51 protein-coding genes and 1 pseudogene (2 of these 52 only partly in view) are annotated in these 56,517 nt (G+C 66.3%); 26 read left to right on the top strand and 26 right to left on the bottom strand.

What is annotated here, in order from left to right:
* From OIK44_RS05735 to OIK44_RS05705, 7 genes are all read right to left on the bottom strand, one after another.
* A protein-coding gene (locus OIK44_RS05735; RefSeq protein WP_273669738.1) for a hypothetical protein crosses the window boundary here: on the bottom strand, positions 1–578 show its 5' portion. It extends 133 nt beyond the left edge of the window; 578 of the gene's 711 nt are visible here — the first part of the coding sequence; it begins with the start codon at positions 576–578; the stop codon falls past the left edge of the window.
* Positions 568–1,569: a hypothetical protein gene (locus OIK44_RS05730; protein WP_273669737.1), complete on the bottom strand. Its 1,002-nt coding sequence runs from the start codon at positions 1,567–1,569 to the stop codon at positions 568–570. The genes OIK44_RS05735 and OIK44_RS05730 overlap by 11 nt, the downstream gene beginning before the upstream one ends.
* A 22-nt stretch (positions 1,570–1,591) precedes the next feature.
* The gene (locus OIK44_RS05725; protein ID WP_273669736.1) at positions 1,592–2,617 is read right to left on the bottom strand and encodes a glycosyltransferase family 2 protein; all 1,026 of its coding nucleotides are present in this window, start codon (positions 2,615–2,617) and stop codon (positions 1,592–1,594) included.
* Positions 2,607–3,896, bottom strand: coding sequence for a glycosyltransferase (locus OIK44_RS05720; protein ID WP_273669735.1), 1,290 nt, complete (start codon positions 3,894–3,896; stop codon positions 2,607–2,609). Before OIK44_RS05720 ends, OIK44_RS05725 begins: the two co-directional genes overlap by 11 nt.
* A 157-nt stretch (positions 3,897–4,053) precedes the next feature.
* Positions 4,054–4,770 carry a PEP-CTERM sorting domain-containing protein gene (locus tag OIK44_RS05715; RefSeq protein WP_273669734.1) on the bottom strand — a complete coding sequence of 239 codons (717 nt, stop codon included), beginning with the start codon at positions 4,768–4,770 and terminating at the stop codon, positions 4,054–4,056.
* A 98-nt stretch (positions 4,771–4,868) separates the two neighbouring features.
* On the bottom strand, positions 4,869–6,233 hold the full coding sequence (locus OIK44_RS05710) for a wax ester/triacylglycerol synthase family O-acyltransferase (RefSeq protein ID WP_273669733.1): 1,365 nt from the start codon (positions 6,231–6,233) through the stop codon (positions 4,869–4,871).
* 38 nt (positions 6,234–6,271) lie between these two features.
* Complete coding sequence (locus OIK44_RS05705) at positions 6,272–7,825, bottom strand: fatty acyl-CoA reductase (protein WP_273669732.1); 1,554 nt, start codon at positions 7,823–7,825, stop codon at positions 6,272–6,274.
* 401 nt (positions 7,826–8,226) lie between these two features.
* Here OIK44_RS05705 and OIK44_RS05700 point away from each other — a divergent pair, with 401 nt between their 5' ends.
* Positions 8,227–9,078 carry a DUF6624 domain-containing protein gene (locus OIK44_RS05700; protein ID WP_273669731.1) on the top strand — a complete coding sequence of 284 codons (852 nt, stop codon included), beginning with the start codon at positions 8,227–8,229 and terminating at the stop codon, positions 9,076–9,078.
* Between the two features lie 24 nt (positions 9,079–9,102).
* Here the strand turns inward: OIK44_RS05700 and OIK44_RS05695 are convergent, their stop codons facing one another.
* Both OIK44_RS05695 and OIK44_RS05690 read right to left on the bottom strand, forming a co-directional pair.
* On the bottom strand, positions 9,103–9,996 hold the full coding sequence (locus OIK44_RS05695; RefSeq protein ID WP_273669730.1) for an alpha/beta hydrolase family protein: 894 nt from the start codon (positions 9,994–9,996) through the stop codon (positions 9,103–9,105).
* A gap of 42 nt (positions 9,997–10,038) precedes the next feature.
* Positions 10,039–10,659, bottom strand: coding sequence for a TetR/AcrR family transcriptional regulator (locus tag OIK44_RS05690; RefSeq protein ID WP_273669729.1), 621 nt, complete (start codon positions 10,657–10,659; stop codon positions 10,039–10,041).
* Between the two features lie 159 nt (positions 10,660–10,818).
* Between OIK44_RS05690 and OIK44_RS05685 the strand changes: the two genes are divergently transcribed.
* Positions 10,819–11,274: a YbaK/EbsC family protein gene (locus OIK44_RS05685; protein ID WP_273669728.1), complete on the top strand. Its 456-nt coding sequence runs from the start codon at positions 10,819–10,821 to the stop codon at positions 11,272–11,274.
* Positions 11,275–11,338: 64 nt separating this feature from the next.
* On the opposite strand, the gene OIK44_RS05680 is transcribed toward OIK44_RS05685, so the two are convergent.
* Together OIK44_RS05680 and hppD are read right to left on the bottom strand one after the other, a co-directional pair.
* Positions 11,339–12,532: an amino acid aminotransferase gene (locus tag OIK44_RS05680; RefSeq protein WP_273669727.1), complete on the bottom strand. Its 1,194-nt coding sequence runs from the start codon at positions 12,530–12,532 to the stop codon at positions 11,339–11,341.
* 57 nt (positions 12,533–12,589) lie between these two features.
* Positions 12,590–13,666 (bottom strand): 4-hydroxyphenylpyruvate dioxygenase, encoded by a 1,077-nt coding sequence (gene hppD / locus OIK44_RS05675; protein ID WP_273669726.1) that lies wholly within the window; start codon positions 13,664–13,666, stop codon positions 12,590–12,592.
* Positions 13,667–13,884: 218 nt separating this feature from the next.
* On the opposite strand from hppD, the gene OIK44_RS05670 reads away from it, so the two are divergent.
* Entirely contained in the window at positions 13,885–14,400 is a 516-nt protein-coding gene (locus tag OIK44_RS05670) for an Lrp/AsnC family transcriptional regulator (protein WP_273669725.1), read from the top strand.
* Between the two features lie 24 nt (positions 14,401–14,424).
* Here the strand turns inward: OIK44_RS05670 and tssK are convergent, their stop codons facing one another.
* Complete coding sequence (gene tssK, locus OIK44_RS05665) at positions 14,425–15,777, bottom strand: type VI secretion system baseplate subunit TssK (protein ID WP_273669724.1); 1,353 nt, start codon at positions 15,775–15,777, stop codon at positions 14,425–14,427.
* A 192-nt stretch (positions 15,778–15,969) separates the two neighbouring features.
* Between tssK and tssE the strand changes: the two genes are divergently transcribed.
* From tssE to OIK44_RS05625, 8 genes and pseudogenes are all read left to right on the top strand, one after another.
* Positions 15,970–16,443: a type VI secretion system baseplate subunit TssE gene (tssE, locus tag OIK44_RS05660; protein ID WP_273669723.1), complete on the top strand. Its 474-nt coding sequence runs from the start codon at positions 15,970–15,972 to the stop codon at positions 16,441–16,443.
* A complete protein-coding gene (gene tssF / locus OIK44_RS05655) occupies positions 16,443–18,281 on the top strand; it encodes a type VI secretion system baseplate subunit TssF (RefSeq protein WP_273669722.1) in 1,839 nt (612 codons plus the stop codon). The genes tssE and tssF overlap by 1 nt, the downstream gene beginning before the upstream one ends.
* Complete coding sequence (tssG, locus tag OIK44_RS05650) at positions 18,245–19,303, top strand: type VI secretion system baseplate subunit TssG (protein WP_273669721.1); 1,059 nt, start codon at positions 18,245–18,247, stop codon at positions 19,301–19,303. The genes tssF and tssG overlap by 37 nt, the downstream gene beginning before the upstream one ends.
* Before the next feature lie 90 nt (positions 19,304–19,393).
* Positions 19,394–22,012, top strand: coding sequence for a type VI secretion system Vgr family protein (gene tssI / locus OIK44_RS05645; RefSeq protein ID WP_273669720.1), 2,619 nt, complete (start codon positions 19,394–19,396; stop codon positions 22,010–22,012).
* Positions 22,009–23,868: a T6SS effector phospholipase Tle3 domain-containing protein gene (locus OIK44_RS05640; protein ID WP_273669719.1), complete on the top strand. Its 1,860-nt coding sequence runs from the start codon at positions 22,009–22,011 to the stop codon at positions 23,866–23,868. The genes tssI and OIK44_RS05640 overlap by 4 nt, the downstream gene beginning before the upstream one ends.
* Positions 23,855–24,526 (top strand): annotated as a pseudogene (locus tag OIK44_RS25685) (type VI lipase adapter Tla3 domain-containing protein); the annotation flags it as partial. The gene OIK44_RS05640 and the pseudogene OIK44_RS25685, both read left to right, overlap by 14 nt.
* A gap of 171 nt (positions 24,527–24,697) precedes the next feature.
* Positions 24,698–25,417 (top strand): DUF2875 family protein, encoded by a 720-nt coding sequence (locus tag OIK44_RS05630; RefSeq protein ID WP_273669800.1) that lies wholly within the window; start codon positions 24,698–24,700, stop codon positions 25,415–25,417.
* Positions 25,417–25,677 carry a PAAR domain-containing protein gene (locus OIK44_RS05625; protein ID WP_273669717.1) on the top strand — a complete coding sequence of 87 codons (261 nt, stop codon included), beginning with the start codon at positions 25,417–25,419 and terminating at the stop codon, positions 25,675–25,677. Before OIK44_RS05630 ends, OIK44_RS05625 begins: the two co-directional genes overlap by 1 nt.
* A 268-nt stretch (positions 25,678–25,945) precedes the next feature.
* Here the strand turns inward: OIK44_RS05625 and OIK44_RS05620 are convergent, their stop codons facing one another.
* Positions 25,946–26,677: a hypothetical protein gene (locus OIK44_RS05620; RefSeq protein ID WP_273669716.1), complete on the bottom strand. Its 732-nt coding sequence runs from the start codon at positions 26,675–26,677 to the stop codon at positions 25,946–25,948.
* Between the two features lie 80 nt (positions 26,678–26,757).
* Here OIK44_RS05620 and OIK44_RS05615 point away from each other — a divergent pair, with 80 nt between their 5' ends.
* Entirely contained in the window at positions 26,758–29,106 is a 2,349-nt protein-coding gene (locus tag OIK44_RS05615) for a penicillin-binding protein 1A (protein WP_420213818.1), read from the top strand.
* Between the two features lie 57 nt (positions 29,107–29,163).
* On the opposite strand, the gene OIK44_RS05610 is transcribed toward OIK44_RS05615, so the two are convergent.
* Both OIK44_RS05610 and OIK44_RS05605 read right to left on the bottom strand, forming a co-directional pair.
* Complete coding sequence (locus OIK44_RS05610; RefSeq protein ID WP_273669714.1) at positions 29,164–29,799, bottom strand: hypothetical protein; 636 nt, start codon at positions 29,797–29,799, stop codon at positions 29,164–29,166.
* 190 nt (positions 29,800–29,989) lie between these two features.
* On the bottom strand, positions 29,990–30,892 hold the full coding sequence (locus tag OIK44_RS05605; protein WP_273669713.1) for a LysR family transcriptional regulator: 903 nt from the start codon (positions 30,890–30,892) through the stop codon (positions 29,990–29,992).
* A gap of 139 nt (positions 30,893–31,031) precedes the next feature.
* On the opposite strand from OIK44_RS05605, the gene OIK44_RS05600 reads away from it, so the two are divergent.
* Entirely contained in the window at positions 31,032–31,739 is a 708-nt protein-coding gene (locus tag OIK44_RS05600) for a histidine phosphatase family protein (protein ID WP_273669712.1), read from the top strand.
* 33 nt (positions 31,740–31,772) lie between these two features.
* Here the strand turns inward: OIK44_RS05600 and OIK44_RS05595 are convergent, their stop codons facing one another.
* From OIK44_RS05595 to OIK44_RS05570, 6 genes are all read right to left on the bottom strand, one after another.
* Positions 31,773–32,471, bottom strand: a complete 699-nt coding sequence (locus OIK44_RS05595; RefSeq protein ID WP_273669711.1) for an SCO family protein — start codon at positions 32,469–32,471, stop codon at positions 31,773–31,775.
* 2 nt (positions 32,472–32,473) lie between these two features.
* Entirely contained in the window at positions 32,474–33,334 is an 861-nt protein-coding gene (locus tag OIK44_RS05590; RefSeq protein WP_273669710.1) for a formylglycine-generating enzyme family protein, read from the bottom strand.
* A gap of 14 nt (positions 33,335–33,348) precedes the next feature.
* Positions 33,349–34,839 carry a copper-containing nitrite reductase gene (nirK, locus tag OIK44_RS05585; RefSeq protein WP_273669709.1) on the bottom strand — a complete coding sequence of 497 codons (1,491 nt, stop codon included), beginning with the start codon at positions 34,837–34,839 and terminating at the stop codon, positions 33,349–33,351.
* Positions 34,840–35,146: 307 nt separating this feature from the next.
* Entirely contained in the window at positions 35,147–35,854 is a 708-nt protein-coding gene (locus tag OIK44_RS05580; protein ID WP_273669708.1) for an anaerobic ribonucleoside-triphosphate reductase activating protein, read from the bottom strand.
* A gap of 1 nt (position 35,855) precedes the next feature.
* Positions 35,856–36,050, bottom strand: coding sequence for an anaerobic ribonucleoside-triphosphate reductase (gene nrdD / locus OIK44_RS05575; protein ID WP_273669707.1), 195 nt, complete (start codon positions 36,048–36,050; stop codon positions 35,856–35,858).
* Positions 36,047–38,089 (bottom strand): ribonucleoside triphosphate reductase, encoded by a 2,043-nt coding sequence (locus OIK44_RS05570; RefSeq protein ID WP_273669706.1) that lies wholly within the window; start codon positions 38,087–38,089, stop codon positions 36,047–36,049. Before OIK44_RS05570 ends, nrdD begins: the two co-directional genes overlap by 4 nt.
* A 266-nt stretch (positions 38,090–38,355) precedes the next feature.
* Between OIK44_RS05570 and OIK44_RS05565 the strand changes: the two genes are divergently transcribed.
* The 3 genes from OIK44_RS05565 to OIK44_RS05555 are packed head-to-tail and all read left to right on the top strand — an operon-like array spanning position 38,356 to position 41,383.
* A complete protein-coding gene (locus OIK44_RS05565) occupies positions 38,356–38,859 on the top strand; it encodes a hypothetical protein (protein ID WP_273669705.1) in 504 nt (167 codons plus the stop codon).
* An 8-nt stretch (positions 38,860–38,867) separates the two neighbouring features.
* Positions 38,868–39,965 carry a hypothetical protein gene (locus tag OIK44_RS05560; protein ID WP_273669704.1) on the top strand — a complete coding sequence of 366 codons (1,098 nt, stop codon included), beginning with the start codon at positions 38,868–38,870 and terminating at the stop codon, positions 39,963–39,965.
* Positions 39,962–41,383, top strand: coding sequence for a hypothetical protein (locus tag OIK44_RS05555; protein WP_273669703.1), 1,422 nt, complete (start codon positions 39,962–39,964; stop codon positions 41,381–41,383). The genes OIK44_RS05560 and OIK44_RS05555 overlap by 4 nt, the downstream gene beginning before the upstream one ends.
* Before the next feature lie 52 nt (positions 41,384–41,435).
* Here the strand turns inward: OIK44_RS05555 and OIK44_RS05550 are convergent, their stop codons facing one another.
* From OIK44_RS05550 to OIK44_RS05540, 3 genes are all read right to left on the bottom strand, one after another.
* The gene (locus OIK44_RS05550; RefSeq protein ID WP_273669702.1) at positions 41,436–42,164 is read right to left on the bottom strand and encodes a class I SAM-dependent methyltransferase; all 729 of its coding nucleotides are present in this window, start codon (positions 42,162–42,164) and stop codon (positions 41,436–41,438) included.
* An 88-nt stretch (positions 42,165–42,252) separates the two neighbouring features.
* Complete coding sequence (locus tag OIK44_RS05545; protein WP_273669701.1) at positions 42,253–42,516, bottom strand: DUF2249 domain-containing protein; 264 nt, start codon at positions 42,514–42,516, stop codon at positions 42,253–42,255.
* Positions 42,517–42,584: 68 nt separating this feature from the next.
* The gene (locus OIK44_RS05540) at positions 42,585–44,861 is read right to left on the bottom strand and encodes a nitric-oxide reductase large subunit (RefSeq protein ID WP_273669700.1); all 2,277 of its coding nucleotides are present in this window, start codon (positions 44,859–44,861) and stop codon (positions 42,585–42,587) included.
* Positions 44,862–45,076: 215 nt separating this feature from the next.
* Between OIK44_RS05540 and OIK44_RS05535 the strand changes: the two genes are divergently transcribed.
* The 6 genes from OIK44_RS05535 (at position 45,077) to OIK44_RS05510 (ending at position 51,522) form a co-directional block, all read left to right on the top strand.
* Complete coding sequence (locus OIK44_RS05535) at positions 45,077–45,538, top strand: RrF2 family transcriptional regulator (RefSeq protein ID WP_273669699.1); 462 nt, start codon at positions 45,077–45,079, stop codon at positions 45,536–45,538.
* 188 nt (positions 45,539–45,726) lie between these two features.
* Positions 45,727–46,971, top strand: a complete 1,245-nt coding sequence (locus OIK44_RS05530) for an MFS transporter (protein ID WP_273669698.1) — start codon at positions 45,727–45,729, stop codon at positions 46,969–46,971.
* A 24-nt stretch (positions 46,972–46,995) separates the two neighbouring features.
* Positions 46,996–48,381, top strand: a complete 1,386-nt coding sequence (locus OIK44_RS05525; protein ID WP_273669697.1) for a NarK family nitrate/nitrite MFS transporter — start codon at positions 46,996–46,998, stop codon at positions 48,379–48,381.
* A gap of 70 nt (positions 48,382–48,451) precedes the next feature.
* A complete protein-coding gene (hemN, locus tag OIK44_RS05520; protein ID WP_273669696.1) occupies positions 48,452–49,882 on the top strand; it encodes an oxygen-independent coproporphyrinogen III oxidase in 1,431 nt (476 codons plus the stop codon).
* An 11-nt stretch (positions 49,883–49,893) separates the two neighbouring features.
* Positions 49,894–50,577, top strand: a complete 684-nt coding sequence (locus OIK44_RS05515; protein WP_273669695.1) for a Crp/Fnr family transcriptional regulator — start codon at positions 49,894–49,896, stop codon at positions 50,575–50,577.
* Positions 50,578–50,739: 162 nt separating this feature from the next.
* Positions 50,740–51,522, top strand: coding sequence for a substrate-binding periplasmic protein (locus OIK44_RS05510; RefSeq protein WP_273669694.1), 783 nt, complete (start codon positions 50,740–50,742; stop codon positions 51,520–51,522).
* 1 nt (position 51,523) lies between these two features.
* Here OIK44_RS05510 and OIK44_RS05505 read toward each other — a convergent pair whose 3' ends face one another.
* Both OIK44_RS05505 and OIK44_RS05500 read right to left on the bottom strand, forming a co-directional pair.
* A complete protein-coding gene (locus OIK44_RS05505) occupies positions 51,524–52,771 on the bottom strand; it encodes a permease (RefSeq protein WP_273669693.1) in 1,248 nt (415 codons plus the stop codon).
* Positions 52,771–52,992: a DUF2249 domain-containing protein gene (locus OIK44_RS05500; RefSeq protein WP_273669692.1), complete on the bottom strand. Its 222-nt coding sequence runs from the start codon at positions 52,990–52,992 to the stop codon at positions 52,771–52,773. The genes OIK44_RS05505 and OIK44_RS05500 overlap by 1 nt, the downstream gene beginning before the upstream one ends.
* A gap of 186 nt (positions 52,993–53,178) precedes the next feature.
* Here OIK44_RS05500 and ubiU point away from each other — a divergent pair, with 186 nt between their 5' ends.
* From ubiU to OIK44_RS05480, 4 genes are all read left to right on the top strand, one after another.
* A complete protein-coding gene (ubiU, locus tag OIK44_RS05495; protein WP_273669691.1) occupies positions 53,179–54,213 on the top strand; it encodes a ubiquinone anaerobic biosynthesis protein UbiU in 1,035 nt (344 codons plus the stop codon).
* 24 nt (positions 54,214–54,237) lie between these two features.
* Positions 54,238–55,137, top strand: coding sequence for a U32 family peptidase (locus OIK44_RS05490; RefSeq protein WP_273669799.1), 900 nt, complete (start codon positions 54,238–54,240; stop codon positions 55,135–55,137).
* A gap of 105 nt (positions 55,138–55,242) precedes the next feature.
* A complete protein-coding gene (gene ubiT, locus OIK44_RS05485) occupies positions 55,243–55,716 on the top strand; it encodes a ubiquinone anaerobic biosynthesis accessory factor UbiT (RefSeq protein ID WP_273669690.1) in 474 nt (157 codons plus the stop codon).
* A 159-nt stretch (positions 55,717–55,875) separates the two neighbouring features.
* Positions 55,876–56,517, top strand: partial view of a carbonic anhydrase gene (locus OIK44_RS05480; protein ID WP_273669689.1) — the 5' portion only. The gene runs 36 nt beyond the window's last position; 642 of the gene's 678 nt are visible here — the first part of the coding sequence; its start codon is at positions 55,876–55,878; the stop codon falls past the right edge of the window.

Genomic DNA, 56,517 nt, shown 5'->3' with positions numbered 1-56,517 from the left:
GCCACCAGGCGCGCCAGCGTGTGGCTGCACAGGCGCACGTGGCGGTCTTCGTCGGCCAGCACGCCCGACAGCAGCGGGTGCAGCGGATGATGCGGCCCGATCAGTTCGCAGTGGCGTTGCAGCACGCGCGTGGCCATTTGTTCGGCGCACAGGCCGATGGCGAAGGCCGGCACCAGCAGGCCGGCGGCAAAGCGTTCGGCGTGGTGGGCGGCGAGGCGCCGCCACTGGGCGATCTTGCGCCGGCTCAGCCAGTCGGGTTCGTCGGCGGCGCCACGCGCGCCCCGTTCGGCCAGCGCGGCGGCGAAGGCGCGCGCGTGGCGCTGTTCGTCGGCGAGGTGCTGGTCCATCTGCCGCGCCAGCCAGTCGGGGCGTTCGCCGATCAATTCGCGTTGAAGCGCGATTTCCGTGGCTTCCTCGCCAATCAGGTACATGCGCAGCAGCAGGCGCTCGCCGGCGGCGCTGGCGTGCAGCTGCCGCAGCGCCGCCCGTTTGATGTGGTGTACCAGTTGCGCCTGCAGGCGCGGCCAGCCGCGTAACGGCGGCACCTGCAGGCTGGCCGGCGCCGCGTCAGCGGGCACGGGCCGCGCCGTCCAGTTGATGCCAACCGAGCACCAGGCCGATGAAGCTTTGCTGCAGGAAGGCGCGGGCGGCCCCTTCGGCCTCCGGGAATGCCTGTTGTTGCGCGCCGTAGCGCAGATAGCCTTTGCCGTTGACGGCGCCGACGGTCAGCTTTTCATGCTTCTTGAAGCCGCGCTCGGCGAGCGGCTTCAACAAAGCCTGCTCGTGCAAGCCGAACAGGAATAGCTCGCGCTGGGCGACATCGTCCGGGATCTGCCCCGTCAGCGCCTCCAGCTCGAACGACCAACTGCCCCGCAGCAGCAGCGAGTCGACATTGTCGCCCGTGAGCGGGTCGCTGTGCAGGCGCGCCCGCATCACCGACTTGGAGAACTTGCCCGGTCCGACGGCAATGGTGATGTCGGCGTCGCGCGCGCCGGCGCCGCGATTGTCGCGCACCTGCACCAGTTCGCTGGCCAGGCGCGTCGCCAGTCCCGGTTGCGTCAGCGTCGCCGTGATGTCGGCGGGCGCCAGCATCTGGCGCGTCGCCGCCGCGCCCGTGACGTGGACCTGGTAGGGGTCGATTTGCACGGCGCTGAAGTTACCCTTGAGCGGGGCGTGGGTGTGGCTGCGCATCGACCACTTGTCGCCGGACTTGCTCAGCACGAGGTGGAAGCTCAGCGGCACGCGTTGGCCGTCCTGGCCCACGCCCGAGCCCTGCAACAGCACGTCGCCGACGATGGTTTTGCGGGCGTAGCGGCGGGAATTGTAGAAGTGGATCGCGTGCGCCGCGCTGTCGAGCGTGGCGCGCGTGTCGGCCTGGTCCAGCGCCAGGCGGTTGCATTGCGTCGTTTTGCCGGCCAGCGCGGCGAGCGGGCAGCCGCTGCCGGATGCGAAACTGTGGACGCCGGGGCCGGCGAATTCGCTCGCGGCCGCCGTTGCGCCGGCGCCGGCCAGCAGCAGGGCGATGGCGCAGCGCGCGGCGCGGGAGTGCAATACATCGTTGTCGATCATGAGTTCAGGTTCCGAAAAATGCTTAACGGCGGTGGTAGGAAAGGGCTTGCGCGTCGGCGTCGGCGTGCCGGTCGCCGGAGGTGCGCCAGCCGCAGCCGCGCACCAGGGCGCCGAGCATGTCGATGGCCGAGAAGGCGGCGATGCAGGCGACGCCGGCCAGCCAGCGCGCGCCGCGCAAAGGCGGCAGCTCCTGGCGGTTCAGGGCGCGCATGCTGAAGTACAGGCGCGAGGCGAGCACGCAGAGGGGACCGAGCGGGCCGCTGCGGCCCAGCCACTGCAGCGACGCGGGCAGGTAGGCGCGCACCAGATGCGGCGTCAGGCCGTAAGTGTCCTGGCCGCGCATCCAGCGCAGCTTCGCCGCTTCCAGGCGGGTGTCGGGCAGGCGGTGCTCGGTGTGGGCCAGCGGCGCGTAGTGCAGGGGCACGCCGGCTTCCTGCAGGTGCAATCCCAGCACCTGGCAGTGGGCGCGGTAGACGCCGCTCAGCGACTGGTAGTTGTATTCGGCGAAGACGTCGCGGCGGAAGACGACGTTGTTGGCGTAAAAATTGCGCGTGGCGCCGGCCCGCAGCGGGCTGGGGAAGTACATGAAGTCCAATGTCGTCAGCGCGGCGCCGACGACATTGGCCGCGTAGCTGGTGCGGCCGACGACGACGGCGGGCGCCGCGTCGCCCGCCAGCGGCGCCAGCAGTTCCGCCAGCCAGGCGGGGGCCGGCACGCAGTCGGTGTCGGCGAAGACGACATGGTCGCAGCGGTGCGGGTCGGTGGCGGCAAAGCCGGCGTTCTTGGCGTCGTAATAGCCGGTGGCGGCGTCGATGCGGACGAAGTCGACGTCGCGCCCCGCCAGCCGCAGCACTTCGTCGCGGCAGGCGTCGCTCAGGCCGTCGTGCGTGACGACGATCTGGGCCAGCGCCGTCAGCGGCACGCTTTGCCGCGCCAGCATGGCGATGACGCTGTGCAGGCTGGCGGCGGCAGCGGCGGCGCCGGCGCCGCCGCGCAGATTGTTGGTTTCCAGGACCAGCGCGGTGCGCGCGGCGATGTTAGTTTGCATGAGAAAGAGGCTGCTTCGGTTGGCTGGTGAGGGACGGCACGGCCAGCGCTTCGATCATGCCGGCGATCTGCTCGGACGCGGGCGTTTCCTGCGCCATGCGCGCCGCCATCGCCTGGCAGGCGGCCAGCGTGGCGGGGCTGTTCAATAGCTGCGACAGCGCGCGCACCCATTTGCCGACGGACGCGTTGGGCGCCACGCTGGCCGCCACGCCCAATTTTTTCAGCCGCGCGGCATTGTCCGGCTGGTCGAACGCAAATGGCGTGATCAGTTGCGGTTTGCCGGCGGCCAGCGCCTGGGCGCAGGTGCCGATGCCGCCGTGGTGTACAAAGGCGGCCACGCGCGGCGCCAGCAGGTCGAACGGCACATAGGCTTCGTGGTGCACAAAGGGCGGCAGGATGTCCGGCAATTGCTCGCGGTAGGGCGTCACCAGCACGGCGCGCCGCCCCAACGCCGCGCTGGCGGCGATGGCGCGCTGAAAGAACAGGCGGCCGTGCGCCATCGCCGAGCCGGGCGTGAAGGCGATCGGCGCCGGCCCGCCTGCGAGGAAGGCTTGCAGCGCCGCGCCCAGCGACTCGTCGGGCGCGGCCGGCAGGCGCGGAAAGGTGGCGCACAGCGTGTTCGGCGGCCAGTCCGCTTGCGGCGCCGCGAACCAGTCGGGGAAGGCGCAGATGACGCGCTGCGGCGAGTGCAGCCACTGGCCCATCACCCGGCGCACCGGCGCCAGGCCGAGCGAGGCGCGCAAGGGATCGAGGTCGGCGCGCAGCAGCGGATCGAGGATGTGTTTTTCGATCAGCTTCATGATGGCCCGCACGGCCCAGGACGGCAGCGCGCTCAGGCCCGGCAGGCCGCCGCGCATGGCCGACTCGTCGGCCGAAAAGATGCACGACGGCGCCAGGTGGACCGTGGCCATGTTGAGGCCCTGGGTTTCCTGCAGCAGGCGGGCGCTCACGGCCAGGCTGCTGGCGACGAGTATGGTTTCGCCGGGGTGGATGGCGGCGAGCTGCTTGGCGTATGCCGCCGGCAATTGCCTGCCCATGCGCTTCCAGATGGCGGCGAAGCCTTTGCGCGCGTTCCACACGTCGGCATCGGCGATCGCCGCGTCCAGGTCGGTCTGGCTGACGGCCGAGGAGAATGCCAGCCCGGCGTTTTCTATCCTGCTTTGATGGGCCGCCGACGCGAAGACGTGCACCGTATGCCCGCGGCGGCGCAATTCGCCGCCTATCGAGATAAACGGGTAGACGTCGCCGGCGCTGCCCACGGCTACGATCAAGATATGCAATCTGCCGCTCCTTGTTTGACTGTGTAATGGGGAGAATGCCGTTACGGGGGGCGATTGTCGCATATCCGCGATAAATTGATGCGCACGGCGAACCAGGGGGGGAATGAAAAACAGCGGCCGCTGCGGGCCGCTGTTGCCGATGGTCTTGGGGCGACGCTTAGCTGGCGTGTTTGCGGCGGCGCGCGACGGCACCGACCATGAACAGGCCGGCCATCAGCATCGCGTAGGTTTCCGGTTCCGGCACGGCGCTGACGCTGCCATGGATGGTGAAGGGCAGCTCGACACCCAGTCCGGCGCCGTCGTCAAGGGGGCCGAAGGGGGTGAACAGTCCTGCCTGGGCGGCGTTGCCGCCGTGCGCGTCGGACGTCGGCGGTTGCCACGGGCCCGACGCCTGATTGCTGCCGCTTATGCTCCAGCGCAGCCAGTATTTGCCGGCGTCCAGCGAAAAGTCGGCGACGTCGGCGTGTGCCCGGTAGATGCCGCGCTGGGTATTGCCGACGTCCCCGTCGGTGATGCGGTAACCTTCCAGCCCGCCATTGCTCAGCTTGGTGACGCCGGAGGCAACGACGGTGCCGGCGTTGACGTCGCCGGAAACGATGCTCCAGGTGGCTTCGCCGAACGTGAAGCCCCTGGCACCGGTTTGGTAATTAAAGAAGTCGAGGCTGGACACGTTCCAGCGCGACCCGGCCGCGATGGAGAAGTTGTCGGCCACGGCGTTGCCGGCGTCGGCTTGGTTGCCAAATCCGTAAGTCGTGGCGGGATCGTACACGACCGACAGTCCGTTTTCGTCGACGACAGGACCATTGTTGTACAGCTCCGCGGCTTGGGAAAGTCCGCTTGCGAACAAAATACCGAGTAAGACGAGTCGTTTCATATTTACTCCTGGAGATTGTTTTTAGGAACTACGGAACCAAGAGTAGAGTAAAAATATCAAAAGGTAAACAAATATTAAATTATTTACTAGATTATTTTTCAACTATCTGGCGCGGCGTTTTTATCCAGTTCGGCGAAGGCATCCTGGGTCAGCGCCATCAGGCGGGCGGGTTCGGACACCAGCCCGGTGTCGACGAACAGGGCCAGCTGGATCTGGCCGGCGTAGGAAATGAAGGCCAGGCCGACGCCGAGTTGGCCCGCCTGCGGCACCCAGCAGATCAAGTCCGTCAGCGCCCTGCCGGCCAGGTAGCGGCGGCTGGCCGGCCCCTCGATATTGGTCAGCACCACCGAGCCCTTCGAGGTGAACAGGTTCAGCGCGAAACGCTGCAGCGGCGCCGGCAGGCAACCGGCCAGGGACAGGAAGGCCATCGTCGCCTGCGGCTGGTGCGAGCGCTTGATGGCCGTCATGCGCGCGCTCGCCTGGCGCAGGCGCTGGCAGGGATCGGCAATATGCGTGGGCAGCGCCACGGCGACGAGGCCGAACTCGTTGCCGAGCTGGTAGGCGTTGGCCTTCTCGCGCAGGTTGAAGGTGACGGCGGCGCGCAGCGCGGCGCCGTCGACGGCCTGGCCGCGTTCGGCGAGGTAGTGGCGCAGCGCGCCCGCGACGGCGGCGACCCAGACGTCGTTGAGCGTCACGCCCATGCGCTTGGCCAGCGCGCGCACGCGCGCCATGTCCAGCGGCGGCAGCCACAGCAGTTGCTTGGCGCCCGTCAGCGGCGCCTTCAGCTCCGTGCGCGTGTCCGGCAGCAGCAGCGACAGCCGCGTCACGTGGGCGGCGATCTTCAGCCACGCCCAGGCGCGCGCCAGCGTCGAACACACGGCGTTGCCGGCCGCGGCGGCCCGATGCGGATGGCCGAGCGGCGACGGCGTCCTGCCGTGGCGGCCATGCTCGTCGGTCAGGTGGTTCAGCACGTGGACCAGGCCGAGGCCGTCGGTGATGCAGTGGTGCACGCGGAAGACGATGGCGTGGCCGCCGCCGGCCCGGTCGATCACCGTCATGTGCCAGAGCGGGCGGCCGGGCGCGAGCGGCAGGTGGGCGATGCGGCCCATCCGGCTTTGCAGTTCGCCGAGGCTGGCCGGCTGCGCTTCGTTGTCGCGCCGGATGTGCGCGCGTATGTCGAAGCCGGCGTCCTCGACCCAATGGGGGCGGCCCATGCGCCGCTGCACGATTTGCGTGAAACGGGGATAGTTGGGCAGGCGGTGCGCGATGGTCGACACCAGGCGCTCCATGTCGACGTCGCCGTCGAACAGCAGGATGCTGTTGATGACCATCAGGTTCGCTGCGCCGTCCATGCGGTGCCAGGCGTAGTCGCGCCGCGTCATGGGCGCCGCAGCCGCACCAGCCGGCGGCGCCACGGCGGCGTCGGCTGGTGCGGGCGCGCGCGCTGCGTATGCATGCTTCATTGCTGTTGTCTCCTGTGCCGCGCCGCCTGCTGTCGACGTCAGCTTGATTGAATGTCCAGTGTGCCGGCGCCGATGCCGGGCTCCGCTTGCGGGTACGGGGCCGCCGGCGCCGGCCTGTCCCGCAGCGCATAGCGGTTCAAGCCGCCCATGTGGACGCGGCACAGGTAGTCGGGCCAGTCGATCAGCGCCGGGTCGACGGGAAAACGGGCGCCGTCGCCGAAGCGCCGCGCCAGCGCCATCAGCGCGTCGTTGTGGAAGCGGCAGCGCGGCGCCGTGTAGAAGGAAAAGGTCTGCGCCAGCGTCTGCGTGGTGCGCAGCGCCTGCAAGGCCGGCGAGGGGCCGGCGCCGAGCAGGCGGCGCGCGCCGCTCCACAGGCCCAGGCCGGCGCCCAGCGCGCGCAGCATCAGCAGGAAGGCGGCGCGGCTGACGACGCGGAAGTCGCGCTTCGGCGCGCGGTAGAACAGCCGCTCATAGTGGCGCCAGTTGCGCCGCGCCTCCGTCTGGATCAGGTCGATGAGCGTGCCCAGCAGGACGGGGTTGCGCGAACCGCTGCACGCCTGGTAGATGCGCCGGCCGGCGCCGTCGCAGAGGGCCTCGGCGCCGGCTAGCACGATGCTGTTGGCGACCAGGTCGGCCGGCACGATGTCGATGACCGCGCCGGGCGTGGCCGGGAAGAAGCTGGTCTTGCCGCGCGCGTAGGCGAGGATGATGGCGTCGGCCACCTTGACGCCTTCGATCCAGCCGGCGGCCGGTTCGCGCAGCGTGTTTTCGATGATGGACGGGCGCACGATGGTCAGCGCGCGCCCGCGCATGGCGCGCATGGCCAGTTGCTCGCCCATCCATTTGGTGAAGGTATAGCTGTCGTTCCAGCCGTAGTAATTCGCCTCGGCGATGCCCAGCTCGGTCAGGCGGCGCGCGCGCAGCTGCGGGTCGGCGCATTGCTCCTTGATTTCCTCGATGCGGTGCTGCAGACGCTCCAGCAGGCGCGACAGGTCGTAGTGGCCGTCCGGGTGGCGCGGAATCGCCCCGCGGCTAGGCTCGACCTGCCGCTCATGCATGTCGCCGCGGCGGTAGCCGTTGACGTAGCAGGTCGACACCTGGATCAGCGGCGCGCCGGCGGCGCGCGCCAGCGCGGCGACGTTCAGCACGCCGACGGCGTTGATGGCCAGCGCCGCGTCGAGCGCCTCGCGGAAATCGACGCTGGCGGCGGCGTTGATGACCAGATCGGTGCGGCGCGCCAGCGCGGCGAAGGCGTCCAGCGGCAGGCCGAATGCCGCTTGCGTCACCTCGCCGGTGACGCAGTCGAGCTTGTCGGCGAAGAAGCGTTCCAGCCAGCGCGGGCGCTCGGCGCGCAGCTTGTCGAACACGGACGAGGTGGCGATCTCGCGCTCGAAGCGGGCGCGCGCGTCGGCGCCGTTGCGGCCGGCGCGTAGCAGCAGGGTGATGCCGCCGACGTCGGGCACGCTGCGCAGCAGTTTTTCCAGCACGACCTTGGCGAGGAAGCCGGTGGCGCCGGTGAGGAGGATGTGCTTGCCGGCCAGGGCTGCCCGAGCGTCCAGCGTGGGGAAAGTGTCCTTCAAGACGTGTTCCATGGGCTTCTCATCCTTCCGTTTGCATGCAGCAAAGATCAATCCAGCGCGGGGTTTGCTCCACTTTCCTTGTGAGAAGTTGTTCGCCGCGCGCGGAAAGCGGTGGCCGGTCCGCGCGCATGACAGGAGGAAAACCGTGTCAATACAACAATTGACTCGGGCCTTGATCTTAAAGCGAAACGCCGGACGGGCAGGGGGCTTTGGCTAGACTGCGCGAGCCAAACGCATGGCTGCGCGAGTCAGGCGGCCGGGCCGCGCACCTGGTATTGGACGGGGCCGCCCTGTAATTTCCGCAAAGTTTGTATTGATATAATCATTGAAATGTTCCAGCTTGTATGGCGAGCGGAAAGGCTGCGCGAGTAGTCCTGACGCTATTCCTATTACCACTAATGACGGGATTTCCTTTGATTGCACGTTGTATTCCGCTGGCGCTGATGCCCTTGCTTATGTGTTTTGCCACGCTGGCGTTTGCCAATGGTGGCGCCGTGCGTATTGACGGCGCATTGCGCGCGTCGGGTCCGCTACCCGACGGCGTCGTTGTCCTGGCGTTCAAGCTCGGCGGCGATGGCGGCGAGATGTTCCAAGGCGAGGTCGCGGATGGGGGCTATGTGCTCAACTTGGCGGCCGGCGACTACATCATCGGCGCGAAAGCGCCTGGCTGGGCGTCGCTCCAGCATAGCCTCACGCTGCCGGGGCCAAACAGCCGCCTTGACTTGTTGCTCCACCGTGAACAGGGCAGCGATCCCCAGCTTGCGGCGGAATTCGAGGCAATGGAGGCTGCGGATCAGGAAGTGCGCAATCGCTGGATAGCGGCGCGTCAAGATCCCGCTTTGGGCCGGGAGGTTGCCCTACTCGACGCAAGCAATGAGGCCAGGGTTCGGGACATCATCCGCAGCAAGGGTTGGCCGGGCGCGGAGTTGGTGGGAGGGAAAGCCGCCAAGGCCGTGTGGCTGCTGGTTCAACACGGCAGCGCTTCCCTGCTGAAGCAATGCCTGCCATACATGAAGACTGCGGCCGAGAAGGGGGAGTTGCCTTGGGCCAGCGTTGCGCTGAGCGTCGACCGGGACTTGATGTATGACGGCAAAAAGCAGCGCTATGGCAGCCAGTTTCAAACGAATCAATTGGGCAAGCAAGAAATGTATTCCGTCGAAGACGAGGCGCATCTTGACGCGCGCCGGGCCCAGATGGGACTGGGTCCGATTGCCGATTACAAGGCCCTGTTGCTGAAGTTGCACGCTGCGCCTGCGGAAAAGTAGCTGCCGCATGGCGGGAGATGCCGCTTACGCTTCGCTCAGCCGGGCCAAGCCAGGCTGCATGTCGGCGCAGCGCTGCTGCAACCAGTCGCTGACCAGCGGCCACAATACCTTTTCCTGGTTGCGCCTGAAAAAGCCGAAATGGCCGATCCGCGGCACATCGAATTGTTGCGGCGTCAGTTCGCGGTAGTCGACCGGCGCGCCGCTGTAGGCCCCGTGCAGCATGCGCGAACCGGATTCGAGCAGCAGCTCGTCGTCGCTGAAAGTCAGGGCCAGCACCGGACAGCGGACGCGGGCGTAGGCGGCGCGCGCGCCCGGTTCGCCCGACAGCAGGTAGTCCGGCGTCAGGCACCAGCGGCGCCATTGCGCCATCGCACCGCGCGGCACGTCGCCGATGACGCCGATGCGGGCGCCGGGGAAGTAGCCGAAGAGCGGGCATAGCAGCGGCGTCAGCACGTGCCACAGCAGGGGCGCCAGGCGCCGCGTCGCCGGCTGGTTATGGCGCATCGTGCCACTGCCGACGGCGATGTTGATGATGCCGGCGAGCCGCTGTATGGACGGCAGCAGCGGCGCGGTCTGGCCGCCGAGGCTGTGGCCGAGCAGGAAGAGCGGTGTGCGCTCCGGCGCCATGCTGGCGTGGCGCACGACGGCGTCGCAATCGCGCCCGACCCAGTCGGAAATGTCGGCCTTGCAGCCGCGCAGCGAGCCTTGCCGCGATTCGCCCATGCCGCGGTAGTCGAAGGTCCACACGCGGCAACCCTGGCCGGCGAGGTAGGCGGCGAACTCGGCGTAGAAGGATTGCGGTATCGCCATGCCGGGGGCGATGACGACCTCGGCGCGCAGGGCCTGCTGCGGTTCGTGGCAATACACGGCCAAGGTCTGGCCATCGTCGGTGTTCAGGGTGAGGCGCTTGGCTGCCATATGCGTGAGTCCTATCAAAAAGAAGCGTCGAAACGGTCTTGTTCAGACTTGGGAGGGCGGCGCCGCGTCGGCCGCCAGGCTGAGCCAGGCGGCGCGGCTCAGTTCCCCGGCGGCGGAGCGCGGGTCGAGGCCGACGCGGCCGCCCAGCCAGTGGCGCGACAATTCCTGCGCCGGCCCCAGCAGCAGAGGGCCGTACAGCTCGAACGGCAGGCGGCGCAGTATGCCTTGCTTGAACCAGGGCTTGAACAGCGCGAAGAATTCCTTGAAGTGGGCGGCGGTGAGGTCGCGGATCGCCTGTTCGTGGGCGGGGCTGACGGCCTGGCGGCGCGCGAACAGGAAGCGCGCCAGGTCCGGCTTGGCGACGATCCAGTCCAGGTGGGTGGTGAGCAGGGCGCGGATCGCCTGTTCGGCGTCCGGCGCGGCCCGTGTGCGGGCGATCAACTGGCCCCAGTAGTCGTCCAGGCCCAGGGCGAACAGGGCGGCGGCGATGCTCTCCTTGTTGCCGAAATGATGGTAGATGCTGCCGACGGACGCCTGGCTGCGCTGGCGGATGTCGTCGATGGTGGTCGCCTCGATCCCCTTTTCGGAGAAGACGGCGAGGGCGGCGGCCAGGATCGCCGACTTGCGGTCGGTCGATTGCGCTTGGATGTCGGGCGGGTTCATGACTAGAATATTCTTCTAGAATTTAGTTCTAGTCAAGCGGAAAGCTGGGGACAGACCACGATTTCCAAGAAATTCTTTCTTGAAAATCGTGGTCTGTCCCCAGGCTTGCTATCATCATTGCTCCATTCCCTTGAAACCCAACCTGCCGCGATACCGCCAATGAGCTTGCAATCCGTACGAGATTTCTTCTTAGCCAATCAGCTGGATATTCCCATCATCGAATTGCAGGTCAGCACCGCCACGGTGGCCCTGGCGGCAGAGGCGCACGGTGTCGAGCCGGGCCGCATCGCCAAGACGCTGTCGTTCCGCCTCGGCGACGGCCAGGTGATTCTGCTGGTCGCCAGCGGCGACGCCCGCGTCGACAACAAGAAGTTCAAGGCCGCGCTGGGCAAGGGCAAGATGCTGGCGCCCGACGAGGTGGCGCAACTGACCGGCCATCCGGTCGGCGGCGTGTGCCCCTTCGGCCTGGCGCAGGCGCTGCCCATCTATCTGGACCAGTCTTTGCGCAATTTTGACGAGGTGATGCCGGCCGCCGGCGCCGTGCACACGGCCGTGCGGATCAGCACGGCGCAACTGGCGGCGGTGACGCGCGGCCTCTGGGTAGACGTTTGCTAGTGCCGGCAAAAAAAAACCGGGGGCGACCCCGGTTCTTGTTTCTGGCTTGCTGCGTGCGCGATGCTTAGTCGATGACTTTGGCGATGGCGGCGGCCACCGTCGACAGCGTCGCCTGGGTCAGCGCGGCGATGCAGATGCGGCCCGATTCCAGCAGGTAGATGGCCGATTCCTCGCGCAGCTTGCGGACTTGCGCCACCGTCAGGCCTGTGTAGCTGAACATGCCGGTTTGCTTGATCAGGTAGTCGAAGTTGCGGTCGGGGCGCAGCGCGCGCAATTGCGCGTACAGACCTTCGCGCATGGCCTGGATGCGGCCGCGCATGGCGTTCAGCTCGCCCGTCCACTCGGCGTCCAGCGCCGGGTTTTCCAGCACGGCGGAGATGATGCGGGCGCCGTGCGTGGGCGGATTCGAGTAGTTGCGGCGCACGGCGGCCTTCAACTGGCCCAGCACATTGTCCGCTTCCGGCGCGTTGTCGCAGACGATGCTCAGGGAGCCGCAGCGTTCGCCGTACAGCGAGAAGTTCTTCGAGAACGAGCTGGCGACGAGCAGCGGAATGCCTTCGGCGACGAAGTGGCGGATCGCAAACGCGTCCTCGTCGAGGCCGGCGCCGAAGCCCTGGTAGGCGATGTCGAAGAAGGGCAGCAGGCCGCGCTCGCGCACCAGCGTGGCCAGCGTGCGCCATTGCTGTTCGCTGAGGTCGGCGCCGGTGGGGTTGTGGCAGCAGGCGTGCAGCACGACGATGTCGCCGGCCGGCACCTTGCCCAGCGCCGCCAGCATGGCGTCGAAGTCGACGTGCTGCAGGGCCGCGCTGTAGTAGGGATAGGCGTTGACGGTGAAGCCGGCGCCGCCGAAGATGGCGCGGTGGTTGTCCCAGGTCGGGTCGCAGATCCATACCTGCGCCTTGGGGAAGTAGGACTTGAGGAAATCGCCGCCCACTTTCAGCGCGCCGGAGCCGCCCAGCGTTTGCGCGGTGGCGATGCGCTTGGCGGCCAGCGCCGCGGAGTCGGCGCCGAACAGCAGGCGCTGCACCTGCTTGCGGTAGGCCGGTGCGCCTTCCATCGGCAGGTAGGGGCGCACGCCCGGGCTTTGCAGCAGCGCCGTTTCGGCTTCGGCCACGGCGCGCATGACCGGCAGCTTGCTCGCATCGTTGAGGTAGACGCCGATGCCCAGGTTAATTTTCCCGGCGCGCGTGTCGGCGATGAAGGTTTCGTTCAGCGTCAGGATAGGGTCGCCGGGGTAGGTTTCTACGTGTTCAAACATGGGATTCCTCAATTTATCAAACCGGCGCAAGGGGCTTGCGCCGTCAGGGGTCGGGCTTTAAGCCGTTTTCAGCACACCACGACGCACCTGGTCACGCTCGATGGATTCGAACAGCGCCTTGAAGTTGCCTTCGCCGAAGCCGTCGTCGCCCTTGCGCTGGATGAACTCGAAGAACACCGGTCCCAGCAGCGTGGCCGAGAAAATCTGCAGCAGCAGGCGTTTTTCGCCGCCTTCGGTTTTGCCGTCCAGCAGAATGCCGCGCGCGCGCAGCTCTTCGACCTGCTCGCCGTGGCCGGGCAAACGGCCTTCCAGCATTTCGTAGTAGGTGGCCGGCGGCGCGACCATGAATGGCAGGCCGGCCTTCTTCAGCGCGTCCAGGGTTGCGATGATGTCGTCGGAGTATAACGCAATGTGCTGGATCCCCTCGCCGTTGAACTGCATCAGGTACTCTTCGATCTGGCCCGAACCCTTGGACGACTCTTCGTTGAGCGGGATGCGGATCTTGCCGTCCGGCGCGGTCATCGCCTTCGACGTCAGGCCGGTGTATTCGCCGGAGATGTCGAAGTAGCGGATTTCGCGGAAGTTGAACAGCTTCTCGTAGAAGCCGGCCCAGTAGCTCATGCGGCCGCGGTAGACATTGTGCGTCAGGTGGTCGATCAGCGTCAGGCCGACGCCTTTCGGGTGGCGCTCGACGCCGTCGATGAATTCGAAGTCGATGTCATAGATCGACTTGCCGTCTTCGAAGCGGTCGATCAGGTACAGCGGCGCGCCGCCGATGCCCTTGATGGCGGGCAGGCGCAGCTCCATCGGGCCGGTCGGGATGTCGACCGGCTGGGCGCCCAGTTCCAGCGCGCGGGCGTAGGCGTGGTGGGCGTCCTTGACGCGGAAGGCCATGCCGCAGGCGGACGGGCCGTGCTCGGCGGCGAAGTAGGCGGCGGCGCTGCCCGGCTCGTTGTTGATGATGAAGTTGATGTCACCCTGGCGGTACAGCACCACGTTCTTCGAGCGGTGGCGCGCCACCTTGCTGAAGCCCATCATCTCGAAGACAGGTTCCAGCACGTTCGGGGTCGGCGAGGCGAATTCGACGAATTCAAAGCCCATCAGGCCCATCGGGTTGTCAAAGAGGTCGGACATTGTTGTGCTCCTAATTATAAGTATGGTGTAACGGGGGACGGGTCGGGCGCCGTGCGGATATTATCCGCCGGCGCGGCGAGTTGCTGCCACCGGCGCGACGCAGACCGGGGATTGGGTGATATGTTAGTGCGCAACCATCGCATTTTGTGCGCGTTTTGTGTGGACTTAAATGGGGTTTTCGCACAAAATATGCGGAAAAATGCAAAATGGAGAATGAAATGAGCAAGGTAGTCGTTGACCGCTACGATGTGGACCTGCTGCTGGCGCTGCAGCGCGACGGCCGCGCCACCAATAGCGCGCTGGGCGAGGAGGTGCACCTGTCGACCTCGCAGGTGAGCCGGCGCATTCAGCGGCTCGAAGAGAGCGAGGTGATTTCGCATTACGTGGCCGTGCTCAAGCCCGAGGTCGTCGGTCTGGGCGTGATCGCCTTCACCCACGTGACGCTGGAGCGGCAGGGCGAGCAGGGCGGGCGCTTCGAGCAGGCCATTGCCGACATCCCCGAGGTGCTCGAATGCCTGTCGGTGACGGGCGAGGCCGACTACATCCTGCGCATCGCCGTGCCGGATCTGGCCTCGTTCGCCGACTTCATGACGGCGTGCCTGCTGCGCCTGCCGGGCGTGGCCAACGTCAAATCGACGGTGACGCTGAAGACCATCAAGCAGACTTTCAGCCTGCCGCTGGAGCACATCAAGCGGCCGGCGCAGGCGCAGCGGCAAATCAGCTTTGCCAAGTGAGCACCGAGGCCCGGGGCGCGCGGCTCAGGAGGCGAGCGCCAGCAGTTCCAGTTGCAGGTCCTTCATCCCGCTCGGCACGTAGATCGTGATCGCGCGCGCTTTCAGCATGCGCTCGTACAGCGCGCCCTTGTCGCTGACGGCGAAGTAGTAGGTGCTGGGCCGCACCGGCACGGCGCCCGGCACCTGCGGCATGTGCGTCAAGGTCACGCCCGGCAGCGCCGAGGTGACGATTTGCTCGACGTCCTCGGGCGAGCCGACCTTGAAGCGGGTCGGCACCATCGCCACCAGCTCCAGCGCCGGCATGTCGGCGTTGACGGCGATGATGAGGGCGGTCTTGCGCTCTTCCTTGAGCGCGTCGAGCGTGCCGCGATAGTGCGTCACCTTGTTTTCGTCCTGCCAGAGCGGAATGGCGACGACGCTCGACGAGATGACGGTGTCGACCAGGTCGCGGATGATGGCGTCGACGCGGCTGAAGGCCGGCGCCGGATCGCCATGTTCGTAGGCGGGCAGGTCGTCGAGCGTGTATTTTTTCGAGAATGCCATCAGGCCGCCGGCCAGGGCCAGCAGTTCCACGTACAGGCGCTCCGGGTGCTGCTGCGCGGCGCGCGCGTAGTGGCACAGCGCCGCGCTGGCCGTGCTGATGGTGTGCAGCATCCAGAACGTGGCGATGTCGCCGCTGTGCACTTCGATGACGTCCGTGTTCGGCTGGCGCTGGAGCGCGTAGAGCGAGTCGATTTTCGCCTTCAGCTTGCCCAGCAGGTTGTCGCACAACTGCCGCAAGCCGGCCGCGGCGCCGATCGACACGCAAGGCGGCATGAAGCCGGGGTCGAGTTCAAAGCCGCCGGCGGCGAGGCGGCGCAGGCGCACCACCGGGAAATTCGCGTAGGCGCCGCGCGGTTCCGCCTGGGCCAGCAGTTGCACGGTGTTGCGCAGGTAGGCGACGTCGACGTTGAGGGCGTCCGTGAACAGGTCCGCCGTGTCGGCCTCGACCCGGGTGTAGCGGGCGGCGTCGCGCGCCGCGTCCGCGTCCGCCAGATTGCCGCCATAGGGTTTCAGCAGCGGCAGCGCGGCGTAGAAGGTGAAGCTGGTTTCGGCCGGCGGCAGGGCGCTCAGGTCCACCGGCGCCGGCAGCGGGTCCGCGTCGGGCGCCTCGTACAGCTCGCCGTCCTGGAACAGCAGCGACATCCGGTCGGCGCGCAGCAGCTTGTGCGCCAGCGCGTCGACGTTCCAGAGGACCGTGTACACGCCCCACAGGTTCGGGTTGATGGTGGCGGCAACCTTGCGCAGGCGTGCCTCGTGGTAGCGGTCCTGCTGCTGCAATTGCTGCGGCCCCAGTGTCAGGCCCTCGGACCACAAGACTTTGGCAGGGAAATTCATGGGCTTCTCCGCGTGGGGGGATGGGGCGGCGGCCGACGCCACAGGCCCCAGCATGCCGCGCCGGCCCGCGCAGGCTCTTGACGCCGCGCAAGGGAAGGCCCGGGCGCGCGAACCTTGCGCGAGCGCAATTTGTCGGACGGAAATCGGCCAATAATGGCCGCTCCCACCCACGCGGCGCCGAGGAGGTTGACCATGTCACAGCAATTCACGCCCGGCCTGTTCGAGCGCCTGAGCGGCGACGGCGCCGCGGCGTGGAGCCTGGAACAGCTCAAGGACGCCGTCGCGCGCGACCTGGAGGCGCTGCTCAACACCCGCATGGCGCTCGCCGGGCAGATGCTGGCGGCTTATCCCGAGGTCGGCAATTCGCTGCTGAATTACGGCTTGCTGGACTTCGCCAGCATGTGCCTGGCCAGCGAAGCGGACCGCAGCAGCATCTGCGCGGCCGTCAAGCGGAGCATCGAACGCCACGAACCGCGCCTGCGCGACGTCGGCGCGGCGCTGCGCCTGCACGGCGCCGGCTCGAACCGGGTCGACTTCGTCATCTCCGCGCTGCTCAGGGTGGGGCGCGTCGTCGGCCCCGTGCATTTCGACGCCGTGCTGGAGCCGTCGAGCCAGCAGTATTCGATACGCGAAGTCCGCCAGCGGCACAGGGAGGGCGGCGCCTGATGGAAGAGCTGCTGCCCTATTACGAGCGCGAGCTGGTCATTTTGCGGCATTACTGCCGCGAATTCGCCGAGCGCTTCCCGAAGATCGCCGGGCGCCTGCACATGGCCGGCGACGCCTGCGACGATCCGCACATCGAGCGCCTGATCCAGGCCACGGCGCTGCTGACCGCGCGCGTCGCGAAGCGGCTGGACAACCACTACCCCGAGTTCACGGAGGGTTTGCTCGAAGTGCTGATGCCGCATTATCTGCGGGCGTTCCCGTCCTGCGCCATTGCGCGGCTCGACGGCGCCGGGCCGCGCCACGGCAACGGCGGCGATGCCGTCGGCATCGCGCGCGGGACCGAGCTGGAGTCCGCCTTCGGCGCCGAGGTGCGCTGCAAATTCCGCACGGCCTACGAGCTGAACCTGACGCCGCTGGCGCTGTCGGGCGCCAGGTTCGATCCCCTGATCCGGGCGCCCGCCGGCGCCGGCCTGCCGCCGGACGCCGGTGCGGGCCTGAGCATGACGATCGAGGCGCGCCAGGGAACGCTGGCCCGGCCCGGCCTGGGCACGCTGCGCGTGTTCATCGACGGCGAGCCGTCGTTCTGCGCCGCGCTGCGCGACACGCTGTTCATGCGCGTGGCGCGCGCCTACGTCGAGGCGGACGGCGGCGAGTGGATCGCGCTGTCCGCGCCGCCCATCGCGCCGGTCGGCTTTGCCGACGACGACGCGCTGATTCCCTTCGGCGCGCGCTCGCATCCGGCCTACCGGGTGCTGACCGAGTACTTCGCCTTCCCGGAAAAGTTCAACTTCTTCGATGTCGACCTGGCCGCGATGCTGGCGCGCCTGCCCGAGGGCTGCGCCCGCGCCACCCTGCATCTGGCGGTGGCGGGCCTGCGGCCCGACTCGAACGTCGCGCGCATGCTGCGCAGCCTGGCGCCGGACCGGCTGCTGCTCGGCTGCACGCCGGTGGTCAACCTGTTCCGGCAGGCCGGCGTGCCGATCGCCGTGACGCAAACGGCGGCCGACTACGCGGTGCTGGCCAGCGCCACGCACGCGCATGCGTTCGAGGTGTATTCGCTCGACGCCGTGCGGATGCTGCGGCGGCGCGAGAGCGCCGGCAGCGTGACGGAGTTCCGCCCGTTCTACTCGCTGCGGCACGGCGAAGACGCCGGCGCGAAGGGCCACTACTGGGTGATGCGGCGCGACGAGGCGCTGGCCGCGACCAGCCCCGGCCACGAACAAAGGCTGACCCTGGTCGACGCCGACTTCGCGCCGCTGCGGGCGGAAAACAGCACCTTGTCGCTGGAGCTGACGTGCAGCAACCGCGAGCTGCCGGCCATGCTCGGCTGCGGGCACCCGGACGGCGACGTCGAAAAGCCGGCCTGCGCCGCCGGCCGGGCGATCCGCTTCCTGCGGCGGCCGACGCCGCCGTGCCGCTTCGCCTCGGCGCATGGCGCCCACTGGCGGCTGATCTCCCACCTGACGCTGAACCACCACTCGCTGGTGCAGGAGGGCTTGCCGGCTTTCCGCGAAATGCTGACCCTGTACGACTTGCCGCAATCGCCGATTTCACAGCGGCAGATAGGCGGCATCACCGGCCTCGCGCATGCGGAAACGGCGCTCTGGATGCGCGGCAAGCGCGGCGCCTCGCTGGTGCACGGCATCGAGGTGCGCCTCACGCTCGACGAGCAAGCCTTCGTCGGCAGCGGCATGCATCTGTTTGTCCAGGTCATCGACCAATTCCTCGGGCTGTACGTCCAGCTCAACAGTTTTATCGAGCTTGTGGCCTTGTCGCACAAAACCGGAGAGGAGCTGATCCGATGCAAACCGCGCAACGGCGCCTTGAACCTAGCGTAATCCAGCGCCTCATCGACGAACCGTACAGGTTCGAGTTCGTGCAGGCGGTGCGGATTCTGCTGCTGTTGCTGCGCCAGTCCGGCGTGGGCGGCGACGACGCCTTCGCGCATGTGCTGCGCTTCGAGAACAGCTTGTCGCTGAGTTTTCCGGCGAGCCAGATTGAATCCGTACACGCCCCGCGCACCGACACCATGCTGCGGCTGGCGCTGGAACGCGGCGAGCTGCCGCGCATCGGCATCACGCCGGCGTTCATCGGCTTCCTCGGCGTGGGCGGCGTGCTGCCTTTGCATTATTCGGAAAGCATCGCGGCCGCCCTGCATCGCGACAAGGGCGGCGCCGGCCGCGCCTTTCTCGACACCTTTTCCAACCGCCTGGTCGGCCTGTTCTACCAGGCGGGGGAAAAATACCGGCTCGAACAGCGGCGCGACGAACAGGGGCGGGACGCCTTGCTGCCGATGCTGCTGGCGCTCGGCGGCGTGGCCGAGGACGGTTTCGCCGGCGCGCGCGGCGTGTCCGCCGACGTGGCCGGCTATTATGCCGCGCTGCTGCGCACGCGGCCGATATCGGCGCACACGGTGGCGCGCGTGCTGTCCGACTACTTCGCCGTGCCCATCGCGCTGGAACAGTTCGTCGGCTGCTGGGACGCCATCCCGCGGGCGGCCCTCAGCAAACTCGGCGGCCCCATTGCCCGCCTTGGCTACGGCGCCACGCTGGGCGTGCGCCAGTGGCGCCGCGATTTGCGCGTGCGTCTGCGCATCGGCCCGCTAGACGAGGCCGACTTCGAGCGCTTCCTGCCGCGCGGCCCCGGCGCGGCTGGGCTGGAAAAGATGCTGGCGCTGTTCGGCGTGCCCTGCATCCAGTACGAGGCGCTTTTGCTGCTGCGTCCGCCGTGTGTCAAACCCCTGGTGCTGAGCACGCAGACGCGCGGCGCCGCGAAACGGCTGGGCTGGGACGCCTTTCTGACGGCCAGCCCCGGCAAGCCGGTGCGGGCGCAGGTGCGCTACCTGCTGCACCCCTCGTAGGCATTGCCTGTGTTGCGTCAACACCCGGGACGATGCTCACAATAAAATTGCCAGTGGATTGCAAGGTTAACGCGCGGCAAGGAGGCAGGCATGGATGGAAGCAGGGTGGCCGAGCACATGGCGTCACTATCCGCGCTGGGCCAGGACTCCCAGCACAGGCGCCTGCTGCGCATGACCTTCCCGCGCGGCGGCCCCGGCAACGCCGTCATGCTGGTCAACACGCTGCGCGCGCGCGAGGAAATGTCGCGCGACTTCCGCTTCCACGTCGAGGTGCTGTCCGACGACGCCCGCATAGCCCTCAAGGCCATGATGGCCAGGATGGTGACCGTCTCGATGGTGCGCCAGGACGGCTCGCTGCGCCACTTCAACGGCTACGTCACCGAGTTTCGCTTCAACCGCACGGACGGCGGCTTCGCCTTCTACGACATGGTGCTGGAACCGTGGCTGGCGCTGCTGAGACTGCGCCGCGACTGCGTGTCCTTCCACGGGCGCAGCGTCATGGAACTGACGGAGGCGACCTTCGCACACTATCTGCAGCGCGACTGGCAAAGCTGCCTCTACGACGACGATCCCAAGCTGAGCTGCGCCAACCAGCACAATGAAACGGACTACAACCACCTGCACCGGCGCTGGGAGGCGCTGGGCCTGCACTACTGGTACGAACACCGCGCCGACGGCCATACCCTGGTCATCGGCGACAACACGACGATGGCCGAGCCGACCGACGGCGCCGGCGCCATGCCGTTTCGCCACCACGCCGGATCGCTGGAGGCGGACGGCGTCCACGACTGGCGGGCGGTGCGGCGCATCGCCTCCGGCGTCGTGACGTTGGCCAGCTTCGACTACAAGAACCCGTATGCGCAGCGCGCCAGCGGCCATGCGCTGAACCGGCAGGGCGACGTCGACGTCCACGAGGTCTACGAAAACACCGGCTCCTACGGCTACAAGGACTCGGGCGGCGGCGCGGCGCTGGCGCGGCGCCGCATGGACGAGCATGACGCCGCCGCCCAGTATTTCGAGGCCGGCGGCAACGACCGCGGCGCCCAGGCGGGGCGCAGCTTCCGGCTGGACGGGCACTTCAGCGGCGAGGCCGCCGTGCCGGCGCGGGGCGAGGCGCCGCGCGCCAGCATCGCCGCGCGCGACTACCTGATCCTGTCGGTGGAACATACGGCGAGCAACAACTATCAGGCCGGACCGGGGACCGGCTCGCACTATGAAAACAGCTTCGCCTGCATCCGCAAGAGCGTGCGCTGGCGGCCTGGCCGCCACTTCAACAGCGCGCCGTGCGCCGATCCCGGCGCGCAGACGGCCACCGTGGTCGGCCCGCCCGGCCAGGAAATCTACACGGACTTATACGGCCGGGTCCGGCTGCAATTCCATTGGGACCGGATCGGCAAGTTCGACCTCGACAGCTCGCCGTGGATACGCGTGATGGCGCCGCTGGCCGGCAGCAACTTCGGGCAGATGGCCTTGCCCCGCGTCGGCCAGGAGGTGCTGGTGCAGTTTCTGGACGGGAATGTCGACCATCCGATCATCGTCGGCGGCGTCTACAACAACACCCATCGGCCGCCGTGGAACTTGCCGGAGCAACTGTCCTTGATGGGGCTGCGCAGCCGCGAACTGGAGTCTGGCGCGCGCGGCAACCATCTGCTGCTCGACGACAGCAAGGACGCCATCCAGGCCCAGCTCCGGAGCGACCACCTGCACAGCCAACTGTCGCTGGGGAGCATCACCCGCATCGACGATGCCGGCGGGCGCAAGGATGCGCGGGGCGAGGGTTTTGCCTTGGAAACCGGCGGCGCGGGCGCGTTGCGGGCCGCCAAAGGATTGCTGCTGAGCACAGACGGCCGCCCCCGGGCGGTTGGCGGCATGCTCAGCCGCGACGAGCTGGTCGGCTGCCTGGAGCAGGCGCTCGACATTGCCAAAGGTCTGGGCCAGGCGGCTGCGGCGCATCAAGGCGGCAAGCGCCAGACGGCGCCGCAGCAAGAGCTGGCCGGGGCCGTCGACGCGCTCGGCCACGGTGCCGGCAAGGAAGCCGCAGCCGGGCAGGCGGCGTCGGGCCAGGCTGTGCTCGCCATCAGCGGCGCGGCCGGCATCGCCAGCGCCACGCCCAGGAACCAGAGCCATTACGCGGGCCAGAACATCGACACCGTCGCGGGCAACAATCAGCAGCACTATGCGATGGGGGACATCCTCCACACCGCAGCCAAAAACATCGAACAGTTCGCCGTCGACGGGGATGTGCGTCTGATGAGCAGCCAGGGAAAGTTTATCGGCCAGGCACAGCACAATACGATGGAACTGACGGCTGACAAGGCGTTGACGGTCACGTCCATCCACGACGGCGTCCTGATCAGAGCGGAAAAGTACCTGCTGTTACAGGTTGGCAGCAGCTTTTTGCACATGACGCCAGAACAGATCACGATAGACGCCAAAACCCTCAATTTGCAGAGCGACGCGCCCAGCATCACCGCCGCGCGGGGCGCCAGCACGGAAATGCCGAAGTTCGACGTCGGCAAGGCCGAGCGCCAGTTCACCGCCCATTTCGCCGGCGACAAAAGCGCGGTCGCCGCCGACTACAACTACAAAATCCTATTGAAGGATGGGCAGGTCATCGAGGGCGTCACCGACGCCAACGGCCAAACTGCGCTGGCGCAAAAAGACGCCATCCACATCGCCGAGCTTAAGTTCTGGAAGGGGAAAGCATGAGCGAGGACGGGGAAAACAGGATCGTCATGGGCAAGCAGGCGCAGTGGCTGCTGCCGGGCGGCGGCAACCAGTACGTTCCGCTGACGCGCCCGGCGCCGTGCCTCGTCATCCTGGTGCACGGCGTGAACGACATCGGCGAAGCCTTCCCCTACCAGGAGCAGGGTATCTGCGCCGGACTGAACACCCGGCTGGACCGGGGCGAACACCTGGAGCCAGCCAACTACGTGCTGCCGCTGGCGCTGGGGGAAGGGCAGCAATACAAGCCCGAGGACATTCACCCCGACCCCGACAAAGTGTATTTCGCGCGCTCGTCGGACAGCACGACGTCGCCGGTGATCCCCTTTTTGTGGGGATTCCGGGAGGACACGAACAAGGCCGACACGCAGCAAAAGCATGGCGAATACCTGGACCGGTACGGCAACCGCATCGACAAGCGCTACGCGAAGAACGGCGGGCCGTTCGTCAACGCGACGACGAATATCCCTGACATGTTCGGGCCGGGATTCAAGCGCAACTGGACGATACGCAGGGCCGACCCGGAGTCGCCGACCCATCCGATGCTCGACGCGCCGCCGCGCCACTACATGGTGCTGGCGGCGCAGCGCCTGGCCGCGCTGATCCGCATCATACGCAGGCAGTCGCCGGCCGAGCCGATCAACATCGTCGCGCACAGCCAGGGCTGCTTCGTGAGCCTGCTGGCGCACGCGATCCTGGCCGCGGAAAAGGGCGGCATCAAGGCCGACACGCTGATCCTGAACAACTGGCCATACAGCGTCGACCAGCCGGCGCTGGAGCAGCTCCAGACGGACGAGGCGCAGCAGAGCGTCGCCGCACGCGAGGCGACGCTGTTGAACATCATCAAGGACTTCATCACGCACCAGCCGGCCAGCGAGCCCAAGTTCGCGGCGCTGCGGGAGCTGGGCGAGGGGGTGGTCGGGCCTAAATGGCGCCACGACGCAAACAAGGAGCGCGACAACCGCGGCAAGGTGTACCTGTACTTCAGCCCGGACGACCTCACCGTCGGGCTGGGCAACATCGAGGGCATCGGTTGGTGGGGCGTGTACGACGGCATGCTGGAACGGCTGGGCGGGCGCTTCCTGCAGCGGGCCTTCGCGTCGCCGGCGGGGCCGACCAAGGGCGCGCCCGATGTCGGCAGCGCGCCGCATCCGATCCGCCTGAGCTTCACATGGAATATCGCGAGCCAGATGACGGCGGCGCGGAACCGCCGGGTGAACGGGGAGGAATTGCCGCAGCCATTCCAGCCCGAGCTGGGGAAGGCCACCCTGGCCATTTCGCCGATCGACGCGGCCGTCGCCGTCGCCAATCCCTATCTCCGGAAAGATAACGTCGGCATGCGGGCTGGCGAGTCGCCGGCGGAGGCCAAGGCGCGCTGGCTGGGGACGTTTGAGAAGAACTCCTGGCATTCGAGCATCGTCAGCAACCCGATGCACTCCGAAAAGGCGACCGCCTACGATTTATGCATCGGCGTCAGCGGCATTCTGAAAGACGGCGACCTGACCTGGATCCGGTTTCTGCGGGCGGTGGCGGATTGGCGGACGAATTGGTTTGGGAAGGCATCGGATTTTACCAATAACAAAAAAAACCCATCATATTCACCTCCACCATTGGAATTGCTTACTTTGTTGAACGATGCTGGCTTGGTCGCTGCTGCAGATCGTGAAATAATTAATGGAAATTATAATTATTATTGCATTAGTGAAAGTGAAGCTGGGGCGTTGCCAGATTTTACCATGAATTGCACGGTGAAGAGTGTGCAGCCATATGTTGTTTCTGAAATAGTGGGGGAGGTAAATTCTCGGAAAAAAGAAACGGAAAATATTTATGGGGGTGCCTAATTTAATTAATTTCATTGCGGAGTTAGAAATGTTAAGGAAGCTATTTATTGTGATTGATTATGGATATGTTAATTTTTCGATTAGACTCATTGTTTCTTTTTTGATTGTTTTCACTCTTGTTCCAAGAGTAATGGCAGCTTTTCCATATGGAGAGCCTGATAATTTCATGGGTGAAAAAATGAAATACTATGGTATTGCAATAGAATCAATTGAGATCGTCGGCGTTGGGGTTAGCATGGAGACATGGAGAAATCATCCGGATTACCCGGACTTGAATCTATGGGTTGCCGTTGAAAATAGCAACGGCCAGTATATTGTTTCAAAAGATCCAAAAAAATATGCGAAGAATACTGATGAAGTACAAATGATTAGCGCTAAACGTAAAGAGGACGCTGTGGATATCGCGATGCGTGACTTTATGGATCGCTACCCTTTGCCTGTTGCGATAGTCGGGCCCGCGTTACATGGATCGGACAAAGACAGTGACAAAGATAAAATGCGCGAATCCAATGCCGATAGCTTTGTTGAGACGGGCGATGCTGATCCATATACGGCACGCGGCAGATTCGCCGGCCTGCTGACCCAGAGCGGACAGGTCATGAATTCGTACTTGAACGACAATCCGGACCTGCTCTGGAGTACCATTTTTACAACCTTCGACAAGTATGCCGACCTTCCTGCTGTGGGCGTGGCGGCCAAGGATGGCGCCGCTCAGCGAACAGAGCGCTACTATGTCAACGACCGAAAAAAGTTCGATGAAATGATTGAGCTTGCCCTTCATCCTAAACACGCCCGCATCCCCAGTGATAGCTGGACGTTCCTGACCTTGGTGCGTCGCGGACGCATCGACTGGCTGCGTCCGTATGCGCCGCTGGTGAACGACACGATGGTGATCAAGAACCGCGGTGGCGACCCGTCGCGCAACTGGTCCCAATTCGCCGGCTGGAACAAAGCGCCGCCGCGACCCTTCGTTCCGACGCCCTTCATCGCCGAGCCGTGGACCTCATTCCAGATCGACCAGTACGACCATCTTGAGAACCTGGGCACCTTGTACCGGCCGCAGGTGGTGTCGTATCTGGACGAGCAGGGCAAGCCGGTCAAGGCGGCCGAGCGGCAGGTCCGTATGGAGGCGGCCCTGCACGCCGCGCTGGCGCCGCTCGGCGGCAAGCTGCCCGCGCGCATCCTGTACGACTACGCCAGCGTGCTGGACGATCGCAACGGCGCGGCGCGCTTCCTCCCCTTCGCGCAAAGCGTGCATGCGCTCGACGAGCAATTCGACTTGCTCGATCCGAAGCGCGGCTACGACCTGGCGCGCATCCTCGGCGACGTCGGCGCCGGCAGCCCCTTCGTCGCCGTGGCGCTGGCGAGCATGGCGGGCCGGCAATCGGGCGGCGCGACGCTGGTGGCCAACCTGCGCCGCGACGACGGCGCGACCTTGCTGCTGGTGACGCCGCCCAGCGCCGAGCAGATGCAGAAGGATGCCGCCATCAAGCGCCCGTTCTGGCCGCGCACCGGCGCCTACCACTTGACGATCAGGGAGGAGTTCTGATGAGCAGGCCAATTTGCAGGGAAGGCGACGCCACGACGCACGGTGGCAAAGTGCTACAGGCGAGCGGAAATTTTCCCGTCAACGGCAAGCGCGCCGCCCGGGTCGGCGACTGGGTTAGTTGCCCCAAGCATGGCGCCAATCAAATTGTCGAGGGCGGCGGCGCCACGCTGGAGGGAGGCATTGCGATTGTTCTGCACGGTTGCCGCACAGCTTGCGGAAGTGCGGTTATTGCCAACTCGTCAACCGTCGTCGGGGTGTGATCGTGAGCCTGGATTCCTTTGATGGCAGTCTGAATTGCCCCGCCGGCACGGAGCACTTGGCGTCGATAGCTCCCCCTCCGAAACCGGAGCCGGCACAGCTTGGCTCGAATTTCCCCGCCGGTATCGCCGGGCCTCTCCGCACCAGGGTGGTCGGACCGACCCGCTTGGAGCGCTTGACGCCGATATTGGCGTCGGCGATTTTACTTGGGCTGGCCTGCCTCGGTTTGTTTATGTGGCTAGGATAGGGCCGCTTTGCAACATGGCCCCTTTATCTGATCGCATCCGGTTTCTTCGCCTGTACCGCAGCGTGCTCCCACGCGAGGCCGTCCACATCGAATTCGCTCACTTGCAGGCCGTGCCGGAAATACGGGATTTCGACGCGCATGCGCCTGGCGGTGCGCAACTTGGCCAGGAAGGTGTCCGCAGGCCACAGGAACAGCGTCGTGATGCTGCGGTTCGATGGCACGCTGCCGTTGAACGCGACGGGTGCGGCGTCGTCGAAGCGAACTTGGATGGTGCAGGAGGGCAGGCAGACGATCTGCCCGTTGGATATGCTGAATATCACGGCCAGCTCCTCGCCCGGGCGCTGCCGTAGTACGATGTCGCCGCGGCTGCCGCCGTCATAGGGCGGCAGAAAGTCCAGTTGGTTCGTTGACAGCAGTTGCGCAAACGTCGACTCGATCCTGCTTGCCTCGTCGGTGCGGGCGGAGTACTGCCATCCCCGCATCTGCGCCGCCTCTTCCCGCCGCTGCGACGCAGCCTCGATGCGGGCCGCTTGCGCCTGCGCGATGAGTTCGGCATTCGCATCCGGCGCGGCCGTATTCTCGGGGGACGGCAGCGGCCTGGCGCAACCGCAAAGGGCGGCCACAGCCAGCAAGGTGGCGCAACGCAAGTTCATCTTGGATGGGGTTAATTGCAAATCGGGAAATTTTAACGCATTTGCCACTTCAGGGTAGCCGCGCCACGCTCGGGTATACTGCCGCACGGGATCAACCGGCATCGGGCAAGGCATCAAGAATGGAAGAGAATCAAACACTGGCTAGCCGTGCGCGCGGCCATTTTTTGCGTGTGGCGGCGGCCGTGTCGATTCGGGCGCAGGCGCTGTTTGTCCGCGCGCGGGCCGTTTGCGCGCGGACCCGCGCCTATCTGCAAAGCTGCTCGCCGTGGCGACGTCGCCTGCTGATCGCGCTGGGCTCGGCAGGCGCCGGGTCCGCCTTGCTGTTGCTGTATCTGCTGCTGCTGATTCCGTTCACACCCGGCATCAGCGACCTGCGCCATGCCCGCGCCGCCCAGGCGACGACGCTGGTGTCGGCCGACGGCAAGGAGTTGGCCAGCTTCGAGCAGGGCGTGCAGGAGCATGTGACGCTGGCGCAGATTTCGCCGCTGGTCGTCAGTGCGCTGATCGCCACCGAGGACCATCGTTTTTACCAGCACCACGGCGTGGATATCCGCCGCGTCGGTGGCGCCATGCTGGCCAGCCTGAAGGGCGACGCCCAGGGCGGCTCGACCATCACGCAGCAACTGGCGCGGAATATGTTCCCCGAGGAGATAGGCCGCTCGCGCAATCTGAACCGCAAGCTCAAGGAGCTGATCACGGCGCTGAAGATCGAGCTCACGTTCAGCAAGACGGAAATCCTGGAAGCTTATCTGAATACGGTGCCTTTCCTGTACAACAGCTTCGGCATCGAGATGGCGGCGCGCACGTATTTCGACAAGCCGGCCGCCAAGCTCGACATTCTGGAGAGCGCGACCCTGGTGGGCATGCTCAAGGGGACGAATTACTATAATCCGGTCGGAAATCCCGAGCGCTCCCTGCAGCGCCGCAACGTCGTGCTGGGACAGATGCGCAAGCACGAGCTGCTTACGGAGCGGCGCTACCGCGAGCTGCTCAAGCGTCCGCTGCGCGTGCATTTCTCGCGCCAGAGCGAGCGCAGTCCGACCGATACGCACTTCACGGCGCACGTGCGCAAGTGGTTGATCGAGTGGGCCGACGAGAACGACTATAACCTGCAGCGCGACGGCCTGGTGGTGCACACGACGCTCGATTTCACGCTGCAGCAGGCAGCCATGCGTGCCGTCGAGCGCCAGGGCAACGCGCTGCAGGCGGTCGCCGACGCCGAGTGGAGTCGCCCGGGCCTGTCGGCGTCGACGTCGACGGGCGCCTACGCGTGGATGCGCGACGGCGCCGCGCCATTTGAGTATTTCTGGCAGTCGCACCCGGCGCTGGCCGATGCCATCGTGCGCGAGTCGCCCGAGTACCGCCGCGCCCTCGACGGCGGCGAGGCAGCCGCCGACGCGCTCAAGCGGATGAAGGCGGACCGCCCCTTCATCGCCCAACTGCGCGCGGCCAAGTCGCGCCTGGAGGCAGGCTTCGTGGCGATCGACCCGGCCAACGGCCAGTTGCGCGCCTGGGTCGGCAGCCGCGACTTCCACCGCGGGCAGTTCGACCACGTCGAGCAGGCGCAGCGCCAGCCCGGCTCGACCTTCAAGCCCTTCGTCTACGGCGCCGCGCTGGAAAAGGGCTTGCTGCCGGAGCGGCCCTACCGCGACGCGGTGCTCGACATCAAGGCCGCCGACGGCAGCATCTGGCGTCCGACCGACATGAGCGGCACCAGCGGCCAGCAGATGACCATGCGCGACGGCCTGGTGTACTCGAAGAACACGATCACGGCGCAGGTGATGCAGGACGTCGGCCTGCCCGGCATCGCCAAGCTGGCGCGCGGCCTCGGCATCCGCGACAGCAAGCTGGCGATGGTGCCGTCGCTGGCGTTGGGCACCAGCCCGGTGACGCTGCTGGAAATGGTCAACGCCTATGCCAGCATCGCCGCGCAGGGCGAGTACCGCAAGCCCGTGTTCGTCACCCACATCACCGACCGCCACGGCAAGACGGTGGCCAGTTTCGACGCCGAGGCGCCGCAACGCGCCATGTCGGCGGAGTCGGCGGTGACGCTGATCGACATGATGCGCGGCGTCGTCAACCGCGGCACCGGCGCCGGCGTGCGCTACCGTTTCGGCATCCAGGGCGATGTCGCCGGTAAGACGGGCACGACGCAGAACAATACCGACGGCTGGTTCATCCTGATGCACCCGAACCTGGTGGCCGGCGCCTGGGTCGGCTTCAACGATGCGCGCGTGACGATGCGCAGCGATTACTGGGGCCAGGGCGGCCACAATGCGCTGCTGCTCGTTGGCGACTTCTTCAAGAGCGCGATCGACGGCGGAAAAATTGGACGCGACGCGATCTTCCCCGGCGGCCGCCGTCCGGCGCCGCTGCCGCAGCCGGAGGCGGAGCCGGACGAGGTGGTCGAGGAGCCCGGAGAATTGCAACAGGAGGGCGCACCGGCGCCGGCGCCAGCCGCGCCGGACCTTGGCGGCGAGCCGCCGGCCGCCACGGAGGCGGTCGAGGCGCCGAGAGCGGAAGGCGCTTAACGGCAGCGGCAAGCCGGGGGCAAGCCCGGCTGCGTGCCGCCGGATCGCATCAGGCGCCTACCATTTGCAGCCTGAATCCTTCTTGTCGGTGAGGAGCAGATAGGGCACGATCACCAGCGCCATGACGCCGGCGCCCGAGGCGACGTTCTTGCAATCGGCCCGCGACGCACTGCCGATGCCGCGCGCGAGATCGTTCTCGCTTTTCAGCTCGTTGATCGGCTTGTCCTGCAATTGCGCATTCGGCGCGTCATTCCTGGTCGCGCGCGTGCCGGCGAATTTGCGCGCCGACTGCAGCGCCACGTTCATATCGAATTTGGGTGTTGCACCGTCGGCGGCGGGCTGCGCCGGCAGCGTAATCGGCTCAGCTTGTGTCGCCGCGACAGCTTCGCCGGGCGCGCCGGTCGCCGCGCTGGCCGCGCGCGGCTTCGCCTCGCGGCGCGAGCGCGGGCTGATGTCGGGCGCCACGTCCGCCACGAGCACCGGAGCAGGCTCGACAACCTTGCGCGGCGGCATCCAGACGATGGTGTTGAGGATGTCCGCATGGGCCTCGGCGTCCGCTTTGTGCCCCGGCGGCGCCGTGAAGAAATGCAGCAATCCCGCATGCAGAATCAGGGACAGGACGACGCCGGCCAGGACGGTGTTGGAGCGGCCTGGGCGCGGCTGGTAGAGCGGGCTGTAGCTGTTTTGGGGCATCTGTCGCGGTTCTTCCAAAAATATCTCGCAGTTTCCCGGACTCGTCGTGCGGGTCAAGGATTAGCAAGAATATCATTATTTGCTTTCGCGCCCATAGACGTTGCATTCTGTTACGAATACACGCCAGAACAGCTGGGGACAGACCACGATTTCCGGGAAAGATTTCCCGGAAATCGTGGTCTGTCCCCAGCTAATCCAGCATCACGGCAAGCAGTTGCTCGCGCAGCCAGATGTTGGCGGGGTCGTGGCTGACGTTGGCGTGCCAGTACAGGTGGTTGTCGACGGCCGGCAGCGGCAGCGGCGAGGCCAGGATTTGGTTGCCGAATTGTTCGTTGACGACGCGGGCGTAGCGCTCCGGCATCGCCAGCACGAGGTCGGTCTGGCTGACGACGCGGCAGGCGGCGAAATAGTGCTGGCAGCGCAGCCGCACGCGCCGTTGCAGCCCCATCCGGCTTAGCTCGAAATCTTCCAGCCCCGGGCCGCGCCGGCGCGAGCTGACCAGGATGTGTTCCAGCGCCAGGTAGGTCGGCAGGTCCAGCCCCGTGCCCGCGCGCGGGTGGCCGCGGCGCGCCAGCACGACGGTGTGGTCGGCGGCGATGCGCGTGTGGGCGATGTCGGCCGACAGCGGCAGCAGTACGTCGATGGCGGCGTCGAGGGTGCCGGCCGCCAGTTCGCTTTCCAGCGTGCGCCGCTCGCTTTGCAGCACCGCCAAGTCCACTTGCGGGGCGGCGACGGCGATGCGCGCCATCAGCGGCGGCAGTATGCTCGGTTCCAGCGCCGCGCGCAGCGCCAGCGTGAACCGGCGCCGCGCGCTGGCCGGGTCGAAGCGGTCGACGCCGTTCAAGGTCAGTTCCAGCCCGCGCAGCGACTGCCGCACGGCGTCGACGATGCTGCGCGCCAGCGGCGTCGGCACCATGGCGTGGCCGCGCCGCTCGAATAGGGGATCGCCGAAGAGTTCGCGCAGCCGCCCCAGCGCGTGGCTGATGGCCGGCTGCGTCAGGTTCATTTTCTGGCTGGCGCGGGTGATGCTGCCTTCGTCGTAGATGGCTTCGAAGACGATGAAGAGGTTCAGGTCGACGCGCGATATATGCATGAAATTGATGACGACTGATTAATACTATTCATTTGGTGAATTGTACGCGCTTGCGCTAAGCTATGGGCAGGTGCGGCGCGCGGGCCGCCGCGCCGCCTGGCCATTTCATCTGCACTACAGCAACGAAAGCACACCCGACATGGGACAAATTTATCTGGTACGCCACGGACAGGCGTCGTTCGGCAGCGCCGATTATGACCAGCTCTCGGTGCTCGGCACGGAGCAAGCGCGCCTGCTGGGGCAGTGGTTCGCCAATTCGCGCCAGGTCTTCCAGCGCGTCGTCACTGGCGCGATGAAGCGCCACCGCCAGACGGCCGACGCTTGCCTGGCCGAGTTGCCGAAGGCGCTGCTGGCCGACACCGACTGGCAGACGGACGCCGGTTTTAACGAGTTCGACCACGAGCAGGTGCTGTTGCGCCACCGTCCGGATTTTGCCGACCCGGCCGCGTTCAAACCCTTCATGGCGAAGCACGCCGAGGCCGAGCGCGCCTTCCGCGTGATTTTCGACGAGGCGATGGCGCGCTGGATGGGCGGCGCCCACGATGCCGACTATACGGAGTCGTGGCCGGCCTTCCGCGCGCGCTGCGTGGGCGCGCTGGAGCGCCTGGCGGCGGCCGCCGCGCCGGCGCAGACCATCGTCGTCTTCACCTCGGGCGGCACGATCGCGACCTTGTGCCACCACTTGCTGGGGCTACCGGACGAGCAATTGTTCGATCTGACGGCGTCGCTGGTGAACTGTTCAGTGACCAAGCTGCTGTACCAGCCCGGCAAGGTGGGACTCAGCTACCTGAATAATTACGCGCATCTGGAGTGGTTGGGGGAGGCGGACGCCGTCACCTATCGCTAGGCTGGCGGCGTCGCCTTCGGGGAGGCCCGGGGCTTAGCCGGCTTTGGCGGGCGCTGCGGCCTGGATGGTCTGGCGCAGCAGTTTCGTGAACGCCGGGTCGACGGCGCCCAGTTTCTTGGTGCGGCCGACGATGCGGCCTTCGCCGTCGAGCAGCACCAGCACGGTGGTGTGGTTGAATTCGCCGTCGCCGAGTTGGCGGTACTGGATGTCGAGCGCGGCGGCGATCTGCCGCACGCTGGTGGCGTCGGTGCGCGCCAGCGTCCAGCGCGCCGTGTCGAGGTCGCGCGTCGTCGTCACGTTTTTGAGCGCCTTGATGTCGTCGCGGGCCGGGTCAAAGGTAATCAGCATGACCTGCAGTTTGGCGCGTTCTTCCGCCGTCAGCGCCTGCTCGTTGCTGCGCATGGTTTCGATCAGCATCGGGCAGACGAATTTGCAGGAGTTGTAGAACATGCTGACGAGCACGGGCTGGCCGCGCCGCTGGTCCAGCTTGAAGGCGTGGCCGTCCTGGTTGACCAGCGCGCTTTTCAACTGGTACACCGAGGTGCCCGACAGCTTGACGGGCGTGTTGTCCTCTTCCTGGGCCGCGTGCATCGCGTGCGCCATGTGGGCGGCGTGGGCCGCCTGCTTCTCGGCGTCGCTCTGCGCTGAGGCCGGCGCGGACCAGGCCAGCGCCGCCGTCATGAGCAGCGGCAGCAGGGTGCGGGTGGGACGGGTGATAAACGAGGCGTTCATGGTTATTCCTTGGTGAGGTTGCGGGCGCAACGGAAGCCCAGACTGCTGGTGGTGTCGGCGCCGTTGAGGGCTGACAGAAGGGCGATCCGCATCAGGATCGCGTAGTTTTCCCGGTCTTGCAGGCTGATGGCGCCGGCGCCGCAAAATTGCAGCTGCTCGGGGTCGCCTTGGGTGCGGCTGTCGGCGCTGACGAGCAGCGCGTTGAAATCGTCCACCCATTCCCAGATCAGGCCGTGCATATCGCGCACGCCGTAGAAGTTGGGCTTGCCGCCTACGGTGGGGCGCGAGGTGCTCGACGATTGCGCGTACCACTTCAGGATGGCCGCGCGCCAGGCCGGGTTGCGGCGCGCGTCGGCGTGTTCCGTGTCGGCCGCGGCGACGTATTCCCACTCGTACCAGGATGGCAGGCGGGCGTTTTCGCTGGCGCAGTAGGCTTGCGCGGCGAACCAGCTGACGCTGGTGATGGGCTGCTCGGCGGCGGCGGGGTCGGTGTCGAGCTGGTTCAGGTAGCTGGCGTCGGTGAAGATCGCCGGTGCGGCGCCGCGCCGCCATTCGGGGTGTTTCTGCAGGAAGGCGATGAATTCGCCGTTGCTCACCGGCGCGGTGCGCAGGGCGAACGGGGCGACGTCGACGGGGCCGTTGACGCTGTTGGCGGCGCTGGCGGCTTTCTCGCCGGCCCCGCTGGTGGCGCTGCCGGCGGCGGGCGCCGGGTCGGTTTGGGAATTGGCGCTGTTACCGCCGGAGAGCACGCTGATGAAGGTGCCCCCGGCGATCGGTACGTAGTCGGCACCCGCCACCGCCGGCAAGGCCGGCAGCAGCAGGGTGGCGGCTAGTGCCGCGGCGCATATCGGATGGGATGTCACGATATGCTCCTCGCTTAGTGCTCTGCGGTTTGTTTCGGAGTACCCTTGGCGCGGATCGCCTTGACGTCCTCGGTCTTCACCTGGCCGCCCTTGTTGTCCCAGCTATTCAAGACATAGGTGGCGATGTTGGCCACTTCGTCGTCGTTCAACTGGTTCATCGGTGGCATCACGGAGTCATATTCCTTGCCGTTGACGACGAGCTTGCCCGACACGCCATGAAGGATGGTCGAGGCGACGCGCTTCGGATCGGCGTTCACATAGTCGGACTTGGCCAGCGGTGGGAACACGCCCGCCAAACCGGCGCCGTTCGACTGGTGGCAGACCGAGCAGGTGCCGTTGAACAGCGCCTTGCCGGCGTTGATCTGGTCTTGCAGCGTCAGCGTGCCCTTGGCGGCGTTGGCCGTAGCCTTCGTCACGGCCGCCATGTTCGGCGCGGCGCGGTCGCCCAGGTAGACGGAATCGACTTCCTTGCCCGAGTAGATGGCCTTGTCTTCCGGACCGTCCACCTTGATGATGCCCAGCGCGCCCTTGTTAAACGCGCGGAAGATCGAATGGTCGACGATCACATAACTGCCCGGCACGCGGGTGCGGTACTCGACGATGGCGGCGCCGCCGGCGGGAATCAGGGTGGTCTGGACGTTGGTCTGGATGTTGGAGCCGCCCTCGAAGCGCACCTTGTCGAAGATCGCGCCGATCACGTGGAAGCTCGACACCAGGTTCGGGCCGCCGTTGCCGACGAACAGGCGCACGGACTCGTTGACCTTGGCCTTCAGGGCGTTGTCGCCCGTCAGCGAACCTTCGGAACCGTTGAACAGCACATAGCTTGGACGTTCTTCGATGGCTTTTTCCATGTCGAAGCCCTGCAGACCTTTTTCGCGGTACTTGCCGGCCGTGTAGAAGTCGCCCTGCATCACATAGTATTCGTGGTCGACTTTCGACAGACCTTCAGGCGGCTCGACCAGGATCAGGCCATACATGCCGTTGGCGATGTGCATGCCGACGGGCGCGGTGGCGCAGTGGTAGACGTAGATACCCTCGTTGAGCGCCTTGAAGGTGAACTGCGACTCGTGGCCGGGGGCCGTGAAGCTCGACGAGGCGCCGCCGCCCGGGCCGGTCACGCCGTGCAAGTCGATATTGTGCGGCATCTTGCTGCTGGGGTGGTTCTTCAGGTGGAACTCCACCGTGTCGCCCTGGCGCACGCGGATGAAGCTGCCCGGCGTGGTGCCGCCGAAGGTCCAGAAATTATAGGAAACGCCTTCGGAGATCTGCATCTCCTTCTCGATCACTTCCAGGTTGACGATCACCTTGGCCGGATACTTGCGGTTGACGGCGGGCGGCACCATAGGCGGGCTGGTCAAAATGGCCTGGATCGGCATGCCCTGCGGCGGACCGAAGTCGCCGGTGGCCTTGGCCTTCGCCGGAAGCGTCGCGGCGGACGCCGACAGGGTGACTAATATGCCGGCCGCTGCCAGCAGGGCGGCGAGCGAGGTGGGTAACAATTTCATAGATGCCTCTCGTGGTGAAAAAATCGGCTGCACATAGCGGATATTGCAAAGAGAATATTACTCCCGCAACATCGGAAAAACGACCACAACTGCAGGTCGGATCGGCGTAAATGAATCCGGCCTGCATGTCATAAGGTTATGTTGTCTTTAGGTAACAGGCTATTCGCCTTGCGGCTTTCGGCGGCAGGCAGGATGGCTAGGCGCTTAGGCAAAAAGGAGTAGGGGCGGTGCGGACGGCGGGGACAGACCACGATTTCCGGGAAAGTATTTCCCGGAAATCGTGGTCTGTCCCCAGCTGTGGGAGGTGTCAGTCGTGGCGGCGCAGCGTGAAGCGGCCGAAGCGGGCGGCGATGTGGGCCAGCGCGTCGCCGCTCGGGTAGCCGGCCGTGGCGATGGCGTTGAGGGCGCCGTCGTTGCAGCCTTGCGGGCGGAATATTTGCAGGGCGTAGTTGTCCACGCCCATGTCGGCCAGGGTGTTGGCCAATTCCAACACTTCGCTTTCGCGCAGCAGCGTCGGGTGGATGGTGGTGCGGCATTCGTAGTCGACGCCGCTGGCGATGATGGCCTCGGCGCAGGCGCGCGCCTGGGCGCCGCTGTCGGCCACGCCGGTGATGCGTTCGTAGCGGTCGAACGGCGCCTTGATGTCGAAGCCGACCCAGTCCAGCATCGGCAGCAGCGCCGTCAGGTGCTTGGGGTAGATGCAGGCCGTGTGCAGCCCGACCTTGAAGCCCAGCGCCCGGACGTCGGCGATGGCGCCGGCCAGCGCCGGGTCCATCGTCGGTTCGCCGCCGCTGAAGACGACGCCGTCGATCAGGCCGGTGCGGCGCCGCAGCTTGTCGAGCACCGTCGGCCAGTGCAGCGCGCTGACCGGCGGGCGCGCCTGCAGGTGGGGGTTGTGGCAGTAGCCGCAGCGCCACGGGCAACCCTGGACGAAGACCACGGCGGCCAGCTGGCCGGGGTAGTCGGTGGCGGTGAACGGCGTCACGCCGCCCACCTTCAGCAAGCGCGCGCCCATCTTAGCTGATCATGCTGGCGCACTGTTCGTCGAAGTAGGTGCGCTCGTGGAACTCGCCCTTCTTGCCGATGTTGAAGGACGACAGCGGACGGTGGTAACCCATGACGCGGGTCCAGATTTCGCAGGGCTGGCGCTCGGCGTCGGACAGGGTGATGGTTTGCGGGGCGATAAATACGGCGTGGCTCAGGTCGTTCATGCTTGTTCCTTTTGCTTGGTTAATGTGGCAGCTTCGCGCTGCTTGCGGGCGATCAGTTCTTCATCGCATTTCGGACAGAATTCATGCTTGCCGCCCAGATAGCCGTGGCGCGGGCAGATCGAGAATGTCGGCGTGACGGTGATGTAGGGCAGCGAGAAGCGGCTCAGCGCGCGCTTGACCAGCGTGCGGCAGGCGTCCGCGCTCGACAGCGGCTCCGTCATGTACAGGTGCAGCACGGTGCCGCCCGTGTATTTGCGCTGCAGGTCGTCCTGGCGTTCCAGCGCCTCGAACGGGTCGTCGGTGAAGCCGACCGGCAGTTGCGAGGAGTTGGTGTAGTAGGGCATGTCCTTGGTGCCGGCCTGCAGGATCGCCGGGTAGCGCTTGCGGTCTTCCTTGGCGAAGCGGTAGGTGGTGCCCTCGGCCGGGGTGGCTTCCAGGTTGTACATATGCCCCGTCTCGTCCTGGAATTCCAGCATGCGCGCGCGCACGTGGTCGAGCAGGCGCACCGCCAGCGCGTGGCCGTATTCGGTGGTGATGTCGTGCTCGTCGCCGGTGAAGTTGCGCACCATCTCGTTGACGCCGTTCACGCCCAGCGTGGAGAAGTGGTTGCGCAGCGTGCCGAGATAGCGTTTGGTGTACGGGAACAGGCCCTGGTCCATATGCCGCTGGATCACCTTGCGCTTGATCTCCAGGCTGGTCTTGCCCAGGTCGAGCAGCTGGTCGAGGCGGCGCAGCAGCGCCGCTTCGTCGCCGCGGCAGGTGTGGCCGAGGCGGGCGCAGTTGACGGTGACGACGCCGAGCGAGCCGGTTTGCTCGGCCGAGCCGAACAGGCCGTTGCCGCGCTTGAGCAGTTCGCGCAGGTCCAGCTGCAGGCGGCAGCACATCGACCGTATCATGTTCGGCTTCAGTTCCGAATTGATGAAGTTCTGGAAGTAGGGCAGGCCGTAGCGGGCCGTCATCTCGAACAGCAGGTCGGCGTTGGCGCTGTGCCAGTCGAAGTCCTCGGTGATGTTATAGGTCGGGATGGGGAAGGTGAAGACGCGGCCCTTGGCGTCGCCGGCCATCATGATTTCGATGTAGGCGCGGTTGATCATGTCCATCTCGGCGCGCAGGTCGCCGTAGGTGAAGGGCATTTCGACGCCGCCGATGACGGGCACCTGGTCGCGCAGGTCTTCCGGGCAGACCCAGTCGAAGGTCAGGTTGGTGAACGGCGTCTGGGTGCCCCAGCGCGACGGCACGTTGAGGTTGTAGATCAGTTCCTGGATGTACTGCTTGACGTCCGTGTAGGACAGATTGTCCTTGCGGATGTACGGCGCCATATAGGTGTCGAAGGAGCTGAACGCCTGCGCGCCGGCCCATTCGTTCTGCAGCGTGCCGAGGAAGTTGACGATCTGCCCGATCGCGCTCGACATGTGTTTGGGCGGGCTCGATTCGATCTTGCCGGGCACGCCGTTCAAGCCTTCATGCAGCAGGGTGCGCAGCGACCAGCCGGCGCAATAGCCGGACAGCATGTCGAGGTCGTGGATGTGGATGTCGGCGTTGCGGTGGGCGGCGCCCACTTCCGGCGGGTAGACGTGGTTCAGCCAGTAGTTGGCGATGACCTTGCCGGAGACGTTCAGGATCAGGCCGCCCAGCGAATAGCCCTGGTTGGCGTTGGCGTTGACGCGCCAGTCGAGCTGGTTCAGGTATTCGTTCATCGACGATTCGACGTCGACCTGGCTCTGGCGGTCGCGCCGCAGCGCGCTGTGCTGCTCGCGGTAGAGGATGAAGGCGCGCAGCGTCTGGCGGTAGCCGGCTTCGTACAGCACGGCTTCGACGGCGTCCTGGATTTGTTCGATTTGCGCCGTGTCGGCGCTCGGGCCGGCGACCGGCTGCAGCAGCACGCTGGCGCCCAGGCAGACGGCGTCGTGGATGTTGTACTCGCCGCTGGCCAGGCCGGCGCGCAGCAGCGCCGACTCAATTTTGCCGGCGTCGAAGGACTGGACGCTGCCATCCCGCTTGATGATCGAGGTAAGACTGGAAATTAGTGTTGCTGACATTACGCCTCCGTGTGAACACAACCTATGGTGTTTGAAAGGAGAATAATGACTAAATATAGTGTGGTCAACGAAAGCACGCGAAGTTTTTGAAATCCTTGACCTGGGTTAAGTTGGGTAAAAAAGCGGCCTAGGCCGGCTTACGCCATCCGGACTAGGCCGGTGTGCGGCGCCGCGCGCGGCTGCCGATTCCGCAAGTGTTGATCTACGTCTACAGTGCCCGCCGGGCGCCGTGATTTACTGCAGTGTTGCCACGCCGGGAGATCGCCATGCGCCTTCGCACGCTTCCCCTCTGTCTGTGCCTGCCGCTGCTCGCCGGCTGCGCGGGCGTGGAGGTGCAGTCCATCCCCGACGCCGCGGCCGACGCGGCTGCCACGGGCTTGCGCTACTACGACACCTCGCCCTTCCTGCTGGTCTACACGGACGCCAAGGGCGGCCTGAGATCCGAACTGCTGTACCTGGCCGACACCAGCAAGAAGCGGGCGATCCGGCCGTACAGCTACGCCGCCGCCAACGACGCCACGCTGCGTTTCGACCATGGCCGCCTGCTTGAGGCGAAAGCCGTCGTCAGCGAGGCGGCCATTCCGCTGGGCGTGCTGGCCGCGCTGGAGAAGGTGGCGGTGGCCGGCAGCAAGGGCGCCAACGCCGCCGACCAGATCCCCGCGCCTTACCTGTTCCGCATCGTCAAAAAGAACGGCAGCTGGAAGCTGTCCGGCGGCCAGGCGCTCGACCTGAACGGGCAGCCGGCGCTGATCCGCTACTTGCCGAAATAGGGAGGCTTATGCGCATTCACCATCCGCTGGCGCTGGCCGCCGTCGCGCTCTGCCTGAGCGCCTGCGTCTCCGTGCTCAGAAGCGACAAGGCAACGCCGGCCAGCGCCGGCATCCGCTACTTCCTGCCGCAGCCCTTCATCCTCGTGACGCCGAACCTGGACGGCACGCTGGTCGTCGAAAAGGTGTATCTGCCCGACCCCGACAACGAATACGTGGTCGCGGCGCGCTCCGTCCTCGGCAGCTACACGCTGAACGTGGGCCGCAACGAGAAGGGCTTTCTGGAGTCGGTGTCGTTCAACGCCGACAGCAGCGGCTTCGGCAAGCAGCTGGTGCAGACGGCGGCGAACGTGCGCGCCGCCGAAATCGACGCCGCCGCCGCGAAGGCGAAGGCCGACGCGGCAGCCGACAAGGCCGTGGCGGACAAGGACTCGGCCGCCGTCGCCGCCGCCGAGAAGGCGCTCCGCGAAGCGCAACTGGGCTACGACGTGGCCGCCCGCAAGCTGGCGCTGCTGCTGGAATTGCGCGAGCAGCGCAATCCGCCGGCCTCGATCGGCGAGCAGATTTTCACGGCCCGGCTGGCGCTGGCGGAAATGAAGGTGCGGCTGGACGCGGCCGCGCTGGCGCGCTCCGGCGTGGCGAACCAGCTGGCGGCCGCCAACGGGCCGGCGCGGGCGCCGCGGCGCAAGGCGCCGGAGCCGGTGTTCTATCGCGTCGACATGAGCGCGGACTCGGTCGCGCTGCGCCAGGCGTTCGTGCAAAGCGACCGCCTGGCGTGGAAGGCGCCGAAGGCCGACGCGCCCGAGCCGAAGCTGGAGATGCTGCCGGCCGCGCAAGTGGTGCGGCCGGCTGACAAGTCGAAGGCGCTGACGGCGACGGTGAAGGCGAACCAGTACCTGAGCGCCGCCGCCTTCCTCGACGTCACGCCGCCGCTGCCGGGGCTGGCGCCGCTGTTTTCCCTGCGCCCGGACCGCGTGACGGTCGATATCGAGCTGCCGAAAGGGGCGCCGGCGGGCGATTACGACGTGGCCGGCAGCTTTACGCCGGCCGCCGACGAGGACGCGGCGGAGCCGGCCCGGCGCACCTTCCGCATCCGGGTCGAGCCGTGAGCGCGGAAATCCGCCTGAGCATCGCGGTGCTGGCGCAGACCGGGCAGGCGGCCGACATCGCCGGGCGCATCGCCGCCGAGGTGGCGCAGCCGTTCTTTCTTGGCTCGGAGCGCGACATCGTGCTCAAGCCAGCCGTGTCGGCGCTCGATTTCGGGCCGCGCTACGCCGGCCGCATCAACGCCGACGCGATGCACAATACGCTGGCCAGGTTGCTCGGCGGTGCGGCGCGGGCGGCCAGGGTCGACCACATCGGCTTGCTGGTGGCGGACGAGTACCGCGACCGCGGCGACTATTTCGGCCTGATGTTCGACGCCGACTTCAGCCCGGACTCATCGGACCAGAATGCCTGGATCGCGCGCCAGGGCTGCGCCATCTTCCTCGGCGCGATGGGCGAACGGCGCGACGGGCAGGCGTTGGCGGACGAGGCCGTGTACACGGCAATCCACGAGCTGGGGCACGTCTTCAACCAGCAACATTCCGCGCCGCCGTCGTTCATGTCGACGTCGGCGGACCAGGCGACGCCCTTCGTCCTGGCCGACTGCAGCTTCAGCGAGCAGGAGCGCTACCTGCTGTCGCACTGCTCGCGCAGCGAATGCATCTGGCCCGGCGGCTCGCGCTTCGGCGACCTGGGCACGCTGGGCAAGAGCGTAGCGGCGCCGCAGCCGCAGAACGCCGACGGCGCCGTGCGCCTGCAAATCGCCATGGAACGCCACGAGTTCTGGCCGTTCGAGCCGATGGAGCTGGACATCGAGCTGTCGCTGGTCCTGCAGGGCCGGGCGGCGGCCGTGCAGGTGCCCGACGCGCTGGACCCGGGCTTCGACAATTTCACGGTGTGGATAGAGGAGCCGGGCGGCGAACGGCGCCGCTACCGCGCACCCAAGCACTTTTGCGCCCCGGGCGCGGCGCGGCTGCTGGCGCACGGCCAGCCGCTGCGGCGCGACCTCAGCATTTTCGGCGAAAGCGGGCGCTTCACGTTCCGCCACGTCGGCAGGCACACGGTGCAGGCGGCCTTCACGCTGCCGTCGGGGCAAACGCTGCGCTCGAACCGACTGGAAGTGGAGGTGCTGGCGCCCGCGCCGGGGACGGCGGTGTACGACGTTGCGCGCGCGGTGCTGTGCGACGTCGACCTGTGCCGGCTGCTGTACTACCGGGCGTTGACGCCGGCGCGCCAGCGCAAACTGAACCGCCTGAAGGACGCCTGCAAGGCCGCGCCCTGGCATCCGCTGGTGGGTACCATACACTACGCGATCGGGCGCGCCTTTGCCGCCGAAACGCGCCAGGCCGCCGCGGAGAATGCGCCGACGGCGACGCTGGCCCGCAGCGCGCGCCTGCACCTGCGCCAGGCCGCCGCCCATCAGCATCTGGGCGACCACCGCCGCCAGCACGCCGAGCGCGAGCTGGCCGCCATACCGGAATAGGGGAAACGGTGCGCGCCGAAGCTGGCGCGTGTTCCGGAGCGCGTCCCCCGGTTTAGCGCTGCGCGGCGACGAGCAGCAGCATCGGCTGCTCGCGTTCTTCCGCCAGTTCCGGCCGGGCCGCCACTTGCGCCTCCGTCGGTCCCCACTCTTCGACGTGGGTCAAGGTGAAACCGGCCCGTATCAGCAAATTGAGCAGGGTGCCGATGGTGCGGTGCTGTTTGATGACGCCGTCGGCCAGCCAGTTGGTCGTGCGCGGCCCCTCGGCCTGGTAGCTGTCGAGCGGCCAGGTCTTGCGGCCCTGCGCGTCCGTCAGCCAGCCCGGCTGGGCGGGCGCCATGAAGATCGGGTGTTCGATGGAAAAGACCAGGCGTCCGCCGGGGACGAGGGCGCGGCGCGTGGCCGCCAGCAAGTCGGCGAGCCGGTCGATGTAGTGCAGTGTGAGCGAGCTGTAAACCAGGTCGAAAGCCGCCTCGGGCAAGTCCAGGCGCTCCAGGTCGGCCCTGGCGTAGCCGATGGCGGCGTCTTGCGTGAGCGCGGCGGCGCGGGCCAGCATCTTTTCGGACAGGTCCAGGCCCAGCACCCGCGCCGCGCCCTGTTCGCGCGCCCAACGGCAAAACCAGCCGTAGCCGCAGCCGAGGTCGACAACGTTGAGGCCGGCCATGGCGGGCAGCATCGCTTGCAGCGCCGGCCATTCCGCCGCGCCCGCCAAGCCCTCGACGGAGCGGCCCAGTTGGCTGTAGCCGGCGAAGAATACCGGGTCGTCGTAAATATTTTGTGCCATTGCCGCTTATCCTGAAGCCAAGTCGATGCCGATTTTAGCAGTTGCGACCTGGGGAGCGGCGAACGCGGCCGGGCGGCCGCGCGCAAGCTTAGGCGGCGATCAGGAAGTCGATGACGATTTCGCCCGGTTCGCGCGACACATACGCCATTTTGACGCGGTCGCCGAAGTATTGGCCGATCTGCTCCAGCAGGGGCAGGGGATCGTGGTCGTTGCAGAAACGCATCACTTCGCCCTGGCGCAGCGCGTCGAGCGCGCCGAAGATGGCGGCGTGGCGGAAGCGCTTGGCGACGCCGCGGGCGTCGAAGGGATACACGCCTTCCGGGCGGACGGGGGTGGAACAATCGTGTGCCATGCTAAAACTCCTTGTGACGGTGAAGTGTGCGGGCCGGCGCAGGCCGGCCCGCAAGGGGAACTACGTGCTTATGCCTGCTTGGTGCCGGCGACCGGCGCCAGCACCGGACGGGTGGTGGCTTTGGTCAGCAGACGCAGGGCGAACAGGGTCAGGAACAGCGTGCCGACGGCGAACACGACGTCGCCCGGTACGCGCAGCCACACCAGCGTTTCCATGAAGTGCGAGTGGATCACTTCAGGCGAACGGGCGAACCACATGCCCTTGGTGATGCTGGCCCAAGCTTGGTAGATACCGGCCGGCACGAGCGAGATGAACACCATCATGGCCAGGCCGATGTTGAGCAGCCAGAACATCGGCGCCAGCAGCGCGTCGGACCAGGCGGCGCGGTCGGACAGGCCGCGCAGGCAGAACAGCAGCAGGCCGATGCCGAGCATGCCGTAGACGCCGAACAGTGCCGCGTGGCCGTGGGCCGCCGTCATGTTCAGACCTTGCATGTAGTACAGGGCGATCGGCGTGTTGATCGAGAAGCCCAGCAGGCCGGCGCCGACGACGTTCCAGAAGCCCACGGCGATGAAGCACAGGATAGGCCATTTGTAGGTTTGCACCCAAGGCGCCGCTTTCGAGCGCTGGTAGTTGCGGAACGCTTCCACGCCGATCATTGCCAGCGGGACCACTTCCAGGGCCGAGAACATGGCGCCGATGGCGATCACGAAGGTCGGCGTGCCGGTGAAGTACAGGTGGTGCAGGGTGCCGAGGATGCCGCCGAACAGGAAGACGATGGTTTCCAGCACGATGGCGCTGTTGGCGGTGCTGGCGCGGATCAGGCCCAGGCGGGTGAACAGCAGCGCGATGACGGCCGTGGCGAACACTTCGAAGAAGCCTTCGACCCACAGGTGGACCAACCACCAGCGCCAGTATTCGATCATCGAGTAGTGGGTATGCGGACCCCAGGTCAGCGAGGTGGCGTAGAAGCCGCCGATGCACATCGCGGCGAGGAAGACCATGGCGATCAGGCCGCGGCTTTCCGACGGTTTTTTCAGCGCGGGCAGCAGACCGCGGCCGAGCAGCAGGACCCAGAACAGCAGGCCGACGAACAGCAGGATTTGCCAGACGCGGCCCATGCTGGTGAATTCCAGACCTTGGTTGCCGATCCAGAAGCTGAAATCGTTACCCTGGTGTTGCAGCGTGCCGAGCCAGCCGGAGGCGGTCGAGCCGACGACGATGAACAGCAGCGCGTAGAACAGCACGTTGACGCCCAGTTTCTGGAATTTCGGCTCGTGGCCGGAGATGGCCGGCGCGATGTACAGGCCGGTGGCGAGCCAGGCGGTGGCGATCCACAGCACGGCGAACTGGGTGTGGATGGTGCGGCTGACGGTGAACGGCAGGATTTGCGCCAGCGGGTAGCCGAAGAAGCTTTGGCCTTCGACGGCGTAGTGGGCGGTGATGACGCCCATGCCGACTTGCGCCAGGATCAGGCCGATGACGACGAAGAAGTATTTCTTGGTTGCCTTCATCGACGGCGTCGGTTTCAGGTCGAACAGGGGATCGGCCTTGGGCGGCACGGGGTCGCTTTCCTCGTGGCCGACGGAATGGTGCAAGATCATGCCGGCGATGGCGGCGATCATGAAGATGACGCTGGCGATCGACCAGATGCCGGCGCCGGCGGTCGGGGTGTTGGCGACCAGCGGCTCATGCGGCCAGTTGCTGGTGTAGCTGACGTCGGTTTCGTTCGGACGGTCGGTGGCGGCGGCCCACGAGGACCAGAAGACGAAGGCCGGCAGGGCTTGCAGGTCGTCCGGATTGGGCAGCGAGCCCGAGTTCATCGCGTACTGTTCGCGCAGCTTGTCGAGCGCGGCGTCGTCGCCGAACAAGGCCATATAGTGCTGGGCGACTTCGCTGACGGCGGCGGCGCGCTGCGGCGACAGGGTGATGGCGCCGGTGGCGGTGTCATAGGTGTTGTGGCGCATTTCGCCCTTCAGGCGGGCCGTCACGTCGGCTTGCTGGCCGGCGCTCAGTTGCTCGAAAGGCTTGCCGAAGTCTTGCTGCGCCCAGATGTTGCGCAGGGCGACGGCTTCGCGGTGCAGCCAGTCGGCCGACCAGTCCGGCGCCACGTAACTGCCGTGGCCCCAGACGGAACCCAGTTGCTGGCCGCCGGCCGACAGCCAGGCTTCCTGGCCGCGCTGGACCTGTCCTTCTTTAAACAGCACTTTGCCATCGGTACTAACGACCTGCTTGGGGATCGGGGGGGCGGTCAGGTAGATTTCTGCGCCGACCCAGCCGAGGACGGCAAAGGACAGGGCGCAGATGACTGCCAGCCAAGTCCATAGTTTGCGTGTGGCTTGCATGGTGTGGATTCCTTATCGGAGGTTGAAAAGCGGTGCGCCGCAGTTTTGGCTGCACCGTTAAAGATGTATGTTATCTACCTTAATAGTCTTTTGCCTATAGGCATTCGTGCGTATTGCCTTATAGGTCGTTAAAGATGTATGCTAAATACTTTATTTGTCGTGGCCGCTCCCGGCGACGGCGTGAAGGGCATGATTAACAAGGAGCTTTGCAAGCGATGAGACTCACTGCCTATACCGATTACGCCTTGCGCACCCTGATCTACCTGGGCTTGAACCGGGAACGGCTGGTGACGATCCAGGACATCGCCGAGCTGCACGCGATTTCCAAGAACCATTTGATGAAGGTGGTGCACCAGCTGGGGCAGAGCGGGCTGGTGAAGACTGTGCGGGGGCGCAACGGCGGCTTGAAGCTGGGCGCCGAGCCGGGCGCGATCAATGTCGGCACCGTCGTGCGCGGCACGGAGACGGATTTCTTCATGGCCGAATGCTTCCGCGACGGCCAGGCCGGTTGCGCCTACGCCTCGGCTTGCCGCCTCAAGCATGCGCTGTGCGAGGCCACGGACGCCTATCTGGCCGTGCTGGACGGCGTCACGCTGGCCGACCTGATACGCAGCGAGGGCTGTTTCCAGGCGCCGGCCATGCCGCTGGTGTTTGCCGCCGGGAGCCGGCTGGTTTAGCCGGGCTCGGGCCCCGTCCGGGGCCGCGTGTTTACCCTATTACACCCTGCGGCCTAATCCGGCCTAGGCATTCTGGCCGATTGCGCTAGGCAGCTTGCCTTTTGCGAAATACCACTACGGCCAATAGTGCTGTTGCCGCCCGCGACGTAAGCTGCTCCGTATCAGATGGTGTATCCAAGGAGGGTATTGTGGCAGGTAATAACAAACAAATTTCCGTGCTCGTCAGTAGCACATTCGCGTTCACGATCTGTTTCGCGGTCTGGATGATGTTTGCCGTGCTGGGCATTCCAATCAAGAACAATCTGGGCCTCAATGAAACGCAGTTCGGCCTGTTGGCGGCGATGCCGGTGCTGACCGGCTCGCTGGTGCGGGTGCCGCTGGGCATCTGGACCGACAAGTTCGGCGGCCGCATCGTGTTCTTCTTGCTGATGCTGTCCAGCGTCGTGCCGATCTACCTGATCGCCTACGCGACGGCCTACTGGCATTTCCTCGTCCTGGGCCTGTTCGTCGGCCTGGCCGGCGGCTCGTTCTCGGTCGGCACGCCGTATGTGGCGCGCTGGTTTGAGAAGGAGCGCCGCGGCCTGGCGATGGGCATCTTCGGCGCCGGCAATTCCGGCTCGGCCGTGACCAAGTTCGTCGCGCCCGGCATCATCGCCGCGTTCGGCTGGCAGATGCTGCCCAAGGTGTACGCCATCGCCATGCTGGCCACGGCGCTGCTGTTCTGGTTCTTTTCCTACACCGACAAGTCGCACCAGGCGCCGGCCGGCGTCTCCTTCAGCGAGCAGATGAAGGTCTTGAAGGATCCGCGCGTGTGGCGCTATTGCCAGTACTACTCGGTGGTGTTCGGCGGCTACGTCGCGCTGGCCCTGTGGATGACTAAATACTACGTCGCCGAATACGGCTTCGACATCCGCCACGCGGCGCTGCTGGCGGCCTGCTTCTCGCTGCCGGGCGGCGTGCTGCGCGCGCTGGGCGGCTGGATCTCCGACAAATTCGGCGCCATCAAGGTGACCTGGTGGGTGATGTGGGTGTGCTGGGTCTGCTTCTTCCTGCTGTCGTATCCGCAAACGAGCATGGTCGTCAAGACTGTCACCGGCGACATGACCCTGAATATCGCCCTGTCGCCGCTGCTGTTCACCGTGCTGCTGTTCGTCGTCGGCATCGCCATGGCCGTCGGCAAGGCTTCCGTGTTCAAGTTCATCGGCGACGACTTCTCGGACAACATCGGCGCCGTTTCCGGCGTGGTCGGCCTGGCCGGCGGCCTCGGCGGCTTCGTCCTGCCGATCATGTTCGGCGCGCTGGTCGACCTGACCGGGGTGCGCTCCAGCGCCTTCATGCTGCTCTACGGCACCGTCTGCGTGTCGCTGGTGTGGATGCATTTTTCTTTCAAGCGGGCTCCGGCCCGGGCTCCGGCGCTTGCCGCCGCGATGTGATTCGTGTGAATTGAGGAGACTAAGATGAGTAGATATCTGATCAATACCTGGGAGCCCGAGACGCCCAGTTTCTGGAGCCAGACGGGCAAGTCGACGGCTGACCGCAATCTGTGGATCTCGATCCCGGCGCTGCTGCTGGCCTTCGCCGTGTGGATGGTGTGGAGCGTGGTCGTCGTCAACCTGCCCAACATCGGCTTCAAGTACAGCACCAACCAGTTGTTCTGGCTGACGGCCCTGCCGGGCCTGTCCGGCGCGACGCTGCGCATTTTCTATTCCTTCATGGTGCCCATCTTCGGCGGGCGCAAGTGGACGGCCATTTCCACGGGCTCGCTGCTGATCCCGGCCATCGGCATCGGTTTCGCCGTGCAGGACATCAACACCGGCTACCCGACCATGCTGGTCCTGGCGCTGTTGTGCGGCTTCGGCGGCGGCAATTTCGCCTCGTCGATGGCCAACATCAGCTTCTTCTATCCGAAGGCGCAGAAGGGCTTCGCGCTGGGCATGAACGCCGGTCTGGGCAACCTCGGCGTGTCGGTGGTGCAGTTCGTCGTGCCGCTGGTGATCACGGCCGGCGTCTTCGGCGCCCTGGGCGGCGAGGCCCAGACCTGGACCAAGGCCGGCATCAGTAAATCGTTCTGGCTGCAAAACGCCGGTTTCATCTGGGTGCCCTTCATCGCGCTCAGCACCATGTTCGCCTGGTTCGGCATGAACGACATCGCCTCGGCCAAGGCTTCCTTCGCCGACCAGGCCGTGATCTTCAAGCGCAAGCACAATTGGCTGATGTGCTGGCTCTACACGGGCACCTTCGGCTCCTTCATCGGCTACTCGGCCGGCTTCCCGCTGCTGATCAAGATCCAGTTCCCCGACGTCAATCCGCTGGAATACGCCTTCCTCGGCCCCCTGGTCGGCGCCCTGGCGCGCGTTGCCGGCGGCATCATCTCCGACAAACTGGGCGGCGCCCGCGTCACGCTGTGGTCCTTCTTCCTGATGATCGCCGCCGTCTTCGGCGTGCTCGGCTTCGCGCCGCACAACGGCGTGGCGGGTAACTTCACCGGCTTCTTCTGCATGTTCATGCTGCTGTTCGCCGGCACCGGCATCGGCAACGCCTCGACCTTCCGCATGATACCGGTGATCTTCCTGACGGAGCGCCAGCGCGCCGCCGCCGGCAAGGGCAAACCGGCCCAGGAACAGGCCATCGTCGACGCCAACCGCGAAGGCGCGGCCGTGCTCGGCTTCACCTCGGCCGTGGCGGCCTACGGCGCCTTCTTCATCCCGAAAAGTTACGGCACCTCGATCGCCCTGACGGGCAATCCGGACGCGGCGCTGTGGGGTTTCATCGGCTTCTATGTCAGCTGTATTATGATCACCTGGTGGTGCTACGCGCGCAAAAACGCCGCCATGCCCTGCTAAACACCTTGGGGGAGGGGCGCAGGCCCCATGCCCCCAAGTTTTCCTTTTTTTTCGTCGTCGGAGTCACATCATGAACGCTTCACGTACCGTTATCCCGTTGACGCCGTCGGTCGAATTCGACGCGGCGCTGATTCGCAAGCTGAATCAAATGGGGCCGCGCTACACCTCCTATCCGACCGCCGACCGCTTCAGCCGGGATTTCGCCGTGGCCGACTACGGCCAGGCGGTGGCGCGGCTGCGCGCCCGCCCCGAGCAGGCGCCGCTGTCGCTGTATGTGCACATCCCGTTCTGCGAGTCGCTGTGCTACTACTGCGCCTGCAACAAGATCATCACGCAAGACCGCTCCAAGGCCGTGGCCTACCTGGACTACCTGAAGCGCGAGATTGCGATGCAGGGCCAGTTGCTGGCCGGCGTCAACCAGGTCGAGCAACTGCATTTCGGCGGCGGCACGCCGACCTACCTGAGCGACGAGCAGATGGACGATTTGCTGGCCTGCCTGCGCAGCTGGTTCGATTTCGCGCCGGACACGCTGGGCGAATACTCGGTCGAAGTCGACCCGCGCACGGTGACGCCGGAGCGCATCCGCACGCTGCGCCGGCAGGGCTTCAACCGCATCAGCCTGGGCGTGCAGGACTTCGACGCCGAAGTGCAGCGGGCCGTCAACCGCATCCAGCCGGAGGCCCAGACGGTCGAGGTGATCGAGGCGGCGCGCGGCTGCGGCTTCCGCTCGATCAGCGTCGACCTCATCTACGGCCTGCCGAAACAGAGCCCGGCGACGATGGTGCCGACGCTGGAAAAAGTCATCGCCGCCAACCCGGACCGCGTGGCGATCTATAACTACGCGCACATGCCGCACCTGTTCAAGTCGCAGCGCCTGATCGAGGCGGCCGACCTGCCCAGCCCGGACGCCAAGCTGGAGATGCTGCGCCTGTGCATCGAGCGCCTGGGCGCGGCCGGCTACGTCTACATCGGCATGGACCACTTCGCCAAGCCGGAAGACGACCTGGCCGTGTCGCAGCGCGACGGCCGCCTGCACCGCAACTTCCAGGGCTATTCGACGCACGCCGAGGCCGACATGGTGGCGCTGGGCGTGTCGGGCATCAGCGCGCTGGCCGGCTGCTACAGCCAGAACGACAAGACCCTGGCCGGCTATTACGCCATGCTCGACGAAGGCCGGCTGCCGGTCGCCCGCGGCATCACGCTGAACGCCGACGACCTGCTGCGGCGCGACCTGATCGGCCGCCTGATGTGCGACTTCGAGCTGGCCTTCGCCGACGTCTGGCTGCCGGACGAGGCCCGCTTCGCCGACTACTTCGCCGCCGAACTGAAGGCGCTGGAGCCGCTGGCGGCGGACGGCTTGCTGAGCATGGACGCGGACGGCTTGCGCGTCAGCCTGAAGGGGCGCCTGCTGATCCGCAACATCTGCATGGTGTTCGACCGCTACCTGGAGCAGGCCGGACGCGACGGGCCGGCACCGCGGCGCTATTCCAAAACAATATAGAGGAGACGGCAATGGAGGAGAAAAAGAATCCGATCAAGGTGCAGTCCTTTCTGGCGCAACTGCCACAATTCCAGGCGATGAACCCGGAGGAACTGGACCGCATCGCGCTCGGCGCCAGCGAGCACCACGTGCCGCGCGGCGAAACCATATTCCACGCCGGCGACCCCTGCGACGGCTTTTACCTGGTCATCTACGGCCAGGTCAAACTGGCGCTGGGCTCGGCGCGGGGCACGGAAAAAGTGGTCGAACTGGTCGGCCCCGGGCACAGCTTCGGCGAGGCCGTGATGTTCATGGGCAAACCGTTCATCGTCACGGCGCAGGCGCTGGTCGACTCGCTGGTGGTGCACGTGACCAAGGCGACGATACTCGACGAAGTGGCGCGCGAGCCGGCCTTCGCCTGCAAGATGCTGGCGGGGCTGAGCCGGCGCATGCATGGCCTGATCTGCGACATGGAATCGTACTCGCTGCGCTCGGGCACCCAGCGCGTCATCGGCTACCTGCTGCAAGAAGAGGGGCCGGAAAACGGCGACCGCGTGCGCCTGGCCGTCACCAAGACCGTACTGGCGTCGCGGCTGAACCTGACGCCGGAACACTTCTCGCGCATCCTCTCCGACCTGAGCGGGCACGGCATGATCGCCGTCAGCGGGCGCAACGTCACCATCCTCGACATCGAAGGCTTGCGCCAATACGGCTAGGGCGCACAGCTGGGGACAGACCACGATTTTCAAGGAACATTCCTTGAAAATCGTGGTCTGTCCCCGGTGATATACTTTGCCCACTGCCGTCATCTACGGAAGGTGCATAGTCATATGGTCCGAAACCCAAAGAGGTGGCGTCGCTTTTGCATGCGCGGGGCGATGCGTTTGCTGCCGGCGCTGGCCGGCCTGTGCCTGCCCGCGGCGGCGCAGACGGTGGAGGCGTTCAATACCTATCTGGTCGGGCCGTATATGGTCGATACGCGGCAGGGGTTGGCGCAATCGCTGGTCGACCGCCTGAACCTGAAGCTGGCGCCCGGCTACCGGCTGCGCCTGAGCCACATGCCGCGCATCCGCCTCGATACGACGGAGCTGGCCAAGGGCGATGAATTCGACGGCGCCGTGCTGTTCGTTAACCCGCGTTTCGTCGGCGACGTCGCCAAAACCCGCTTTTTATGGTCCAAACCGCTGTTTATAGACTGTAATCTGGTCATTTCCAGGGAGTCCGCCCCGCTTGACTACGCGGGGCCGGCGTCGCTGGAAGGGCTGCGTTTCGGCGGCGTGCGCGGTTACCGCTATCTGTTCGTCGATGATTTGGTCAAGGCCGGCAAGTTGCAGCGCGAGGATAGCCAGGATGAGTTGAGTGGTCTGCGCAAGGTGGCGTTGGCGCGCCTCGACGTGACGGTGGTCCCGTACACCATTTTCAGCTATCTCGGCGCCGACAAGGCCCTGTCGAGGCAACTCTACGTGGCGCCCAAGCCGCTGCAGTGCTTTGCGCGCCATATTCTGGTGGGCAAGGGGAGTCCCGCCTTGCTGGGTGCGCTCAACCAGGCCATCGACCAGTTGGCCTCCGACAGAGGCTGGCGGGCGGCGCAGACGTATTTTCACCTCGACGTGAATATGATGGGCGGCTGGAGCGCCGACCAGGCCGCCGACAAGCCCTAGTTCAGTCAGGCGGCCCCAGGTGCAGCGCGCGCCACAATATCCATGCCAGTCCCAGTGTCGAGGCCAGCAAGGCCAGCGCCGCCGCGCGCGCCAGTTGCTGCGGCCACAGCGCGGCCGCAGCCAGCATCAGCAACGCCGCCAGGTGGCTGGCGAACTGGGCGCGCGCTGCGTTCTCCGTGACGATCAGGCGTATGCTCGGCACCGGCTTGCCGAAGTTCATCTCCTGCCAGTGCTGCCAAAGCAGGAAGGGGACGATTTTGTAGAGCATGCCGACGACGGCCGAATAGGCAAAGCCGAGCATGAACAGCAGGCCCAGCAAGATGGCGCGGACGTTTTCGTCCAGCGGCGCGTACCACAGCGCCGCGCAGGCCAGCAGGCTGCCCATCGAGGTGCGCCAGAACAGCGTGGTGGCGTCCGGCGCAGGGCGTTTGCGCTTCGCCAGCAGGCGCAGCGTGACCAGCGCGAACAGGGTGAAGCCGGCCAGCAGCAGGCCGTGCAGCCAGGTGGCGCCGGCGTGGCCGGCCAGTCCGGCGGCCGAAGCGGCCAGCATCAGCAGCAGCATGGCGCGGCACAGCGCGCGCGTCAGGCCGGCCGGGTACAGCGGCGTCACCTGAAACATGGGGATGACCTGGTAGGCGATTGCCACCACCAGCACGCCTATCCAGCCGGACAGGCCCCATAGCGCGTGCAGGTCGGCCAGCCGCTGCAGCGGCAGCGCCAGCGGCCAGGCGAAGGCGCTGGCCATCGCCGCGCCCAGCAGCAGCGTCACGAACAGGGAGAGCAGGGCGACGCGCACGCCGCTGAGCAGCGCGTCGACGACGCCCGGCGGGGCGCGCCACAGGCCGGCGCCGCATGCCGTCAGCAGCCACAGCAAAGCCAGCAGCAATGCCGGCAGCGCCAGTTGGAACAGCAGCGGCTGGGCCAGGCAAAAGCCGCCGGCCAGCAGCAGCGTGCCGGCGCACAGCGACAAGTGCACGGCGGGCGCCGTCAATGCCGGGAAGGCGACTTCGACGCCGCCCACCACCGGCAGCAGTTGCAGCAGCGCGCCGGCGATGACCATCGTCAGCACGCCCAGCGTCACCAGATGGGTGGCGGCCAGCGCCCCGGGCGACCAGCGCGAGGCGAACAGTTGCGGCCCCTGCCACAGCAGCACGGCGCCGGCCAGCAGCATGAACAGCGGGGCGGTGACGAAGAAGCGCAGCGACAGCCACAGCGGCGTGCTGCGCTCCAGCGCGAGGCGGCGCCGCATCAGGCGGCGCGCCAGATCAGCAGGTCGTAGCGGCGGTCGGGACGTTGTGCGATGCGGTGGTGATAACCGTGGCGGTCGAGTATGCGGTACAGCGGCAACGGGTCGCGCTCGATCAGCACGGCCAGCCGGTCCTGCGGCGCCATCGCACCCAGCGCGGCGAGTATCTGCTCCATCGGCCCGGGCGGTTCCAGCCCGCAAACGTCGAGGGGAATTTCCTGCATGGTGATCCTTTTTGCGTAAGCCCACATTGTCGAACATGGCAAGGTTTTATTCCTTGACCCAGGTAAAGGACATTTATATTGGGCCGGCCTATAGTCTGCCCCGGCGCAATACCGCCCGGCGCCCTTGATGGCCCCTTTAAAACGGCCGCATCGGCGCGCAGCCTATTCACGCATCCAAAAAGGCTTATGACACTCACCAACACCCCCGCAGCGGCGCGCGCGCCGCTGGAACTGGTCTGCCCGGCCGGCAGCTTGCCGGCCCTGAAAGCGGCCGTGGACAACGGCGCAGACTGCGTCTACCTCGGCTTCCGCGACGCCACCAATGCGCGCAATTTCGCCGGCCTGAATTTCGACGACAACGCCATCGAGGAGGGCATCCGCTACGCCCACCAGCACCACTGCAAGGTGCTGCTGGCGCTGAACACTTATCCGCAGCCGTACAACTGGTCGCTATGGCAGGCGGCGATCGACCGCGCCGCCCACGCCGGCATCGACGCCGTCATCCTCGCCGACCCCGGCCTGATGGCCTATGCGATGCGCAACCATCCGCAGCTGCGCCTGCACCTTTCCGTGCAGGGCTCGGCCACCAACTACGAGGCGATCAACTTCTACCACGAACACTTTAACATCGCCCGCGCGGTGCTGCCGCGCGTGCTGTCGCTGACCCAGGTCGAGCAGCTGGCCAAGAACACCCCGGTGGAAATCGAGGTGTTCGGTTTCGGCAGCCTGTGCGTGATGGTCGAGGGGCGCTGCGCGCTGTCGTCCTACGCCACCGGCGAGGCGCCCAACACCCACGGCGTCTGCTCGCCGGCCAAGTCGGTGCGCTGGGTGCAGACGCCGAAGGGCCTGGAGTCGCGCCTGAACGGCGTGCTGATCGACCGCTACGCCGACGGCGAGAGCGCCAGCTATCCGACGCTGTGCAAGGGCCGCTTCGACGTCGGCGACGAGAACTACTACGCGATCGAGGAGCCGACCAGCCTGAACACGCTGGAGCTGCTGCCGCAGCTGGTGGCGATGGGCATCAGCGCCGTCAAGATCGAGGGGCGCCAGCGCAGCCCGGCCTACGCCGGCCAGGTGACGCGGGTGTGGCGCGAGGCGATCGACTCCTTCCAGGCCAACTCGCAGCGCTACTCGGTCAAGCCGGCCTGGATGGCGGCCCTGAACAAGGTCGCGGAGGGGCAGCAGCACACGCTGGGCGCCTATCATCGCAAGTGGAAATAAGCTAAAGAAAATGGGGAAAGTATGTTGAAACTGGCCTTGGGACCGATCCTGTATTACTGGCCGCGCGCCACCGTGTTCGAGTTCTATCAAATGATCGCCGAAAGCGCGGTCGACATCGTCTACCTGGGCGAGACGGTCTGCTCGCGCCGCCACGAGCTGCGCGTGGCCGACTGGCTCGACGTGGCCGACCTGCTGGCCGCCAACGGCAAGGAAGTGGTGCTGTCGACGCAGGCGCTGATCGAATCCGGCGCCGAGCTGACGACGATGCGCAAGATCGCCGAGAACGGCCGCTTCATGGTCGAGGCGAACGACATGGGCGCGGTGCACCGCCTGCAGGGCGTGGTGCCCTTCGTCGCCGGCCCGCACCTGAACCTGTACAACGGCCCGACGCTGGGCCTGCTGGCGGGGCTGGGCGCGAAACGCTGGGTGATGCCGCTGGAAATGGGCCGCGACGGCCTGACGCAAATGCTCAGCGAACGTCCGGCGGGCCTGGAAACCGAAGTGTTCGCCTACGGCCGCATGCCGCTGGCGTTCTCGGCGCGCTGCTTCACGGCGCGCAACCGCAACCTGCCGAAGGACGACTGCCAGTTCAGCTGCCTGGAGCATCCGGACGGCATGCTGCTGCAAACCCGCGAGCACGCCTCCTTCCTGGTGCTGAACGGCACGCAGACCCAGTCGGCCCTGGTCTACAACCTGGTGCACGAACTGAAGGCGATGCACGCGATGGGCGTCGACGTGGCGCGCATCAGCCCGCAGGCCAGCGACACCGAGCGCGTCATCGACGCCTTCGACCGCGTGCGCCGCGGCGAAACGGAGGGCGCCGCGGCCTGCGCGCAGATGGAGGCGTGGCAGCCGTCGGGCGCCTGTGACGGCTACTGGTACGGCAAGCCCGGCCTGGAGTTGCGCCGCCAGGACTACTACTGAGCGACACGAAAAAAACAGGCCGGAGCAGCCAGTCAGGGGTCGGAACCGCCGGGTCCGGCCCCGGCTTTTTCCGGCCCACACTGAGACACCGAACAAGGATCCCCGATGCAAGATAAACGCTATACGCTGCCCGAACCGGCGGCAAAAATGCTGGCGCTGCTGCCAGCCTATCCGGGCTCCTGGCTATTCGTCCAGGCGCTGAACCTGGCGCTGGCGCAGCAACTGCCGCAAGACGTGCGCGCGCGCCTGGAAGGCAAAAAACTGCGCCTGCGCGTCGACGACGCCCGCGTCGCCTTCGACTTCGAATGGCGCAACGGCGCCTTCGCCGCCTGCCGGCCGCAAGCCGAAAGCGACCTCACCATAGGCGCGGCGGCGCACGACTTCGTGCTGCTGGCGCGGCGCCAGGAAGACCCCGACACCTTGTTCTTCAGCCGTCGCCTGGCGCTGGAGGGCGACACCGAGCTGGGACTGCTGTTCAAAAACACCCTCGACGCGCTGGACGTGCCGGCCTTCGACCTGGCTGCGCTGGCGCCGGGGCGGGTGCTGGCGCACCTGCGGCGAGGGCGCGCTTCCCGCTAGCGGCGTCCGCTTGCGGCGCCGGCGCCTAAGCCTTTCTGCCTAGGCGCCGTACCCCGTCATGCCAGCAGCCAAGACGATGCCGTTTCGCTAGAATGGGCCATCGAAATGGAGCAGGAGTAAGGCCATGCGCAGCAAGCATGAAGGACGGGGTGGCGGCTGATGGAAGACCTTGAAAAATTCGTCCAGGGCTTCAGCCGTTTCCAGCAACAATACTTCAGCGAACCGCAGACGCTGTACGACACCCTGCGCACGGGCCAGCACCCGACCACGCTGCTGATCGGCTGCTGCGATTCGCGGGTCGATCCGATGCTGCTGACGGGCAGCGACCCGGGCGACATGTTCGTCGTACGCAACATCGCCAACCTGGTGCCGCCATGCACGCCGACGGCGCCGCCCGGCGTCAGCTCGGCCATCGAATTCGCCGTCTGCAACCTCGAAGTGGCGCGCATCATCGTGCTCGGCCACGCCCGTTGCGGCGGCATCCGCGCCTTGCTGGCGCCGCGGGCGGCCACTCAGGAAACGGATTTCGTCGGTCAATGGATGAAAATCGCCGAACCCGTGGCCCAGCGCGTGCGCCGCGAACTGGCGCACCGCAGCTCGGACGAACAGCACAAAGCCTGCGAGCTGGCCAGCATCCTGCAATCGCTGGACAATCTGTTGACCTACCCGTGGCTGAAGCGGCGCGTCGAAGAGGGCGTGCTGAAGCTGCACGGCTGGTATTTCGACATCGAAAGCGGCGCGCTGATGGCCTACTCCATGCGCCAGCAGCAATTTCTGCCGCTGGTATGCCCGCTGGAGCGG

Origin of the sequence: Janthinobacterium fluminis (assembly GCF_028595325.1) — a bacterium.
Classification (GTDB): domain Bacteria; phylum Pseudomonadota; class Gammaproteobacteria; order Burkholderiales; family Burkholderiaceae_D; genus Janthinobacterium; species Janthinobacterium fluminis.
The sequence above is the reverse complement of the archived record's forward strand: the minus strand, read 5'-3'. Positions and strand labels throughout refer to the sequence as shown.

Excerpts from the sequence above, each read along its gene's own strand:
- OIK44_RS05730 (WP_273669737.1), bottom strand. The coding sequence starts at position 1,569 with ATGATCGACAACGATGTATTGCACTCCCGCGCCGCGCGCTGCGCCATC.
- OIK44_RS05725 (WP_273669736.1), bottom strand. The coding sequence starts at position 2,617 with ATGCAAACTAACATCGCCGCGCGCACCGCGCTGGTCCTGGAAACCAAC.
- OIK44_RS05715 (WP_273669734.1), bottom strand. The coding sequence starts at position 4,770 with ATGAAACGACTCGTCTTACTCGGTATTTTGTTCGCAAGCGGACTTTCC.
- OIK44_RS05710 (WP_273669733.1), bottom strand. The coding sequence starts at position 6,233 with ATGAAGCATGCATACGCAGCGCGCGCGCCCGCACCAGCCGACGCCGCC.
- OIK44_RS05705 (WP_273669732.1), bottom strand. The coding sequence starts at position 7,825 with ATGGAACACGTCTTGAAGGACACTTTCCCCACGCTGGACGCTCGGGCA.
- OIK44_RS05695 (WP_273669730.1), bottom strand. The coding sequence starts at position 9,996 with ATGGCAGCCAAGCGCCTCACCCTGAACACCGACGATGGCCAGACCTTG.
- OIK44_RS05690 (WP_273669729.1), bottom strand. The coding sequence starts at position 10,659 with ATGAACCCGCCCGACATCCAAGCGCAATCGACCGACCGCAAGTCGGCG.
- OIK44_RS05685 (WP_273669728.1), top strand. The coding sequence starts at position 10,819 with ATGAGCTTGCAATCCGTACGAGATTTCTTCTTAGCCAATCAGCTGGAT.
- OIK44_RS05680 (WP_273669727.1), bottom strand. The coding sequence starts at position 12,532 with ATGTTTGAACACGTAGAAACCTACCCCGGCGACCCTATCCTGACGCTG.
- hppD (WP_273669726.1), bottom strand. The coding sequence starts at position 13,666 with ATGTCCGACCTCTTTGACAACCCGATGGGCCTGATGGGCTTTGAATTC.
- OIK44_RS05670 (WP_273669725.1), top strand. The coding sequence starts at position 13,885 with ATGAGCAAGGTAGTCGTTGACCGCTACGATGTGGACCTGCTGCTGGCG.
- tssK (WP_273669724.1), bottom strand. The coding sequence starts at position 15,777 with ATGAATTTCCCTGCCAAAGTCTTGTGGTCCGAGGGCCTGACACTGGGG.
- tssE (WP_273669723.1), top strand. The coding sequence starts at position 15,970 with ATGTCACAGCAATTCACGCCCGGCCTGTTCGAGCGCCTGAGCGGCGAC.
- tssF (WP_273669722.1), top strand. The coding sequence starts at position 16,443 with ATGGAAGAGCTGCTGCCCTATTACGAGCGCGAGCTGGTCATTTTGCGG.
- tssG (WP_273669721.1), top strand. The coding sequence starts at position 18,245 with ATGCAAACCGCGCAACGGCGCCTTGAACCTAGCGTAATCCAGCGCCTC.
- tssI (WP_273669720.1), top strand. The coding sequence starts at position 19,394 with ATGGATGGAAGCAGGGTGGCCGAGCACATGGCGTCACTATCCGCGCTG.
- OIK44_RS05640 (WP_273669719.1), top strand. The coding sequence starts at position 22,009 with ATGAGCGAGGACGGGGAAAACAGGATCGTCATGGGCAAGCAGGCGCAG.
- OIK44_RS05625 (WP_273669717.1), top strand. The coding sequence starts at position 25,417 with ATGAGCAGGCCAATTTGCAGGGAAGGCGACGCCACGACGCACGGTGGC.
- OIK44_RS05620 (WP_273669716.1), bottom strand. The coding sequence starts at position 26,677 with ATGCCGGTTGATCCCGTGCGGCAGTATACCCGAGCGTGGCGCGGCTAC.
- OIK44_RS05610 (WP_273669714.1), bottom strand. The coding sequence starts at position 29,799 with ATGCCCCAAAACAGCTACAGCCCGCTCTACCAGCCGCGCCCAGGCCGC.
- OIK44_RS05605 (WP_273669713.1), bottom strand. The coding sequence starts at position 30,892 with ATGCATATATCGCGCGTCGACCTGAACCTCTTCATCGTCTTCGAAGCC.
- OIK44_RS05600 (WP_273669712.1), top strand. The coding sequence starts at position 31,032 with ATGGGACAAATTTATCTGGTACGCCACGGACAGGCGTCGTTCGGCAGC.
- OIK44_RS05595 (WP_273669711.1), bottom strand. The coding sequence starts at position 32,471 with ATGAACGCCTCGTTTATCACCCGTCCCACCCGCACCCTGCTGCCGCTG.
- nirK (WP_273669709.1), bottom strand. The coding sequence starts at position 34,839 with ATGAAATTGTTACCCACCTCGCTCGCCGCCCTGCTGGCAGCGGCCGGC.
- OIK44_RS05580 (WP_273669708.1), bottom strand. The coding sequence starts at position 35,854 with ATGGGCGCGCGCTTGCTGAAGGTGGGCGGCGTGACGCCGTTCACCGCC.
- nrdD (WP_273669707.1), bottom strand. The coding sequence starts at position 36,050 with ATGAACGACCTGAGCCACGCCGTATTTATCGCCCCGCAAACCATCACC.
- OIK44_RS05570 (WP_273669706.1), bottom strand. The coding sequence starts at position 38,089 with ATGTCAGCAACACTAATTTCCAGTCTTACCTCGATCATCAAGCGGGAT.
- OIK44_RS05565 (WP_273669705.1), top strand. The coding sequence starts at position 38,356 with ATGCGCCTTCGCACGCTTCCCCTCTGTCTGTGCCTGCCGCTGCTCGCC.
- OIK44_RS05560 (WP_273669704.1), top strand. The coding sequence starts at position 38,868 with ATGCGCATTCACCATCCGCTGGCGCTGGCCGCCGTCGCGCTCTGCCTG.
- OIK44_RS05550 (WP_273669702.1), bottom strand. The coding sequence starts at position 42,164 with ATGGCACAAAATATTTACGACGACCCGGTATTCTTCGCCGGCTACAGC.
- OIK44_RS05545 (WP_273669701.1), bottom strand. The coding sequence starts at position 42,516 with ATGGCACACGATTGTTCCACCCCCGTCCGCCCGGAAGGCGTGTATCCC.
- OIK44_RS05540 (WP_273669700.1), bottom strand. The coding sequence starts at position 44,861 with ATGCAAGCCACACGCAAACTATGGACTTGGCTGGCAGTCATCTGCGCC.
- OIK44_RS05535 (WP_273669699.1), top strand. The coding sequence starts at position 45,077 with ATGAGACTCACTGCCTATACCGATTACGCCTTGCGCACCCTGATCTAC.
- OIK44_RS05525 (WP_273669697.1), top strand. The coding sequence starts at position 46,996 with ATGAGTAGATATCTGATCAATACCTGGGAGCCCGAGACGCCCAGTTTC.
- hemN (WP_273669696.1), top strand. The coding sequence starts at position 48,452 with ATGAACGCTTCACGTACCGTTATCCCGTTGACGCCGTCGGTCGAATTC.
- OIK44_RS05515 (WP_273669695.1), top strand. The coding sequence starts at position 49,894 with ATGGAGGAGAAAAAGAATCCGATCAAGGTGCAGTCCTTTCTGGCGCAA.
- OIK44_RS05510 (WP_273669694.1), top strand. The coding sequence starts at position 50,740 with ATGCGTTTGCTGCCGGCGCTGGCCGGCCTGTGCCTGCCCGCGGCGGCG.
- OIK44_RS05505 (WP_273669693.1), bottom strand. The coding sequence starts at position 52,771 with ATGCGGCGCCGCCTCGCGCTGGAGCGCAGCACGCCGCTGTGGCTGTCG.
- OIK44_RS05500 (WP_273669692.1), bottom strand. The coding sequence starts at position 52,992 with ATGCAGGAAATTCCCCTCGACGTTTGCGGGCTGGAACCGCCCGGGCCG.
- ubiU (WP_273669691.1), top strand. The coding sequence starts at position 53,179 with ATGACACTCACCAACACCCCCGCAGCGGCGCGCGCGCCGCTGGAACTG.
- ubiT (WP_273669690.1), top strand. The coding sequence starts at position 55,243 with ATGCAAGATAAACGCTATACGCTGCCCGAACCGGCGGCAAAAATGCTG.